Raw genomic sequence first — 53290 nt, 5'->3', positions numbered from 1 at the left:
GTCCGTCACACCCAGCACTTCAAAGACTGCGCGCATCGGGCCGCCGGCGATGATGCCGGTACCCTTGGGAGCGGGAGCCATCATCACGACGGCCGCGCCATGGTGGCCGGTCACGTTGTGGTGGATGGTGCCGTTCTTCAGCGAGACCTTGACCATGTTGCGGCGGGCTTCTTCCATTGCCTTTTGCACGGCAGCAGGCACTTCCTTGGACTTGCCCTTGCCCATGCCCACGCGGCCGTCACCGTCGCCAACCACCGTCAGTGCGGCGAAACCGAGAATACGGCCACCCTTCACGACTTTGGTCACGCGGTTGACCGCGATCATTTTTTCGCGCAGACCGTCGTCACGACCTTCGTCTTGCACCTTGGGTTGAAATTTAGCCATTTTGTATTCCGCTCCGCTTAGAACTGCAGGCCTGCTTCACGGGCTGCGTCGGCCAGGGCCTTGACGCGACCGTGGTAGGCGAAGCCTGCGCGATCAAATGCAACCTTCTCGACACCGGCGGCCTTCGCTTTTTCAGCGATGCGCTTGCCGATGACCTGGGCTGCAGCGGCGTTGCCACCCTTGCCCGAGCCACCCAGCGACTTGCGCACTTCGGCTTCTGCCGTGGAGGCGCTGGCCAGAACCTTGCTGCCGTCGCCGGAAATCACACTGGCGTAGATATGGAGGTTCGTACGGTTCACGGTGAGACGCGCCACGCCTTGCTGCGCAATGCGGATGCGGGTCTGGCGTGCACGACGAAGACGCTGCTCTTTCTTGGTCAACATGTTGCAGCTCCTTATTTCTTCTTGGTCTCTTTGATCGTGACCTTTTCATCCGCATAGCGGATGCCCTTGCCCTTGTAAGGCTCGGGAGGACGAACAGCACGGATCTCGGCGGCGATCTGCCCCACGCGCTGGCGGTCGGCACCCTTGATCACCACTTCCGTGGGCGTGGGGGTAGCCACCGTGATGCCGGCGGGCATTTCGATGTTGACCGGGTGCGAGTAGCCCACGGCCAGGTTCAGCTTGGAACCGGATGCCGCAGCCTTGTAACCCACGCCGATCAGGCTGAGCTTCTTCTCGAAGCCCTTGCTGACGCCGACCACCATGTTGTTGACCAACTGGCGAATCGTGCCGCTCATGGCATTGGCTTCGCGGGAATCGTTGGCCGGCTCAAAGCTGAGCTTGCCATCCTTGTTCGACACGTTCACCAGCACGTTTTGTGCAAGCGACAGGGTGCCGCCAGAACCCTTGACGGAGATCTGGTCATCTTTGATGGACACATCCACGCCAGCGGGGATGGTCACGGGCATTTTTCCTACTCGGGACATTTCAGTTCTCTCCTCAATGCCGCGGGTTAGGCCACGTAGCACAGCACTTCGCCACCAACACCGGTAGCGCGCGCCTTGCGGTCGGTCATCACGCCCTTGGGCGTCGTGACGATTGCCACACCCAGACCGTTCATGACTTGTGGAATGGAATCACGGCCTTTGTAGACACGCAGACCAGGGCGGCTGACGCGCTCGATGCGCTCAATCACGGGACGGCCTGCGTAGTACTTCAGGGCAATTTCGAGTTCCGACTTGCCGGCTTCGGTCTTCACCTGGAAGCCGTCGATATAGCCTTCGTCCTTCAGCACCTGGGCAATGGCAATCTTCACTTTGGAAGAAGGCACCTGCACGGTGGCCTTGGAGACCAATTGTGCATTGCGGATGCGGGTCAGCAAGTCAGCGATGGGATCACTCATGCTCATGTTGTATCTCTCCTGCCTGCTTACCAGCTGGCCTTGGTGACACCGGGGATGTCGCCTGCAAAAGCCAGTTCACGGATCTTGGCGCGAGCCAGACCGAATTGACGGAACGTGCCACGGGGGCGGCCGGTGATTTCGCAACGGTTGCGCTGGCGCGTGGGGTTGGCGTTGCGAGGGAGCTTCTGCAGGCCCAGGCGGGCGGCATCACGCTCTTCGTCGCTGCGCTTGGCATCGCCAGCGATAGCCTTCAGTTCCGCATACTTTGCTGCGTACTTGGCTGCCAGTTTTTCGCGCTTCAGTTCGCGCTGGATCAAAGCTACTTTAGCCATGCTTCGCCTCAGTTCTTGAACGGGAAACGGAAACCTGCGAGGAGCGCCTTGGCTTCTTCGTCGGTCTTGGCCGTCGTGGTGATGCTGATGTTCAGACCGCGCAGTGCGTCGACCTTGTCGTACTCGATTTCAGGGAAAATGATCTGTTCCTTGACACCGATGTTGTAGTTGCCACGGCCGTCGAAAGCGCGGCCGGAGATACCACGGAAGTCGCGCACGCGGGGCAGAGCCACCGTCACGAAGCGGTCCAGGAATTCATACATCTGGACGCCGCGCAGTGTGACCATGCAGCCGATGGCCTGGCCTTCGCGGATCTTGAAGCCGGCGATAGCTTTCTTGGCCTTGGTCACCACGGGCTTCTGGCCGGCGATCTTGGTCAGGTCAGCCACGGCGTTGTCCATGACCTTCTTGTCCGAAACGGCTTCGCTCACACCCATGTTCAGGGTGATCTTGGTCAGACGGGGCACCTGCATGGGCGAGGTGTAACCGAACTGCTTGGTCAGCTCGGGGGCGATCTTGTCGCGGTAAATTTCTTGGAGTCGTGCCATGTTTACCCCTTAGGCCGCCTTGATTTCAGCGCCGCTGGACTTGAACACGCGAACGCGCGTGCCGTCAGCCTGCACCTTGATGCCCACGCGATCAGCCTTGCCGGTGGCGGCATTGAAGATGGCCACGTTGGACTGGTGGATCGGCATGGCCTTCTCGACGATGCCGCCGGTCGTACCCTTCATGGGGTTCGGCTTGGCGTGCTTCTTCACGAGGTTGATGCCTTCGATGACCAGATGGGAGTCATCCTTGCGCAGCGTGACGGTGCCACGCTTGCCCTTGTCACGGCCGGTCAGCACGATGACTTCGTCGCCCTTGCGAATCTTGTTCATGGCGCGTCCTCAGAGAACTTCAGGAGCCAGGGACACGATCTTCATGAACTTCTCGGTACGCAGTTCGCGCGTCACGGGTCCAAAGATGCGGGTGCCGATAGGCTCCAACTTTGCATTCAGCAACACGGCTGCGTTGCCATCGAATTTGACGAGCGAGCCATCGCCACGGCGAATGCCCTTCGCCGTACGGACCACCACTGCGCTGTAGACCTCGCCCTTCTTGACGCGGCCGCGCGGAGCAGCTTCCTTGATGCTCACCTTGATGATGTCGCCAACGCTTGCATAGCGACGCTTCGAGCCACCCAGCACCTTGATGCAAAGGACGGACTTGGCGCCGGTGTTGTCGGCAACCTCTAACCGAGATTCTGTCTGGATCATTTCAATATTCCCAACTTGCACCAGAAGACAACAGCCCCAGAGAACTTCTCAAGGGCTGCAAATCAGCCAGTCAGTCTTGGGCCCGTCGTCCGCACCGCAAACCATTTGCGGCACTTCCCGCTGGGCAGAAACCTCGCGCTTTGAACGCGAAGCCCACGAGTATTGCAAAAGGCGCGTGGAATGTCAAGCACCCCTCACGCGGGGGCGTGCAGGTACTGTTGCGCCAGCGCCAGGAACGCTTCGAGATGGGGGTCGGTGCCCAGCTCCTCGCGCAGGATGCCTGCCACGGCCGGCGCCAGCGCGATGGCCTGGCGGGCGTCGAGGAACAGCAGCCGGCAGCGGCGCGCCAGCACGTCTTCCACCGTGCAGGCGTATTCATGGCGGGCGGCAAACCGCACCATGGCGGCCGTGAGGCCGGCACCCAGGGCGGCATCCGCACCGGGCAGCTGCTGCACGGCCTGCGCCTCGGCGCCGTAGGAATGCAGCCCCTGGGCATCGCTGATGCGGTGGCGCACAGCCCCGTCCTGCGGCGTGCCGACCAGGCGCAGGTCGTTGGTCACGCCGGCCGGGCGGGACGGCAGCAGGCCCTGGGTGAAGCATTTTTGCAACACATCCTCGGCCATGGCCCGGTAGGTCGTCCACTTGCCGCCGGTGACCGTGACCAGGCCGCTGCGGCTGGCCAGCACGGTGTGCTCGCGGCTCAGGCTCTTGGTGTTGTCCCCCTCGTCGTCCTGCGGCTTGACCAGGGGGCGCAGGCCCACCCAGATGCTGCGGATGTCCTCGGCCTTGGGGGCGCGGGTGAGGTAGCGGGCCGACTCCTCCAGGATGAACCGCACCTCGTCGCGGAAAGGTTCCGGCTCGCGCACGATGTCCTGGCGGGGGCTGTCGGTGGTGCCCAGGATGAGCTTACCCAGCCACGGCACGGCAAACAGCACCCGGCCGTCGGCGGTCTTGGGCACCATGAGGGCATGGTCGGACGGGAGGAATTCGCGGTCCACCACGATGTGCACGCCCTGGCTGGGCGCGACCATGGGCTTGACGGGTCGGCCGATGGCTTCGCCGTCCATCTGCCGCAGGGTGTCCACCCAGACGCCCGTGGCGTTGACCACGGCCCGGGCCCGCACGGTGAACTGCCGGCCGGTGTCGGCGTCCTCGCACACCAGGCCCGCCACCTTGCCGGCCTCGTGGATCAACGAACGCGCAGGGCAGTAGTTGACCACCAGCGCGCCCAGGCTGGCGGCGGTGCGCGCCAGGGCCAGGGCCAGGCGCGCGTCGTCAAACTGGCCGTCCCAGTACTTGACGCCGCCCTTGAGGCCTTCGGTGCGGGCCGTGGGCAGGCATTCCAGCGTGCGGCTGCGGCCCAGGAACTGGGTGGCACCCAGCCCGGCCTTGCCGGCCAGGGCGTCATACATCATGAGCCCCATGCCGTAGAACGGCGTTTCCCAGAAGCGGTACGACGGCATCACGAAGGGCAGCGGCTGCGCCAGGTGGGGGGCGTTGTGCAGCAGGGTGGTGCGCTCGTGCAGCGCCTCGCGCACCAGGGCGATGTTGCCCTGGGCGAGGTAGCGCACCCCGCCATGCACCAGCTTGGTCGCGCGCGAGGAGGTGCCCTTGGCAAAGTCGTGCGAGTCGACCAGCACCACGCTGAACCCCCGTGCCGCAGCGTCCAGCGCCACGCCCAGCCCGGTCGCGCCGCCCCCGATCACAGCAAGGTCGTAGACATGCGGCTGGGCCAGCCGGGCCAGCAGGTCGGCACGGCGCGTGGGCAGGGGGGCGGTGGCAGTGTTCATGGGGGTGAATTGTCCCTGCACAGGGCACTAAATTAAGGGTTTACCCTTAAATTCTCCGCGCTTCCCCGGGGAAGCGGAAGAAAGAATCAAAGGGCGGCCGGCCGCCTTTGCGGGCTCCGGCCGCCGGGGAGCAGGCCGCCGCGTGGCGGCGGCCCGGCGTTCCCTGAACGCGCTCGGCGCGATCAGCGCACCTTGCCGTCCTTCCAGGCTTGCAGGAGCTTGTTGTAGTCAATGGTCTCGCCCTTGGGCTTTTCATTGGCCAGCTTCTTCCAGGGAGCCTGCTTGTCGCTCAGCCACTTGTTGGGATCTTCCTTCTTGTTGAGCTTGGGCGCGCAGTGGGCCATGCCGGCGCGCTCCAGGCGGGCCATCACCTGGTCCATCTCGTCGGCCAGTGTGTCCATGGCGCCCTGGGGCGTCTTTTCACCCGTGACGGCCTGGGCCACGTTCTTCCACCACAGCTGGGCCAGCTTGGGGTAGTCGGGCACGTTGGTGCCGGTGGGCGACCAGGCCACGCGGGCGGGGCTGCGGTAGAACTCGACCAGGCCGCCGAGCTTGGGCGCCATGTCGGTCATGGCCTTGCTCTGGATGTCGGACTCGCGGATCGGCGTGAGGCCGGTCAGGGTCTTCTTGAGCGAGGTGGTCTTGGCCGTCACGAACTGCGCGTAGAGCCAGGCGGCGGCGGTCTTGTTGGCGTCGTGGTCCTTGAAGAAGGTCCAGCTGCCCACGTCCTGGTAGCCGTTCTGCATGCCCTGCTTCCAGTACGGGCCGTTGGGGCCGGGGGCCATGCGCCACTTGGGCGTGCCGTCGGCGTTCACCACGGGCAGGCCGGGCTTGGTCATGTCGGCCGTGAAGGCGGTGTACCAGAAGATCTGCTGCGCGATCTGGCCCTGGGCGGGCACGGGGCCGGCTTCGCCGAAGGTCATGCCGGTGGCTTCCTTGGGCGCGTACTTCTTCATCCAGTCCACGTACTTGGTGAGGGCGTAGACGGCGGCCGGCGAGTTGGTCGCGCCGCCACGGGCCACGCTGGCACCCACGGGGGTGCACTTGTCGTCGGCCACGCGGATGCCCCATTCGTCGATGGGCAGGCCGTTGGGGGCGCCGATGTCAGCGGTTCCGGCCATGGAGAGCCACGCGTCGGTGAAGCGCCAGCCCAGCGACGGGTCCTTCTTGCCGTAGTCCATGTGGCCGTAGATGGGCTTGCCGTCGATGGTCTTCACGTCGTTGGTGAAGAACTCGGCGATGTCTTCGTAGGCGGACCAGTTCAGCGGCACGCCCAGGTCGTAGCCGTACTTGGCCTTGAACTTGTCCTTCAGGTCCTTGCGCTCGAACAGGTCGGCACGGAACCAGTACAGGTTGGCGAACTGCTGGTCGGGCAACTGGTAGAGCTTGCCGTCGGGCGCGGTGGTGAACTTGGTGCCGATGTAGTCCTTGAGGTCGATGCCGGGGTTGGTCCATTCCTTGCCCGCGCCGCCCATGTAGTCGGTCAGGTTCAGGATCTTGCCGTAGCGGTAGTGCGTGCCGATCAGGTCGGAGTCAGAGATCCAGCCGTCGTAGATGGATTTGCCGGACTGCATGGAGGTCTGCAGCTTCTCGACCACGTCGCCTTCCTGGATCAGGTCGTGCTTGACGGTGATGCCGGTGATTTCAGAGAACGCCTTGGCCAGCGTCTTGGATTCGTATTCGTGGGTGGTGATGGTTTCGGAGACGACCGAGATTTCCTTCACGCCCTTGGCCTGCAGCTTCTTGGCGGCGTCGATGAACCACTTCATCTCGGCCATCTGCTGGTCTTTGCTCAGCGTGGAAGGCTGAAACTCACTGTCGATCCACTTCTTGGCCTCGGCCTCGCCGGCCCAGGCGGCCTGCCCCAACGCCAGGGCGGCGGCGGCGAAAGCGATCGCCTTGAACTGCATCTTCATTGCTGTCTCCTCAGAAGGAACCCCCGTGGTGAATCCGCACCGGCCCCGGGGGAAATCGGGCGGGCGGTTTTTTTAAACCATCAGAAACAATAGCTGCCTGCGCTTGTCCAGCTTGGATTTCAAAGCATTTATGCAATGAAAATGGCGCCGATCAATCGCAAACAGCTATGCATTTCATAGCACCGTCCACTACCCCTTGCGCAGGATGAGCGCCAGCAGCGCCATCGACAGCACAAAGCTGATCCAGACGGACGGATCGGACTCCAGGCTGAACCACTGGGCCAGCTTGCCGCTGATGCCCACAAAAATCAGGTTCACATACGCGGCAGACAGCAGCCCGATGAACAACCGGTCGCCGCGCGTGGTCGCCAGCGGCAAGAATCCCTTGCGCAGCGTGGTGGGCGACTTGATCTCCCACACCGTCATGCCCACCAGCATCAGCACGATGCATACAAAGAACACCGCCACGGGCGTGGTCCAGGCCATCCAATCAAACATGGGTACCCCCCTGAGCGCCTGCGGCGCTTCCCCCCAGGGGGACGCAGCCGGTGGCCGGGCGAAGCCCGTTCCACGGCTGCCGCTGGTTTTGGACGCATCGCGCGCGCCGCTGCGAGTTGCTGTGGTTCATGTGTTTGCTTCCCTTCCCGTCAAACGCGACCCATCGCAAAGCCTTTGGCGATGTAGTGCCGCACAAACCAGATCACGATGGCGCCGGGCACGATGGTCAGCACGCCGGCTGCGGCGAGCGTGGCCCAGTCCATGCCGCTGGCGCTCACGGTGCGCGTCATGGTGGCCACGATGGGCTTGGCGTTCACGCTGGTCAGCGTGCGCGCCAGCAGCAGCTCCACCCAGCTGAACATGAAGCAGAAGAACGCCGCCACGCCCACACCCGCCTTGATGAGCGGCAGGAAGATGGTGAGAAAGAAGCGCGGGAAGCTGTAGCCGTCGATGTAGGCCGTCTCGTCGATCTCGCGCGGGATACCGCTCATGAAGCCTTCCAGGATCCACACCGCCAGCGGCACGTTGAACAGCAGGTGCGCCAGCGCCACGGCGATGTGCGTGTCCATCAGCCCCACGGTGGTGTAGAGCTGGAAGAACGGCAGCAAAAACACGGCCGGCGGCGTCATGCGGTTGGTCAGCAGCCAGAAGAACACGTGCTTGTCGCCCAGGAACTGGTAGCGGCTGAACGCGTAGGCCGCCGGCAGCGCCACCGTGAGCGAGATGGCCGTGTTGATGGCCACGTAGATCAGGCTGTTGATGTAGCCCGAATACCAGGACTCGTCGGTGAAGATGGTCTTGTAGTTGTCCCAGGTGAAGTGCTGGGGGAAGAACGAGAACGTCGAGAGAATCTCCGCGTTCGTTTTGAAGCTCATGTTGACCATCCAGTAGATGGGCAACACCGCGAACACCAGGTAGACGAAGAGGAAGATCGACCGCTTCTGAAAGCGCTTTTCATTCATGGCCGGCCCCCTCGTTGCTGGCGGTGCCCACGCGCTGCATCCAGTTGTAGAGGATGAAGCACAGCAGCAGGATGATGAAGAAATAGATCAGCGAGAACGCCGCCGCAGGCCCCAGGTCGAACTGGCCCACGGCCTTGGTGGTGAGGTACTGGCTGAGGAAGGTGGTGGCATTGCCCGGCCCGCCGCCCGTGAGCACGAAGGGCTCCGTGTAGATCATGAAAGAGTCCATGAAGCGCAGCAGCACGGCAATCATCAGCACGCCGCGCATCTTGGGCAGCTGGATGTAGCGGAACACCGCGAACTTGCTCGCGCCGTCGATGCGCGCGGCTTGGTAGTACGCATCCGGGATGGAGCGCAGGCCCGCAAAGGCCAGCAGGGCCACCAGCGGCGTCCAGTGCCACACGTCCATCAGCAGCACCGTGAGCCAGGCCTGCGTGGCGTTGCCGGTGTAGCTGTACTCGATGCCCATCTCCTGCAGCAGCCGGCCCATGAGGCCGATGTCGGCGCGCCCGTAGATCTGCCAGATGGTGCCCACCACGTTCCACGGAATCAGCAGCGACAGCGCCACCACCACCAGCACGGCGGAAGACTTCCAGCCCTGCGCGGGCATGGACAGCGCCAGCAGGATACCGAGCGGAATCTCCACCGCCAGCACGGCCAGCGAGAAGGTGAGCTGGCGCAGCAGCGCGGCGTGCAGCTCCTCGTCGCGCATCACCTGCACGAACCACTCGGTGCCCACGAACACGCGGCGTTCGGGGCTGATGATGTCCTGCACCGAATAGTTCACCACCGTCATCAACGGCAGGATGGCCGAGAAGGCCACGCACAGGATCACGGGCAGGATCAGGAACCAGGCTTTCTGGTTCACGGGTTTGGTGGTCGCGCTCATGCCACGAGCTCCTCATTCAGATAGAAGCAGGTGTGCTCCCCCAGCACCTGCAGCCAGACCGTTTCGCCCACCGAGGGCACCGCTTGCGCGTCCGGGCTGAAGCGCGCCTTGAGCGTGTGCTCGCCCACCTTGGCGGTGAGCATCAGGTAGGTGCCGATGTCCTGCACCTGCACCACCGCGCAGGGCAGCGCGCCCGGCTGCTGCGGCTGGGCCAGGGCCAGGTATTCGGGCCGGATGCCCACCTTGAGCGCGCCATCGGGCAGCGCTTGGCCGACCGGGCTGGCCAGCCGGTGGCCCGCCACCTCCAGCGCCCCGCCCCGCGCCTGCGCGGGCAGGAAGTTCATGCCCGGCGAGCCGATGAAGTGGCCCACGAAGGTGTGCGCCGGGCGCTCGAACAGCGCGTCGGCCGAGCCCACCTGCACGGCCTTGCCGCGCGTCATCACCACCACCTGGTCGGCAAAGGTGAGCGCCTCGACCTGGTCGTGCGTCACGTAGATCAGCGTGAGCTTCAGCTCGTGGTGGATCTGCTTGAGCTTGCGCCGCAGCTGCCACTTGAGGTGCGGGTCGATCACGGTGAGCGGCTCGTCGAACAGCACGGCCGCCACGTCTGAGCGCACCAGGCCCCGGCCGAGCGAGATCTTCTGCTTCTGGTCCGCCGACAGGCCCGCAGCGCGCATGTTCAGCTGGTGGCTCATCTCCAGCATCTCGGCGATGGCGCCCACGCGCGCCTTGATCTGCGCCTCGGGCACCTTGCGGTTCTTCAGCGGAAACGCCAGGTTCTCGGCCACCGTCATGGTGTCGTAGATCACCGGGAACTGGAACACCTGGGCGATGTTGCGCTCCTGCGGGCTGGCGCGCGTCACGTCGCGGCCGTCGAACAGCACCTTGCCGTGCGAGGGCACGAGCAGGCCCGACATGATGTTGAGCATGGTGGTCTTGCCGCAGCCCGAGGGGCCCAGCAGCGCATAGGCGCCGCCGTCCTCGAACTCCATCTTCAGCGGCAGCAGCGCGTAGTCGCCGTCCTGCTGCGGGTTGGGCTTGTACGAATGCGCCAGATCCAGGCTGATGCGCGCCATCTCAACGTCCTCCCGGGCGCGCGGGCGCCCATGCCAATGCGCCATCCGCGCCGAACACATAGGCCTGCGACGGGTCCAGGTGCAGCGTGAGGGCCGTGCCCAGCTCGAAGTAGTGCACGCCCGTGAGCTGCGCCACCACCTCGCCCCAGGGCGTGGCCGCGTGCACGAAGGTGTCGGAGCCGGAGATTTCCGCCAGCTCCACCACACCGGCCACGCTCACGTCACCCGGGCGGGCCTGCACGCGCAGCGCGCTGGCGCGCACGCCCACGGTCACGGCACCGGCGCCCGCCACCACGGGTGGCAGCGGCACCGCCAGTTCCAGCCCACCCGGCAGGCGCACGCCCCCCGCCACGGCCGTGGCCGGCAGCAGGTTCATCGGCGGGTCGCTGAAGGCCCGGGCCACGCGCAGCGAGTTGGGCGCGTGGAAGACCTCGGCCGTGGGGCCGTACTGCAGCAGCCGGCCCTCGTCCAGCACGGCGGTATAGCCGCCCAGCAGCAGCGCCTCGCCGGGCTCGGTGGTGGCGTACACCACGGTCGACTGGCCGGCGGCAAACAGCTGGGTCAGCTCTTCGCGCAGCTCCTCACGCAGCTTGTAGTCCAGGTTCACCAGGGGTTCGTCCAGCAGCATCAGCGGCGCGCCCTTGGCCAGGGCGCGGGCCAGCGCCACGCGCTGCTGCTGGCCGCCGGACAGCTCGGCCGGGTAGCGGTCCAGGAACATGTCGATGTGCAGCCGCTGCGCAATCTCGCGCACCCGGGCCTCGATGTTCTTCTCGCCCCGCAGCTTGAGCGGCGAGGCAATGTTGGCCGCCACCTTCATGGACGGGTAATTGATGAACTGCTGGTACACCATGGCCACGTTGCGCTCGCGCACCGGCATGCCGGTCACGTCCACGCCGTCCACGGTCACCCGGCCGGCGGTGGGTGCGTCCAGCCCGGCCATGATGCGCATCAGGCTCGTCTTGCCCGCCTGGGTGGCGCCCAGCAGCACCGTGACGGCGCCGCTGTGCAGCGCCAGGCTCATGTCGTACAGCCAGGTTTGCGGCCCGACCTTCTTGCTGATGCTGTCCAATGCCAGCTGCATCGCGCTTGCCTTTCTTGCGCCCCGCGCCGGGGCCATGGAGCGGCCCGCGCACAACGGGGCACCGCGTTTTCGATTGCGATGATTTTTGTTCGTTTTTGATCATGTCGAATCAAGGTTTACCCTTAATAGGTTCCTTTTTGTTCGATTTAAAGTAACCGCACCCTTCCAACCCGAGCATTCGCGTGAATACGAACCCCCGGCAACTGCTGCTTCTTGAAGAGGTCCGCGCGCGCAAGTCCGCCACCGTGGAACAACTGGCCGACACGCTGGGCGTGACGCTGCAAACCGTGCGCCGCGACGTGCAGCGCCTGGCCGAGGCCGGGCTGCTCACCCGCTTTCACGGCGGCGTGCGCGTGCCCAGCTCCACGGTGGAGAACCTGGCCCACACCCAGCGCGAAACGCTCAATGCCGAAGGCAAGGCGCGCATCGCCCGCGCGGTGGCGCAGCAGGTGCCCAACGACTGCTCGCTGATCCTGAACATCGGCACCACCACCGAGGCCATCGCCAAGGCGCTGCTGCACCACCGCGGCCTGCGCGTGATCACCAACAACCTGAACGTGGCCGCCATCCTGAGCAGCAACCCGGAGTGCGAGGTCATCGTGGCCGGCGGCGTGGTGCGTGCGCGCGACCGGGGGATCGTGGGCGAGGCGGCGGTGGACTTCATCCGCCAGTTCAAGGTGGACATCGCACTCATCGGCATCTCGGGCATCGAGCCCGACGGCTCGCTGCGCGACTTCGACTACCGCGAGGTGAAGGTGGCCCAGACCATCATCGCCCACGCCCGCGAGGTCTGGCTGGCGGCCGACCACAGCAAGTTCAACCGCCCGGCGATGGTGCAGCTGGCGACGCTCGATCAGATCGGGCGGCTGTTCACGGACGCGCCGCCGCCGGAGCCTTTTCCCGCGCTGTTGCAAGATGCCGGTGTGATCTGTACCGTCGCTGCATGACCCGCCCGCCCATGAATCTCCACCCAGCAATCCACCGTTCACGCTGAGCCTGTCGAAGCGCTGCGCAGGGCTTCGACAAGCTCAGCCCGAACGGTTGTGATGCACTGCACGCGAGTTCCGTGGCTCCTCTTTGCGGCAGTGCGCCGCTCACTTATCCTTGCCCGCCATGACCTACCTGCTCGCCCTCGACCAAGGCACCTCCAGCTCCCGCAGCATCGTGTTCGACGAACGCGGCCACATCGTGGCGCAGGCGCAGCGGGAGCTGCCGCAGATCTACCCCCAGCCCGGCTGGGTGGAGCATGACCCGCTGGAGATCTGGTGCACCCAGCTGGCCACCGCGCGCGATGCGCTGGCCCAGGCCGGGATTGCTGCCAGCGCCGTGCGCGCCGTGGGCATCACCAACCAGCGCGAGACCACGGTGCTGTGGAACCGCAAGACCGGCCAGCCCGTGCACCACGCCATCGTGTGGCAGGACCGGCGCGCCGAGCCCGCCTGCGCCCAGCTGCGCGAGCAGGGCCACGCGGGCACCATCCAGGCCAAGACGGGGCTGCTGATCGACGCCTACTTCTCGGGCACCAAGCTGCAGTGGCTGCTGGACCACGTGCCCGGCGCCCGCGATGCGGCCGAGCGCGGCGAGCTGGCGTTTGGCACGGTGGACAGCTGGCTGATATGGCAGCTCACCCACGGCCAGCGGCATGTGACGGACGTGAGCAACGCCTCGCGCACCATGCTGTTCAACGTGCACACCAACCAGTGGGACGAGGACCTGCTGGCGCTGCTGCGCATCCCCAAGGCGCTGATGCCCGAGGTGCTGCCGTCCAGCGCCCACTTTGGCGACACGGCAGCGGACCTGCTGGGCCACACCGTCCGCATCGGCGGCGTGGCGGGCGACCAGCAAAGCGCGCTGTTCGGCCAGGCCTGCTTCACGGCCGGCATGGCCAAGAACACGTATGGCACCGGCTGCTTCATGCTGATGCACACGGGCGGCACCTTCCAGACCAGCCAGAACGGCCTGCTCACCACCAGCGCGGCACAAGCCTCGGCTCAGCCCGAATTCGCCATGGAAGGCAGCGTGTTTGTGGGCGGCGCCGTGGTGCAGTGGCTGCGCGACGGGCTGCGCGCCATCACCAACAGCAGCGAGGTCGAGTCGCTGGCGCAAAGCGTGCCCGACTCGGGCGGCGTGATGATGGTGCCCGCCTTCACCGGCCTGGGCGCGCCGTACTGGAAGCCTGATTCGCGCGGCACCATCACGGGCCTCACGCGCGGCACCACCATCGCCCACATCGCCCGCGCCGCGCTGGAGAGCATTGCCTACCAGAGCGCCGCCCTGCTGCAGGCCATGGGCCGCGACGCCGTGGCCGCTGGCGGCGCCCCGGTGAGCGAGTTGCGCGTGGACGGCGGCGCGTGCGTGAACGACCTGCTGATGCAGTTCCAGGCCGACCTGCTGGGCATTCCCGTGGTGCGGCCGGCAGTGATCGAAACCACCGCCCTGGGCGCCGCCTACCTGGCCGGCCTGTCCAGCGGCGTGTATGCCAGCACCGGCGAACTTGCCCAGCTGTGGCGTGCCGACCGGCGCTTCGTGCCCACGCTGGGCAATGCGCGGGCGCAGGAGCTGATGGCCCAATGGGAGCATGCGGTGCGCCAAACAACCGCTGAATGAGCGCGGGAACATTGCCTCCGGGCAGAATTACTACAAAATCAATAGCAAACAATGAAGCAAAACAGGCGGTAACGCCCAATTTCGCCTCATCATTGGTCCGGCACCCATCCACTTGAACCGTTCGGGCTGAGCTAGTCGAAGCGCCGCGCAAGGCTTCGGCAAGCTCAGCCCGAACGGATGAGGGGACGCGAAGTCTGAGACGTGTCGTCCATCGGGCACTTGGGTCACGGCATCTACGCCCAGCCGGGCGGCGCTACCATCAGCGCCCCAGTTGTCGCCACCTTGCAGCCCACACCATGAGCCTGAATACCGCCGCGTCCTCCCCCTCCCTCCCCACCATCGCCTTCATCGGCGGCGGCAACATGGCCAGCGCCATCATTGGCGGGCTGATCCACCAGGGCCACCCGGCCGGCCAGATCGAGGTGGTGGAGCCCTATGCCCCCACGCGCGAGGCGCTGCTCAAGAACTTTGGCATCGCGGCGCAGCCCGAGGCCGGCCCGGCGCTGCAGCGCGCCAGCATCGTGGTCTGGGCCGTCAAGCCCCAGACCTTCAAGGACGCTGCCGCGCAGGCCAGGGCCCACACCGCCAACGCCCTGCACCTGAGCGTGGCCGCAGGCATCCGCTCGGACAGCATCGCGCAGTGGCTGGGCAGCGAGCGCATCGTGCGCACCATGCCCAACACGCCCGCGCTGGTGGGCAAGGGCATGAGCGCGCTCTATGCCCGCCCGGCCGTGGACGCCCAGGAGCGCGCGCAGGTCGAGGCCATCCTGGCGAGCACGGGCGAGTTCCTGTGGGTCGAGACGGAAAAGCAGCTCGACGCCGTGACGGCACTGTCGGGCTCGGGCCCGGCGTATGTCTTTTACTTCCTGGAAGCCATGACCCGCGCCGGCGTGGACATGGGCCTGAGCGCGCAGCAGGCGCACCGGCTGGCCGTGGGCACCTTCGTGGGCGCCTCCGAGCTGGCCCGCCGCTCGGACGAGCCGCCGGCCGTGCTGCGCGAGCGCGTCACGTCCAAGGGCGGCACGACCTATGCGGCGCTGCAGTCCATGAAAGCCAGCGGCGTGGCGGCGGCATTTGAAGCCGCCATGCGCGCGGCGGAGCAACGCGCCCACGAGCTGGGCAATGAATTCGGGGCTTGAAGCCTTTTTGGCCTCCAGCACCTATCCATAAAGCGCCAGCAGCTATCAATTAGTGAGCACCCAGCGCACCAGGTAGCTGCCCGCAATGCCCGCAAACACCGTGGCGCCCAGCCAGTGGTTGATGCGGAAGGCGCGGAAGCAGCCCTCGCGCGTGCGGGTGCGGATCAGCGTGAAATGCCACGCCGCCTGGGCCAGGGCGGCGGCAAGCGCTACGTAAAAGATAGCGCCCAGCGCATACGGGGCAAGCGCTACCGCCCAGATCCCCAAAAAGAGCAGGTAGAACAGCACGATGCCCGCCACGTCGAAGCGCCCCAGCGTGATGGCCGAGGTCTTGATGCCGATCTTCAGGTCGTCGTCGCGGTCCACCATGGCGTACTCGGTGTCGTAGGCCAGCACCCAGAACAGGTTGCCCAGCCACATCCACCACGCCACCGCGGGCACACGGCCCTGCACGGCGGCAAAGGCAATGACGATGCCGAAGTTGAACGCGATGCCCAGCACCGCCTGCGGCATGGCGATGAGGCGCTTGGTGAACGGGTAGGCAATGGCCACCAGCAGCGCGGGCACGGACCAGGCGACGGCCGCCGCGTTGGTGGTGAGCACCAGCCCCAGCGCGAGCAGCGCCAGCACCGCGCCCACGCCCAGCGCCTCCTTCACGCCCACGGCGCCGGTGGTCACGGGCCGCTGCGCGGTGCGCTTGACGTGCTTGTCGAAGTCGCGGTCGGCCACGTCGTTCACGCAGCAGCCCGCGCTGCGCATGAGGATGGTGCCCAGCACGAACACCGTCAGCAGGTGCCAGCCCGGAAAGCCCTCTGCCGCGATCCACAGCGCGCTGAGCGTGGGCCACAGGCACACCAGCCAGCCGGCGGGGCGGTCCCAGCGGATGAGGTCCAGGTACAGGGCAAGGCGGCTGCGGGCAGGGGCGGCAACAGGGGCGGACATGGCGGGCAACAGGCAAAAAGAAGCGGACAAGGGCGGGCCCCCCCGGGCGGTGCCGGCGGGCGCACCGAATGTAGCAGCCACGCCCGCCGCACCGCGGCGCGCGGATGCCCCGGCGCTGGCGCGGGGCGTCCCGCATGCAAAACGGGGAAAACCGGTAAAGTCGCGCGTTCCCCACCACCCAACGCTCTCCCCCGGAGCCGTGCCGCATGTCCCGTACTACGACGTCTCAGGTTGCCGCTTCGCGTTTTGTTGTGCCCCGGGGCATGCTGGCGGGCTTTGTGGTGGCGGTGCTGGCCACCATCGTGATCGCGCTGGTGAACTACCGCACCGCCGAAGTGCGCTCCCGCACCGTGGAGGCCATGGACCAGACCACCGTGGCCATGCGCCAGCTCAACCTGTTCATGTCGTCGCTCAAGGACGCCGAGACCGGCCAGCGCGGCTACCTGCTGACCGGCGACGAAGCCTATCTGCAGCCCTACCACCTCGCGCAGGGCGCGTTGCAGCGCTACATGGCCCAGCTCAAGGAGCTCACGGACGGCAACGCCGTGCAGCGCCGCCTGGTGCAGCAGATCGACGACCTGCACCGGGAGAAGCTGCGCGAGCTGAGCGACACGATCGAGACGCGCCGCCAGCGCGGCGACGAGGCGGCCCTGGCCCTGATCCGCACCGACAGCGGGCGCGCCGTCATGGACCGCATCCGCGACCAGGCCTCGGACCTGTCCACCCTGCTCAACCAGCAGCTGGTGGAGGACCGCAAGCAGTGGGTGGATGCGGCAGCCAGCTCCACCTACTACTCGTGGGGCGGGTCGCTGCTGCTGCTGGTGCTGATCTGCCTCTCGGCCGCCGCCACCGCGCGCGAATACCGGCTGAAGGCGCAGCAGTCGTGGGTGTCGGCCGGCCTGTCGGGGCTGGGCCAGCGCCTGCAGGGCGACCACCGGCTCGAGGACCTGGGCCCGCTGGCCCTGGAATACCTGGCCCAGTACCTGCGCGCGGCCGTGGGCGCCGGCTACGTGGCGGAGCCGGACGGCGGCCTGACCCTGTTTGGCGGCTACGCCCTGCCCCGCGAACGGCTGGCACAGCGCCTGCTGCCCCAGGAAGGCCTGGTCGGCCAGGCCGCCCGCTCGCGCCAGCTGCTGCACGTGCGCGATGTGCCGGCCGGGCACTTGCCCGTCTCCTCCAGCACGGGCCAGTCCGCGCCCACCGAACTGCTGCTGGCGCCCGCCATCGAGAAGGGCCAGGTGTACGCGGTGATCGAGCTGGGCTTCCAGCGTCCGGTGACCGACGCGGAGCGCACGCTGATGGAGCGCGCCTCGGAGATGCTGGCCGTGGCCATCCGCGGCGGCATCGACCGCTCCCGCCTGGAAGCGCTGCTGGAGGAAACGCAGCGCCAGTCCGAAGAACTGCAGACCCAGCAGGAAGAGCTGCGCGTGAGCAATGAGGAGCTGGAGCAGCAAAGCCGCATCCTGCAGGAGTCGCAGACGCAAATGGAGCTGCAGCAGACCGAGCTGGAGCAGACCAACGCCCACCTCGAAGAACAGACCCAGCAGCTGGAATACCAGCGCGAGCAGCTGCTGCGCGCGCAAAGCGCCCTGACCGACAAGGCCCGCGAGCTGGAGCTGGCCAGCCAGTACAAGAGCGAGTTCCTGGCCAACATGAGCCATGAGCTGCGCACGCCGCTGAACTCCACGCTGATCCTGGCCAAGCTGCTGGCCGACAACAAGCCGGGCAACCTGAGCGCCGACCAGGTGAAATACGCGCACACCATCTACGCGGCCGGCAACGACCTGCTGGCGCTGATCAACGACATCCTGGACCTGTCCAAGATCGAGGCCGGCCAGGCCACCGTCGCGCCCGAGCCGGTGAATCTGGCCAAGGCCGTGCAGGCGCTCATCGACCCGCTGCGCCCCCTGGCCCAGGAAAAGGGCCTGGCGCTGGCCGCGACGCTGGCGCCCGGCCTGCCCGCGGCGATCGAGACGGACCCGCTGCGCCTGGGCCAGGTGCTCAAGAACCTGCTGTCCAACGCGCTGAAGTTCACCGAACAGGGCGCGGTGTCGCTCACCGTCACGCCCGGGGCCGGGGACGACACCGTGGCGTTTGCCGTGAAGGACACGGGCATCGGCATCCCAGCCCACCAGCAGGAGATGATCTTCGAGGCCTTCCGCCAGGCCGACGGCAGCACGCACCGCAAGTACGGCGGCACGGGGCTGGGGCTGTCGATCTCGCGCGACCTGGCGCGCCTGCTGGGCGGCCACATCAGCGTGCAAAGCGCGCCCGGCGAAGGCAGCGTGTTCACGCTGGTGGTGCCGCGAACCCTCGCGGCCCCTGCCGCCTCACAGCCCCCGGCGCCGCCCGCTCCGCTGCCCCCGGCGGCTGCCGCGCAGCCCGCCGCACCGGCGCCAGCCGACCGCCCAATGGCAGCGCCTGCACAGCCCCCCGCCGCGGCGCCGCAGGGGGCCACGGCGGCCAGCAGCCGCAGCATCCTGGTCATCGAGGACGACGAGCGCTTTGCGCACATCCTGCGCGACCTGGCCGCCGAGATGCATTTCGACTGCCATGTCGCGCTGAATGCCGCGGACGGCCTGGCCCTGGCCGCACAGGTCCTGCCCAGCGCCATCGTGCTGGACGTGAACCTGCCCGACTTCTCCGGCCTGGGCGTGCTGGACCAGCTCAAGCGCAACCCCGCCACGCGCCACATCCCCGTGCACGTGGTGTCGGTGGCCGACTATGCGCAGGAGGCGCTGGGCCGCGGCGCGGTGGGCTATGCGCTCAAGCCCGTCAAGCGCGACGAACTGGTGCAGGCGCTGCAGCGGCTGGAAGCCAAGTTCACGCAGGCGCTGCGCCGGGTGCTGGTGGTGGAAGACGACGAGCGCCAGCGCGACAGCGTGCAGCAGCTGCTCAGCCGCGAGGACGTGGAGATCGTCTGCGCGGGCACGGCGGCCGCGGCGCTGGCGCACCTGCGCGGCTCCACGTTCGACTGCATGGTGATGGACCTGAACCTGCCCGACCTGAGCGGCTACGAGCTGCTGCAGCAGATGACGGAGCAGGACGGCGTCTCCTTCCCGCCCGTGATCGTGTACACCGGCCGTGCGCTCTCGCGCGACGAGGAGCAGCAGCTGCGCCGCTTCTCCAAGTCCATCATCATCAAGGACGCCCGCTCGCCCGAGCGGCTGCTGGACGAGGTGACGCTGTTCCTGCACCAGGTGGAGTCCGAACTGCCCGCCGAGCACCGGCAGATGCTGCAGGCCGCGCGCAGCCGCGAATCGGCGCTGGAAGGGCGCACCGTGCTGGTGGTGGAGGACGATGTGCGCAACGTGTTTGCCCTCTCCAGCATCCTGGAGCCCACGGGCATCCGCGTGGAGATCGCGCGCAATGGCCGCGAGGCGCTGCAGGCCCTGGAGCGCGCCGATGCCGGCCAGGCGCCCGCGGTGGACCTGGTGCTGATGGACATCATGATGCCGGAGATGGACGGCTACACCGCCATGCGCGAGATCCGCCTGCGCCCCGGCTGGCGCCGCCTGCCCATCATCGCCCTCACGGCCAAGGCCATGAAGGACGACCAGGAGAAGTGCCTGGCCGCCGGGGCCAACGACTACATCGCCAAGCCGCTGGACGTGGAAAAGCTCCTGTCGCTGGTGCGCGTGTGGATGCCCCAGTGAGCCCCGGCGCCACGGCCCGAGCCCTACACCCATGCCCCACCGCAAAGCGCGCACCGCGGACATCGAACAGCGCCTGCTGATCGATGCCATCTACCACCGCTACCACTACGACTTCCGCGGCTACGCGCAGGCCTCGCTCAAGCGGCGCCTGAACACGGCGCTGATCCAGTTCGGCTGCGACACGCTATCGCAGCTGCAGGACCGCGTGCTGCACGACCCGGCGGTGTTCCCCGCGCTGCTGGAATACCTCACCGTGCAGGTGAGCGAGATGTTCCGCGACCCCGGCTACTACCAGTCGCTGCGCCGCGAGGTGGTGCCGCTGCTGCGCACCTACCCGTCGCTCAAGATCTGGGTGGCCGGCTGCAGCGCGGGCGAGGAGGTGTATTCGCTGGCCATCCTGCTGCAGGAGGAGGGCCTGCTGGACCGCTCGTTGATCTACGCCACCGACATCAACACCCAGGCGCTGCGCTCGGCCGAGGCCGGCGTGTTCGACCAGGCAAGGGTGCCCCTGTTCACCGAGAACCATGCGCGCTCGGGGGCCCGCAGTTCGCTGTCGGACTACTACACGGCGCGCTACGGGCGCGTGGTGTTCGACAAGGCGCTGCGCGAGCGCATGGTGTTCTCGGACCACAGCCTGGCCACCGACAGCGTGTTTGCCGAGATGCACTTCGTGTCCTGCCGCAACGTGCTGATCTACTTCGACCGGGAACTGCAGAACCGGGCCCTGGGCCTGTTCCGCGAGGCGCTGTGCCACCGCGGCTTCCTGGGCCTGGGCTCCAAGGAGTCGCTGCGCTTCTCGGCCCACAGCGATGCTTTCGAGGACTTCGTGCTCGAAGACCGCATCTACCGCAAGCGGGCCGGCCTGTGACGGCGCAGCACGCCCCCATCGCAGCGCCCGGGCCCGCCCCGGCGGCCGCGCAGCGCCCGGCCTTCGACGCCGTGGTGGTCGGCGGCTCGTCCGGGGGGCTGGAGGCGCTGATGCAGCTGCTGCCCGCCCTGCCCTCCACGCTGCGGGCCTGCGTGCTGGTGGTGCTGCACCTGCCGCGCGACCGGCGCAGCCTGCTGCCGGAGATCTTCAGCCCGCGCTGCCCGCTGCCCGTGCACGAGGCCCAGGACAAGGAGCTGCCGCAGCCCGGCCACGTGTACTTTGCCCCGCCCGACTACCACCTGCTGGCGGACCAGGGGCCGCGGCTGGCGCTGTCGGTGGACCCGCCCGTGAACTATTCGCGCCCGTCCATCAACGTGCTGATGGAATCCGCCGCCGACCTGTGGGGCGAGCGGCTGCTGGGCATCCTGCTGTCGGGCGCCAACGAGGACGGCGCCCAAGGCATGGCCGCCATCCATGCGGCCGGGGGCCTGACCGTGGTGCAAGCCCCCGGCAGCGCGCCCATGCCCGCAATGCCGCTGGCCGCGCTGGCCCGCGCTCCCATGCACCACATCCTGGCGCCCGCGGACATGCCCGCGCTGCTGCAACAGTTGCACACGCAACACCTGCTGTGAAATGAGACCTGCCATGTGCTCCCACACGCCCCTGCCCCCTGCCAACGCCGTGCCCGCCCCGGTGGCCGCCCCTGCCGCCGACCGCATCAAATGCCTGCTGGTGGACGATGTCGAGGAGAACCTCATCGCCCTGGAGGCACTGCTGCAGCGCCCCGACGTGCAGATCCTCAAGGCCTCCTCCGGCGCCGCGGCGCTGGAGCTGCTGCTGGCCCATGAGGACGTGGCCCTGGCGCTGCTGGACGTGCAGATGCCCGAGATGAACGGCTTCGAGCTGGCCGAGCTGGTCCGCGGCAGCGAGCGCACGCGGCACATCCCGCTGATCTTCATGACCGCCGGGACGCGCGAGCAGAACTGGCAGTTCCGGGGCTACGAAAGCGGCGCGGTGGACTTTCTGTACAAGCCCATCGACCCGCACATGCTCACCAGCAAGGCCCAGGTGTTCTTCGAGCTGCACCGCCGCAAGCAGGCGCTGGCGCACGAGCTGCGCGAACGCACCGAGGCCCTGCGCATCAACGAGATGTTCATGGCCGTGCTCAGCCACGACCTGCGCACGCCGCTGATGTCCATTACCGCCGCTGCCACGGTGCTCAAGCGCCAGCCCGCGCCCGACAAGGCGGCGGCCATGGCCGAACGCGTGCTCAGCAGCAGCCAGCGCATGGGCAGCATGATCGAGGACTTGCTGGACGTCACCCGCATCCGCCAGGCCGGCGGCCTGGCCCTGAACCTGGGGCCGGCGGACCTGCAGCGGCTGGTGCAGCGCACGCTGGAGGAGGTGCGATCCGCCTTCCCCGACCGCGCCGTGGAAGTGCACTCGCACGGCGACACCCAGGGCGTCTGGGATGGAGAGCGGCTGTGCCAGGTGCTGAGCAACCTGGTGGGCAACGCCATGCACCATGGCGACACGGACGTGCCCGTGCGCTGCGAGATCGACGGGACGCACAGCGGCTGCGTGGCGGTGACGGTGGCCAACGGCGGCACGATTCCGCCTGCGCTGCTGCCCCGGCTGTTCGACCCTTTCCGCGGGCGCGACCGCGAGCCCGGCCGCCACCAGGGCCTGGGCCTGGGGCTGTTCATCGCCCAGCAGATCGTGCGCTCGCACCAGGGGCACATTGCCGTGGAGTCCACCGGGGGCCACACGCGCTTTCGCGTGAGCCTGCCGCGGGTTGCCGTGCCTGCCGGCGGCCCTGCGGGCGCGGGGCGCTGACACGTGGGCGCCACGGCCGACCCGGGCGCGGGAGGGCGCTGGGCAGTGGCCCCGCAGGCTACGGCGACGCCGGTTACGCGGCGGCGCGGCCTTGCACCGATGCGCGGATGGAGCCGAGCAGGGACTCCAGCTCCTCCACGTCGAAAGGCTTGAGCAGGGCCCGCACATTGGGGCCCCAGGCGCCGGGGTAGTGCCCCAGCTCGTAGCCCGAGCACAGCACCACCCAGCGGTGGGGATCGTTGGCAAGCACCTTGCGGGCGAGATCCGTGCCCGACAGGCCGGGCAGGCTGACGTCGGACACCAGCACGTCAAAAGGCTGCCGTGCCTCCAGCTCCAGCGCCTCTTCGGCGGAGGCCACCGCGGTCACGGTCTGGCCTTCGCCTTCCATGAGCGCGCCGATGGTCTCACGCAGCTCGGGATTGTCTTCCACGTACAGGATTCGCATACATCACCGCAGATTGTCCCCACCATGCCCCGCCAGGGGGCATGCCCAAGGCAGCGATCTTTGCCCAGCCGGGCGGCGCGGGCATGTAGGACAACGCGCAGTTCGGTCACATTTTTTTGCATCCGCTGCGCCGGGCGCCTGCCGCGCAGGCCGGCCCGGCGGCCGGGGGCGTCACTCTTCGAGCAGCGAGCGCAGCATCCACGCCGTCTGCTCGTGCACCGTGAGGCGCTGGGTCAGCAGGTCGGCCGTGGGTTCGTCGCTGGCCTTGTCGGCCAGGGGGAAGAGGTTGCGCGCGGTGCGGGCCACGGCCTCGTGGCCCTCCACCAGCACGCGCACCATGTCCATCGCCTTGGGCGGCTTGGCGGGCGCGTCGGGCACGGTGGCCAGCTTGCCGAATTCGGCGTACGAGCCGGGGGCCACATGGCCCAGCGAGCGGATGCGCTCGGCGATCGGGTCCACCGCATTCCACAGTTCGGTGTACTGCACCATGAACATGGTGTGCAGCGTGTTGAACATGGGGCCGGTCACGTTCCAGTGGAAGTTGTGGGTGGTCAGGTACAGGGTGTAGGTGTCGGCCAGCAGGCGCGACAGGCCCTGGGCAATGGCAGCACGGTCCTTGTCGCTGATGCCGATGTTGATGGAGGGGGCGGAGATGTTCTTGGGGGCTTTTGCCATGGAGTGCTCCTGAGGTGAAGTGAATGAAGAAGGCGAAGAAGTAAAGGCCAAAGACAACGGGGCGCCCGGCAGGGCGCAACGCCGGCCGCCGAGATCCCGGCGGTGCACCGGACCACTGTAGCCCAAGCCCGCAGCGCCGCGCCGCGTTTCGCCGCAAGCCGTAGTGCGGCACCCGGACTTGCGGGCCCGGCCGCGCGGGCGCGGTGCCGGATCAGGACAGCCGCGTGACTCCGGGCAGCTCGCACGCATAGATGGCATTGCGCAGCGCGGCGATGGCTTCATAGCGCGTGAAGCTGCGCCGCCAGGCCAGCACCACCCGGCGCATGGGCGGCGCGCCGCCGTCCGCCTCGCGGATGGGGAGATAGCGCACATAGGTCTCGTCGCTCTTGCGGCGGCGGGACACGGTGAGCAGCGCATCGCGCGGCACCGACAGGCGCGGCACCAGGGTCACGCCCATGCCGGCCGCCACCATGTGCTTGATGGTTTCCAGCGACGAGCCCTCGAACGATTTGCGGATGCCCTCCGCATTGCTGGAAAAGCGCGCGAACTCGGGGCAGACCTCCAGCACATGGTCGCGAAAGCAGTGGCCCGCACCCAGCAGCAGCATGGTTTCGCTCTTGAGCTCCTCGGCGCTCACCGACTTGCGGGATGCCAGCGGATGCGCGCTGGGAACGGCCGCCATGAACGGCTCGTCGTACAGCGGCGCCACGGCCAGACCGGTGTCGGGAAAGGGCTCGGCCAGGATGGCGCAGTCGATCTCGCCGGTGCGCAGCATCTCCAGCAGCTTGACGGTGAAGTTCTCCTGCAGCATCAGCGGCATCTGCGGCGTGCGGGCGATGGAGTGGCGCACCAGCTCGGGCAGCAGGTACGGGCCGATGGTGTAGATCACGCCCAGCGTGAGAGGGCCGGCCAGCGGGTCCTTGCCGCGCTTGGCGATTTCCTTGATGGCGGCGGCCTGCTCCAGCACGCTCTGCGCCTGCCGCACGATCTCCTCGCCCAGGGGGGTGACGGTGACCTCGCCCGCGCTGCGCTCGAAGAGCTTCACGTCCAGTTCTTCTTCCAGCTTCTTGATCGCGACCGACAGCGTGGGCTGCGACACGTAGCACGCATCGGCCGCGTGGCCGAAGTGCTTTTCGCGGGCCACGGCGACGATGTATTTGAGTTCGGTGAGGGTCATGTCGAGGAGGGTCCTGGCACGTCATTGTGCAACGCAACCTGCCGCGCTGCCCAGGGCGCCGCGAAGGCCCGGTGCACCACAAAGCCCGTGAGCAGCACGAACACCGCCACCACCAGCACGGGCCCGGGCACGGCAAACGTGCTGCGCGCCAGCGCGTCGTCGAACACCAGGCCCCGCAGCGCCTGCAGGCCCGCCAGCAGCAGGGCGCCCCAGCACAGCGCCAGGGCCAGGTGCGGCAGCAGCAGCGGCAGGTCCCGCTGCGGCGCGCTGCGCACCTGCTGGCGCGCCAGCAGCAGGTGCAGCGCGACCACCGCCATCGCACATGGCACGGCCGCCCACCAGAAGGTGTCCACCCCCGAGAAGAACAGCGCCGACACGCGCCCCCACCGCAGATGCGGCAGCGCCGCCACCATGGCGGCGTGCACCAGGGCCAGGCCGACCAGCAGGCTGGCGCTGGCCACCATGCCCAGCAGGCCCGCGGTGTCCCGCGCAGGCAGCTGGCGCACCGTCAGCCCGGCCTCGCGCGCCCAGGCCACCAACGCCTGCTGCGCCCACACAGGCTCCTGGCCCGGCTGGGCCAGCGCCGTGGCGGGGACGAAGTACGACTCCACGGTGCCCCGCCGGTACAGCCGCAGGCCCGTGCGGTCCACGGCCACGGCGCGAAACCAGTTCCATTGGGACGAGGCCGCGTGGCGCAGCGTGCCGTCGGGCGCCTCCATCCGGTAGGCGAGCCCCGCGGCCGAGAACTCCCAGCGCGTGGTGTCGCCCGCAAACGCGTAGTGGCGGGCGGTGGCGCGCCGCTGCGCATGGAAGGTCTGCACGCCGCCCAGGCCCAGCAGCAGGCCGGCCAGCACGACGGCGGGCCAGCGCAATGCCAGAGGTTCGCCGCCGTACAGGATGCCCAAGGCGCCCCAGGGCGAGAACACCAGCACAACGCCCAGCCCCAGCCACAGCGGCGCCAGGAACCGCGCCCAGGCCGGACGGTCGATGAGGCCCAGGCGCACGGCGCGGTCGCGGTAGGCCGCGTCGCGCACCCAGGCTGCGCGCACCGCCCGGGGCGGCGTGCTGGTCGTGGGCAGGGCTGCGGTCGAAGGGGCAAGGGGGTTCACAGGACTTCCGTTCACGGGGGGATGGGGGCCGGCGGCGGGCGCATGCACCGCTCTCACGCCTTGAGGTAATCGGACTTGCCGCCCAGCCACCGCGCCACGTGCCTGGCGGCCAGGTCCGGGTGGCGGTCCAGCATCTGCGGCGCCAGCGCGCGCGCCCATTCCAGCAAGAGCGTGTCGGTGGCCAGGTCGGCAAAGCGCAGCAGCGCGTCGCCCGACTGGCGCGCACCCAAAAATTCGCCGGGGCCGCGGATCTCCAGGTCGCGCCGGGCGATCTCGAAACCGTCGTTGGTCTCGGCCATGGCGCGCAGGCGCTCCTTGGCGGTCTCGCCCACGCGGCCGCTGTCGTTGGTGGCGTACAGCAGCACGCAGGCCGACGCCGCCGCGCCCCGCCCCACCCGGCCGCGCAGCTGGTGCAGCTGCGACAGGCCGAAGCGCTCGGCATGCTCGATCACCATGAGGGAGGCGTTGGGCACGTCCACGCCCACCTCGATCACGGTGGTGGAAACCAGCACGCCCATCTGGCCGCTGGTGAAGAGCGCCATCACGGCCTTCTTCTCGGCGGCGGGCATGCGCGAGTGCAGCAGGCCGACCATCACGCCCTGCAAGGCCTCGCTCAGATCGGCGTGCGTGGCGGTGGCATTGGAGAGGTCCAGCGCCTCGCTTTCTTCGATCAGCGGGCACACCCAGTACACCTGCCGCCCGGCCGCCACCTGCGCGCCGATGCGCTCGATGACTTCGTCCTTGCGGCTGTCGGCAATCAGCTTGGTGACGATGGGCGTACGGCCGGGGGGCAGCTCGTCGATGACGGACACATCCAGGTCGGCGTAATAGCTCATGGCCAGGGTGCGCGGAATGGGCGTCGCGCTCATCATCAGCATGTGCGGCTCCATGCCGTGCGCTGCGAGCTTCTTGCGCAAGGCCAGCCGCTGCGCCACGCCAAAGCGGTGCTGCTCGTCGATGATGGCCAGGGCCAGGTTCTTGAAGCGCACCTGCTCCTGGATGACGGCATGGGTGCCCACCACCAGCGCGGCCTCGCCGCTTTCCACCAGGGCGAGCATGGCGGTGCGCTCCTTTTTCTTCTGCCCGCCCACGAGCCAGGCCACCTTGCGCCCGCGCGCGGGCAGCAGCGGCTCCAGCCAGCCGATCATCTTGGCGAAGTGCTGCTCGGCCAGGATCTCGGTGGGTGCCATCAGCGCGCACTGCCAGCCCGCGTCCATGGCCACGCAGGCGGCCAGGGCCGAGACCACCGTCTTGCCCGAGCCCACGTCGCCCTGCAGCAGCCGGTGCATGGGCACGGGGCGCGCCAGGTCGGCCGCGATCTCCTCGCCCACGCGGCGCTGCGCGGCGGTGAGGCCAAAGGGCAGCACGGCCAGCAGCTGCTCGTGCAGGGGCAGCGCCGTGCCCTGCACAGGCTGCGGGCGCAGCACCGGCGCACGCAGGCGGTCGCGCTCGCGGCGCGATTGGTGCTGCGAGAGCTGCTGGGCCAGCAGTTCCTCGGCCTTCAGGCGCTGCCAGGCCGGGTGGCTGTGGTCTTCCAGCGTGGACAGGGCCACGTCGGGCGTGGGATGGTGCAAAAAAGTGAGCGCCTCGCGCAGGCTGCACAAGCGCTGGAGGCCGTTTTTGCCATAAAAACTAGCCACCGGCGGCTCCACGCCGGGCGGCAGCGTGTCCGACAGGTCGGCCCGCGCCAGCGCGCTCACCACGGCGCGCCGCAGGTAGGGCTGGGGCAGGCCGGCCGTGGTGGGGTAGACCGGGGTGAGCGCGGCGGGCAGCTCGCCCCCGGCCTGGCGAAAGGCCGGGTGCAGCATCTGCCGCCCCCAGAAGCCGCCCTTGACCTCGCCGCGGATGCGCAGACGCGCGCCCACGGCCAGGGTCTTCTGGTGCGAGGGGTAGAAGCTGAAGAAGCGCAGCTCGCAAGTGGCCGAGCCGTCGTCCACCTGCACCACCAGCTGGCGGCGCGGGCGCAGCTGCACGTCGCTGGCCGTGACGGTGGCCTCGATCTGCACGGTCTGCCCGTCGCGGGCGCTGGCCAGGGGGGTGATGCGGGTTTCGTCCTCGTAGCGCAGCGGCAGGTGCAGGGCCAGGTCGATGTCGCGCACCAGGCCCAGCTTGTGCAGGGCCTTCTGGGCCACCGACACCCCGGCCGCGCCGGCGGCTACCGGGCGCCGCGCCGCACGCGGTGCAGCCTGGGGCGCGGGGGACGGTGGATTCGTGGGCATGAAAGAGGAAAGTGGGGCTGCGCGGACCGGGCGGAGCCAAAAAGGCTACCATGGTTACCATTGCTCACAATCAGGTGTCTCGGCACGCGGCAGGTTTTCGGGTTTCGGTTTTTCCATGCTCAAGCGCATTCATATCCAACATCTCACCCTGGGCATGTACCTCCATGAGTTCTGCGGGTCGTGGATGGACCATCCCTTCTGGCGGGCCAAGTTCCTGCTGAAGGACCCCAAGGATCTCGAGCGCATCCAGGCCACGGCGATCCAGGAGTGCTGGATCGACACGTCCAAGGGACTGGACGTGGCGGCCGGCACCGCATCGCGGTCCCGCGAGGAGGTGGACGCCCAGATCGAGACCGACTTCAGCCGCCTGGAGGACCTGCCGCCCCTGCAGGTGACGCTGCCGCCCCCGCCCGCCCCGCCTGCGCGCGACCAGGCGCCCAAGGACATGCACAGCGAGCTCAAGCGCGCCGCCGCCATCTGCGTGCGCTCCAAGACCGCCGTGGTGTCCATGTTCAACGAGGCGCGCATGGGCCGCGCCGTGGACTCGGCCGGCGCCCAGAGCCTGGTGCAGGAGATCTCCGACTCCGTGACGCGCAACCCCGGCGCGCTCATCAGCCTGGCGCGCCTGAAGACGGCAGACGACTACACCTACATGCACTCGGTGGCCGTGTGCGCGCTGATGGTGGCGCTGGCCAAGCAGCTCAAGCTCAACGACGAGCAGACCCGCCTGGCCGGCCTGGCCGGGCTGCTGCACGACCTGGGCAAGGCCGCCATTCCGCTGGCGGTGCTGAACAAGCCCGGCAAGCTCACCGACAACGAGTTCAGCGTGGTCCGCAGCCACCCGGTGGAGGGCTACCACATGCTCAAGGAAGGCGGGAACGTGCCCGACGCGGTGCTGGACGCCTGCCTGCACCACCACGAGAAGATCGACGGATCGGGCTACCCCGACAAGCTCAAGGGCGACGCGATCAGCGTGATCGCCCGCATGGCGGCCATCTGCGACGTGTACGACGCCATCACGTCCGACCGCCCCTACAAGCGGGGCTGGGATCCTTCCGAATCGCTGCGCCGCATGGCCGAGTGGACCAACGACCATTTTGACCAGCGGCTGTTCCAGGCCTTCGTCAAGAGCATCGGCATCTACCCCGTGGGCTCGCTCGTGCGGCTGGCGTCCGGGCGCATTGGCGTCGTGACCGAGCAGGCGCCCACCGCGCTCACCACGCCCAAGGTCAAGGTGTTCTATTCCACCAAGTCGGACCTGCGCATCCCGCCCGAGCTGGTGGACCTGGCCGCGCCGGGCTGCACCGAGAAGATCGTGGCGCGCGAAGACCCGGAAAAATGGCGCTTTCCCGACCTGAACGAGCTGTGGTCCGGCTTCGCGGAAAAGGCCTGGTAGCGCGCTACGCCCCGCCCGCACAGTGGTAGGCTGCGCCGCCATGGCCGCACTCATCACCCTCACGCCCAACCCGGCGCTCGACCTCGCCACCACCACCGACCGCCTGCAGCCCACGCACAAGCTGCGCTGCGGCCCCGTGCAGCGGTTCGCCGGCGGGGGCGGCATCAACGTGGCCCGGGTGCTGCACCGCCTGGGGGCCGACGTGCAGGCCTGGGCGCTGGCCGGTGGCGCCGCGGGCGCCCAGATCGTCCAGCTGCTCGCCGGCGAGGGCGTGGCGGTGCAGCCGTGGCCGCTGGCCGGCGACACGCGCGAGAACTTCTCGGTGCTGGAAACGGCCACGGCGCAGGAGTACCGCTTCGTGCTGCCCGGCCCCACCGTGCAGCCGCCCGAATGGCAGGCGGTGCTGGACGGCCTGGCCGTCCTGCCGCAGGCCGCCCTGCCGCGCTGGCTGGTGGCCAGCGGCAGCCTGCCGCCGGGCGTGCCGGACGATTTCTATGCCCGCGTGGCCCGCGCCCTGGCGGCGCGGGGCGTGCGCGTGGCACTGGACACCTCGGGCGCGGCCCTGTCGGCCGCGCTGCAGGCCGGCGTCGCGCTGGTCAAGCCCAGCCTGCGCGAGCTGCGCGAACTGGTGCAGCAGCCGCTGGCCGAGCCCGTGGCCTGGTGCCAGGCCGCACGGTCACTGGTGCGCAGCGGCGCGGCCGAGGCTGTGGCCTTGTCCGCGGGGGAACAGGGGGCGGTGCTGGCCACCCGGGACGGGGTGTGGCAGGCGCCCGCCCTGCCCGTGCCCGCCGCCAGCGGCACCACCGGCGCGGGCGACTGCTTTCTGGCCGTGCTGCTGTGGTCGCTGGACCGCGGCCTGCCGCCGCCCGACGCCCTGCGCTGGGGCACGGCGGCGGGCGCTGCGGCGCTGCTGGCACCAGGCACGTCGCTGGCGCAGGCGGCCGACGTGCAGCGCCTGGTGGCCCAGGTGCCGCCACCCACGCTGGTGCCGCTGAACGGCTGACGCCCGCCCCCCGGTCAGGTCCACCGCCAGCGCGGCGATGGAGCGCGTGGGACAATCGCGCGCTTCGTTTTTCCGTTTCTTTGTTGTCTGCCGCTCCCTTGGCACGGGCCTGTCCGGCCCTCAAGCACCATGACCGATCTCTCTTTGGCCGCAGCGCCACACGCCTTCACCCTCAGCGACTTCGACTTCTCGCTGCCTCCTGAACTCATAGCCCAGCACCCTGCCGCCGAGCGCAGCGCCTCGCGCCTGCTGGACGGCCGGGCGCAGCAGCCGGTGGACCGCATCTTCCGCGACCTGCCCGGCCTGCTGCGCGAAGGCGACCTGCTGGTCTTCAACGACACCCGCGTGGTCAAGGCGCGCGTCTTTGGCGAGAAGGCCAGCGGCGGCAAGCTGGAGCTGCTGATCGAGCGCGTGCTGACCGGCAACGAAGTGGTCGCCCACATGAAGGTCAGCAAGAAGCCCCTGCCCGGCAGCACCGTGCACCTGGCCGGCGGCCGCCAGGCGGGCGGCTTTGACGCCACGCTGCTGTCGCGCTGGCCCACGGAAGACGGCCCGCTGTTCCGCTTTGCGCTGCACGGCCCCGCAGGCGAGTCGCCCTGGGAGCTGATGGAGCGCCACGGCCACCTGCCGCTGCCGCCCTATATCGAGCGCCAGCAGAACGCCGACCACGACCCGGACGAAGCCGAAGACAGCGAGCGTTACCAGACCGTGTTTGCGCGCGCTCCCGGTGCCGTGGCCGCACCCACGGCCGCGCTGCACTTTGACGACGGGGTGCTGGCCGGGCTGGCCGCGCGCGGCATCGAGCGCGCCAGCGTCACGCTGCACGTGGGCGCGGGCACCTTCCAGCCCGTGAAGACCGAGAACCTGGCCGAGCACCAGATGCACAGCGAGTGGTACGAGGTGCCGCTGGCCACCCTGGCCGCGCTGGAGCGCTGCCGCCAGCGCGGCGGACGCGTGGTGGCCGTGGGCACCACGACCGTGCGCACGCTCGAGTCCTGGGCGCGCTCCGGGCAGACCACGGGCGACACCGACATCTTCATCACGCCGGGCTTCGCCTTCCAGGTGGTGGACCTGCTCATCACCAACTTCCACCTGCCCAAGAGCACGCTGATGATGCTGGTGAGCGCCTTCGCGGGCTATGCGCACGCCATGGGGCTGTACCGCCACGCGATTGCGCAGCAGTACCGCTTCTTCAGCTACGGCGACGCGATGCTGCTGGAGCGCACCCCGGGCGGCTGACGCACTAGTCCGCTGAATCCGAGAAATCGGCAGTGCGAACGCCCCGTCAGGGGCAGTTGGTCACGGGCGCCACGCGCGGTGCGGCGCCCAGCTCGGGCAGGCGGTTGGCCGAAGGTACGCGCACGCAGTAGGTGCTGCCGCCCAGGCCCTGCCCCTGCGCCACGCGGGCACCGTCGCCGCCGCGCCATTCGCGGGGGGCCAGCGGGCCGCCCGGCGAAGGGGTTCCCGCGCTGCCCGCCCCGGCCGCAAGCTGCGCCGCCGGAGTGGCGCCATGGCGCCGCTGCCAGGCGCGCTCCTGCCGGTCCGCGCGGCCTACGGCCTCCGCGCTCCACTGCACCGGCCTGTCGGGCACCGCGCTGTCGGAGGCGGCACGCTGCGGCGGTGGTGCTGCAGCGGTCATGGCATCGGCCACTGCGTCAGCGCGCGGCCCCGGCGCGGCCGGCAAGGCGGCTTCAGGGGGCGCGGCGGCGGCAGGCCCGGGCGGCGGGGGGCGGGACGGGCGCAAGGACGCCACCGGCGTCTTGGCGGCGGCCTGGGCTTGCAACAACGCTGAAGGCCGCGCCACGGGCTGCGGCGCGGGCGGGGCCGTGGCCGCGGGCGCCGCGGCGATCCACAGTACCTCCATCGCCTGGCGCGGCACTGGCAACGCGGGCGCGCCGTGCGGGCGCTGCCCATGCCATGCCGTGAACACGGCCCCGTGCAGCAGCAGGGAGGCCAGCACCGCGCACGCCACGCGCCCGGGGCGCACGCGCCCCCACGCGGCGCCATGGCGGGTGGACCGCACTCAGCCGCCTTCGCCGGCCGCGCCCTCCGGGGCGCCCCCATCGTCCACCCACGCCAGCAGGTCGCCGGGCTGGCACTGCAGGTATTCGCAGATGGCCGACAGGGTTTCAAAGCGCACGCCCTTGACCTTGCCGCTCTTGAGCAGGGACAGATTGGCTTCGGTGATGCCGACATGGGCCGCCAGGTCACGCGACTTGACCTTGCGGCGCACGAGCATTTCATCCAGGGTGACAACAATGGGCATGGCGTGCTCAGACAAATGCATCCGCTTCGGCCTGGAGGCGGCGCCCCTCGGCCAGCACATGGGCCAGCAGCAGCATCATCAGCCCCACCACCAGGGTGCTGACCTCAAACGGCCCCACCCCCAGCGCGATCATTCCGCCGTTCTGCCCCGAGGCCAGCCACGACAGCAGCGCGGTGACCCCGACCTGGTAGAGCAGCGAGGTCACGAACATCGCCAGAAACCCCCGGCCCACGCCGTGAAACCCCGCCACGACGGTGGCGCCAAACACCTCGCCCGCCAGGAAGGCGCGGCAGATGCGGTGCACGCACAGCACGGTGTAGAACATGGCCGCCGCGGGAATGCACTCCAGCGCCACGCCCACCCAGCGCCAGGGCGTGTCCATGGACGCGGGCGGGGTCAGCCCCGCCAGCTGCGCCTGCGCGGGCACCAGCCCCACGGGCATCCAGCCGCCCCAGCCCTCGGCGTGCCCGATGGCTGCCCACCGCAGCAGCGACAGCGCGAACGACGCCCCCGCACAGGTCCAGCTGAGCGCCAGCAACCCCCAGGCCAAGCGCCGAAACGACGGGCTCTGCACGGGGGACCCTGCGGTGCGTGAAGAAGAAGAAGACATGACACGGTTCCGTAAAAATTACTGTAAAACAATAATAATATACCGTCGCACAGAAATTCAAGCCCCCCCCTCAACCACCACCATGTTCCAACAGCCTGCCTCCACCGCCCACCCCAGGCGCTCCGCCTTGCGGACTGCGCGTACCACCACCGCCGCCGCGCTGGCCACGCTGGCGCTGGCCGCCTGCGGCAGCATCCCGGTGTCGTCGTTGTGGCAACTGCGCCGCCTGAACCTGGAGACGCTGGACCCGGCCGCATTGCGCGCGGCGGTGGTGCATGCCCCGGCGCTGCAGCTCGACGGCCATGCGCTGGTGCTCACGGTCAGCGTGTCGCGCAAGGTGCGCCAGCCCAATGGCGGCGCGGCCACCGAGCGATTGGAAGAGAAGCTCCCGCTGCAGGAGCTGCGCAGCGCGGCCGAGCGCAGCCCGCTGGCCGCGTACGACGGCCCGCAGGCCATGGTGCAGGTCTGGCGCATCGACCCGGCCGCCCTGCCCCGGCTGCAGGCGCTGCGCGCCACCGCCCTGGCCTGGAAGGGCACCGACGACGGGAAACGCGAACTGGCCCTGGGGCTGGAGCTGGCCGGTTGCCAGCACAGCGGCCTGCGCAACCGGGAGGTGAGCACACTGATCCGCTTTACCGCGCCGGGCGACTACCTCCCCATCGTGCGCAACCGGGACGTGGCGGAACTCCTGCCGGCAGAGGAGCTGAAGAAGCGGTTTCCGGACTGCGCGGCGGGCTGACCGCCGCGCACCGTTGCGTGCACCGTCAGAACGCGACGGCGTGCCCGTCCTTGCGCGGGTCGGACCCGGCGATGTAGCTGGCGCCATTTTTCAGCACCAGCTGCGCGCCGCCAAAGGCGAATACGCCGTTGCCATGTTCCACCGTCACCTCGTGGCCGCGCGCGCGCAGCGCTTCGATCACGGCGGGGTCAAAGCCCGGCTCCACGGCCACGCCCTTGCCGCCCGTCACGCGCCAGCGGGGTGCATCGGCGGCGGCCTGCGGGTTCTGGCCGTAGCGCAGCACGCGCAGCGCCATCTGGGTGTGGCCCTGGCTCTGCATGGGGCCGCCCATCACGCCAAAGGCCATCTGCGGCGTGCCGTCGGCATGCATGGCAAAGGCCGGGATGATGGTGTGCGAGGGGCGCTTGCGCGGCGCCACCTGGTTGGCGTGGCCCGGGATCAGGTTGAAGCCGTGGCCCCGGTTCTGCAGGCTGATGCCCGTGCCCGGGACCACCACGCCCGAGCCAAAGCCCATGTAGTTGGACTGGATGAACGAGACCATCATGCCGGACGCGTCGGCCGCTGCCAGGTACACCGTGCCGCCGGGGCGTGGCGCGCCGTAGCCAGGGTCGCCAGCACGCGTGGTGTCGATCAGCGCGGCGCGGCTGCGCAGGTAGTCGGGGTTCAGCAGCGCATCGGGCTTCACCGGCATGGCGTCGATGTCCGCGTTGTACTGGTGCAGGTCGGCAAACGCGAGCTTCATGGCTTCGATGCTGGCGTGCACGGTCTCCACGTCGTCCACCGGGTGGGCCCCGACGCCATGGGCGTCGAGCATGCCCAGCGCCATCAGCGCCGCAATGCCCTGGCCGTTGGGCGGAATCTCGTGGATGACCGAATCGCCAAAACGCTGCTGGATGGTGCCCACCCAGTCGGCCCGGTGCGCGGCCAGGTCGGCCATCGTCATGGCGCCGCCGTTGGCTTGCGCATGGGCGGCGATGCGCTCGGCAATCACGCCGCGGTAGAACGCCTCGCCCTCGGTTTCGGCGATCAGCTCCAGCGTGCGCGCATGGGCTTCGCTGCGGAAGATCTCGCCCGCCTGGGGCACACGACCATTCGGCATGAAGCACTCGGCAAACCCGGGCTGCGTGCCCAGCTTGGCCGCGCCCAGCGCCCACAGGCGGGCGATGGTGGGCGACACCGGAAAGCCGTTGCGCGCGTAGTCGATGGCGGGCTGCGCCAGCTGCGCAAACGGCAGCTTGCCCAGGCGCTTGGACAGCGCCACCCAGGCCGACACCGCGCCGGGCACGGTGACGGCGTTCCACCCCGTCTCGGGAATGCCGCCCAGCTTTTCAAAATACTCCGGCGTCCACGCCGCAGGCGAGCGGCCCGAAGCATTGAGGCCGTGCAGCTCCTTGCCGTCCCACACGATGGCAAAGCCGTCGCTGCCCAGGCCGCAGCCCGTGGGCTCCACCACCGTGAGCGCCATGGCGGCGGCAAGGGCAGCGTCCACCGCATTGCCACCGGCCAGCAGCATGCGCAGGCCCGCCTGCGCCGCCAGCGGCTGCGAACTGGAGACCACGTTGCGCCCCATGACCGCGCTGCGGTGGGACGCGTAGGGAAGGGACCAGTCGAGGGAATTGGAATTCATAAAGCGTGTGTCTCCAGGGCCTGTGTCCGGTGAGCCAGACACGGGTAAATCGAGCAAGGCGCAGGCGAGGGACGCCGAGGAAGGGCCGCCCCGCACCGAAGGCGTCGTCCCCCTTGGGGGAAGGCGCCGAAGGCGACTCAGGGGGATTATTCAATGCTTATCTTGTGCTGCCGAATGACGGTGGCCCAGCGGTTGCTGTCGGCCTGCACCATGGCGCCAAACTGCGCGGGCGTGCTGGGGGCGGCGGGCTCCACGCCCAGCTTGGCCAGGCTGGCCGCTACGTCGGGCGCCTGCACGGCCTTGGCAAACGCCTTGTGCACCTTGTCCACCAGGGCGGGCGGCGCGCCTGCGGGCAGGTACACGCCAAACCACGTCACCGACGAATAGCCGGGCAGGCCGGATTCGGCCAGCGTGGGCAGCTCGGGCGCCAGGGTGCTGCGTTTTTCGCTGGTCACGGCCAGGGCGCGCAGGCGGCCGGCCTTGGCGTGGGGCATGCCGGTGGGCAGGGAGTCGAACAGCACATGCGTCTGGCCGGCGATCAGGTCCGGAATGGCCAGCGCCGTGCCTTTGTAGGGGATGTGGGTCATTTCCACACCCGCCTGCGCGCTGAAGGCGGCGGTGTTCAGGTGCACGATGGTGCCGTTGCCGCTGGTGGCGTAGTTGAGCTTGCCGGGATGCGCCTTGGCATAGGCAATGAGCTCCCCCACGGTCTTGACCGGCAGCGAATTGGTTACCAGCAGCACACTGGGCGCATCGGCCACGTGGGCCACGGGCGTGAAGTCCTTGCGTGGGTCGTAGGCCAGCTTGGGCATGAGGTGGGGCGAGATGGCGTGCGTGCTGCTGGTGGTCAACAGCAGGGTGTAGCCGTCGGGCGCAGCCTTGGCCGCCTCGGCCGTGCCCAGCGTGCCGCCCGCGCCGGGCTTGTTGTCCACCACCAGCTGCTGGCCCAGGTCGGCCGCCACGCGCTGGGCGACGACACGGGCCACCAGATCGGTTGCGCCGCTGGCCGGAAAGGGCACGATGACCCGTACCGGCCGGTCCGGCCAGTTGGCTTGCGCCTGCGCGGCCGAGGCCAGCACGAGCAGGCCGGCCAGGCCCCAGACACCACGGCCCCAGGAAATCAGACGCATACCAGCCCTCCAGCAAAGTAGTCGAGAACAACACACACCCAGAATTGAGACAGCCATCTTAGGAAGCCGTGCCTTGCTTGACTACCAGCATTTCGGCAAGCGGCTTTGCCGCAGCGGCAAACCGGCGCATACTGCGCGCCTCCACCCTCCCGCCCCGGCCCATGCGCGCCCATCTGCTGCAAGACACCACGCTGCGCTACTTTTTAGAAGTGGCCGAAAGCGGTTCGCTCACCGAGGCCTCGGCCCGCCTGCACGTGGCCGCCTCGGCCCTGAGCCGCCAGATTGCGGGGCTGGAGGCCCAGCTGGGCACGCCGCTGTTCGAGCGCCACCCGCGCGGCATGGTGCTGACGGCGGCGGGCGAAATCCTGGCCCTGCATGCGCGGCGCAGCGCGCTGGACGCTGAACGCGCGCTGGGCGAGATCGGCGCGCTGCAGGGGTTGCGCGCAGGCCAGGTGCGCCTGGCCACCTCCGACGCGTTTGCCAACGAGCTGGTGCCGCGCCTGTGCGTGGAGTTCCAGCGCACCCACGCGGGCATCCAGTTCAGCGTGATATCGCTGCCCACGGCCCAGGTGCCCGACGCGGTGCGCAGCGGCGCGGCCGACATCGGCCTGTGCTTCAGCCGCGCGCCGCACCAGGACATCGCGGTGGCCTACCGCCAGAGCGCCCCGGTGCTGGCCCTGCTGCCGCCCGGCCACCGGCTGGCACGCGCGCGCCAGGTGACGCTGGCACAGATGGCCGCGTACCCGCTGGCCCTGCCCCCGGCCGAAACCACGGTGCGCCAGATGATCGACATCGTCTGCAGCCGCCAGGGCCTGCAGCTGGCGCCCGTGCTCATCAGCAACCACGCCAAGACGGTGCTGAACTTCGTCGCCAGCGGCGGCGGGCTGTCGGTGGCCAGCGAGATCGCGGCGCGGCACCTGGTGGCCGAGCGCGCCCTCGTGGCGCGGCCCATCAGCGACCCCGGGATGGACCTGCGCGACATCGAGATCCAGACCCTGGCGGGGCGCAGCCTGCCGGTGGCGGCGCAGGCGTTTCTGGAACTTCTGCGGGAGCAGCTGCCGGCACGCGGGTTTTAGAACGCCCGCTTGCCCCCTGCTCAGTACCCGTGCTGCTGGCGGAAGTCGCGCGCCTTGCCAAAGTGGCCGTTGCCGATGAAGGGCACGGGAGGACGCAGCGCGGACAAGGGCGACGGGTGGTTGGACATCAGCAGCAGATGCCCCCGGTCCTGCGGAATGAGCGCGCGCTTGGACTGCGCGTGCGAGCCCCACAGCATGAACACCACCGGGCGCGGGCCTTCGGCCACATGGCGGATCACGGCGTCGGTGAGCACCTCCCAGCCCTTGCCGGCGTGGCTGGCGGCCTGGCCTTCTTCCACCGTCAGGCAGGTGTTGAGCAGCAGCACGCCGTTTTTCGCCCACTTCACCAGGCTGCCGCCAGGGTCGGGGAACGGCGGAAACGGCGTGCCCAGGTCGCGCTGCATTTCCTTGAAGATGTTCTGCAGCGAGGGCGGCAGGCGCACGCCGGGCGCCACCGAGAAGGCCAGCCCCTCGGCCTGGCCGCGGCCGTGGTACGGGTCCTGCCCCAGGATGACCACGCGCACGGCCTCGGGCGGGGTCAGCTCCAGCGCGCGCAGCGGGCGGGGCGGGAAGATGCTGGCCCCCGCGTCCACCCGGCTTTGCAGGAACGCCAGCAGCTTGTGCCCCACCGGGCTCTCGAAGAACCCCTGCACCACCGGCTGCCAGCCCGGGGCCACAGGCCAGTGGGCAGGGTTGGCGTCGGGCAACTGGTTTGGCAGTTGGTCGGGTGCGTTGCCGTGGGAATCCGTACTCATGGTCAAAATGGCCTCCAGCGCTTTCCAGTCAAGCGCAAGCAGCTATATTTTCAATAGCAATTGAAATCAGGCCGCAAACAGCTTGGCCAGCGCCAGGCCCGGGTCGTCGGCGCGCATGAAGGCCTCGCCCACCAGGAAGGCGTGCACGCCCGCGTCGCGCATCGTCTTCACGTCGGCAGGCTTCAGGATGCCGGACTCGGTGACCAGCAGGCGGTCGGCGGGCACGTCCTTGAGCATGCCCAAAGTCGTTTCGAGCGTGACCTCGAACGTACGCAGGTTGCGGTTGTTGATGCCTACCAGCGGGGTCTTGAGCTTCAGGGCCCGCTCCAGTTCGGGCCGGTCGTGCACCTCCACCAGCACCGCCATGTCCAGGCTGCGGGCGATGGCTTCAAAGTCGGCCATCTGCGCATCGTCCAGGCAGGCCGCGATCAGCAGGATGGCGTCGGCGCCCATGGCACGCGATTCGTAGATCTGGTACGCATCCACCATGAAGTCCTTGCGCAGCACGGGGAGCGTGGTGCTGGCGCGGGCCTGCTTCAGGTAGTCGGGCTGGCCCTGGAAGAACTGGCGGTCGGTCAGCACCGACAGGCAGGCTGCGCTGACCTTGCCGTCGCCTTCCATGTAGCTCTGGGCGATGTCGGCGGGCTCGAAGTCGGCGCGCAGCACGCCCTTGCTGGGGCTGGCCTTCTTGACTTCGGCAATCACGGCGGCCTGGCCCTTGGCGATCTTGGCGCGCAGCGCGCCCTCGAAGTCGCGTGTGAGCACGCGGCTCTCGGCATCGGCGCGCATGGCGGGCAGCGGCACGCGCTTTTTGGCGGCAGCCACTTCTTCGTGTTTGACGGCGACGATTTTGTTGAGGATGTCACTGCTCATGGTGCGTGGCCTTGGGGTTGTCGGGTGGGGTGCCAGGATCGGCGTCAGCGGGCCCGGGCGAGCCCTGTTTCAGGATGCGGACGAACACGCGGTGCATCACGAACCCGGCCACGATGAACAGGGCCGAGATGCCCAGTGCGATCCAGGTGCCGGGGTCGCGCCACATGGCGGTGTCAGGCGGCCGCGGCCAGCGCGTGCGTGCGCGTGACCACCTGCTCCAGCTTGGCCAGCGCGGCGCCCGACGCAATGGCGGCGCGGGCCTTGGCAATGCCGCCCGGGATGGAATCGACCACGTTGGCCGCGTACAGCGCCACGCCCGCGTTCAGGCAGACGATGTCCTGCGCGGCGCCGGGCTCGCCCTTGAGCACGCCGATCAGCATCTCGCGCGACTGTTCGGGCGTTTCGACCTTGAGGGCCCGGTTGCTGGCCATGGCCAGGCCGAAATCCTCGGGGTGGATCTCGTACTCGGTAATCTGGCCGTTCTTCAGCTCGCCGACCAGCGTGGCGGCGCCCAGGCTCACTTCGTCCATGCCGTCGCGGCCGTAGACCACCAGCGCGTGCTCGGCGCCCAGGCGCTGCAGCGCACGCACCTGGATGCCGACGAGGTCGGGGTGGAACACGCCCATCAGGATGTTGGGCGCGCCGGCCGGGTTGGTCAGCGGGCCCAGGATGTTGAAGATGGTGCGCACGCCCAGCTCCTTGCGCACCGGGGCCACGTTCTTCATGGCCGGGTGGTGGTTGGGCGCGAACATGAAGCCGATGCCGACCTCGGCAATGCACTGGGCGATCTGCTCGGGCTTCAGGTTGATGTGGATGCCCAGGGCTTCCATCACATCGGCGCTGCCGCTTTTGCTCGACACGCCGCGCCCGCCATGTTTGCTGACCTTGGCGCCCGCGGCGGCGGCCACGAACATGGAGCAGGTGGAGATGTTGAAGGTATTGGCGCCGTCGCCGCCCGTGCCGACGATGTCCACCATGTGGGCGGCATCCTTGACGTGCACCTTGGTGCTGAACTCGCGCATCACCTGCGCGGCGGCGGTGATCTCGCCAATGGTTTCCTTCTTCACGCGCAGGCCGGTGATGATGGCGGCCGTCATGACGGGCGACAGCTCGCCCTGCATGATGAGCCGCATCAGGTGCAGCATCTCGTCGTGGAAGATCTCGCGGTGTTCAATCGTGCGCTGCAGCGCTTCCTGGGGGGTAATGGGCATGGAATATCTCCTGGTATTTATGCAGAGGGCTGGTCTGTGAAAGCCAGCTTGAGCCCGAAGCCAATGAACATGGCGCCCGCCACGCGGTCCAGCCAGTGCATGCCAGGCACAAGGCCCCCACGCTCGTCACTGCGTGTACTCGCTGCCCCCCGAGTGGGCTGGCCCGCCTTGGGAGCGGCCCGGCGGCGGGCCATCACCCCGGCGCGCCGCGCCATCCACGACGCCGCCAGCGCCCAGCCCACGTTGACGGGGATGGCGTTGAGGTTGAACAGCACGCCCAGCAACACGAAGGCCAGCGCCTTGTGGTCCGCGCCTGGCGCGATGAACTGCGGCACGAAGGCCAGGAAGAAGATGGCGACCTTGGGGTTGAGCACATTGGTCCAGAAGCCGCCCAGGAACACCTTGGAGAGCGGCGTGGGCTGCGCAGGGGCCGCCTGGGCGGCCGCCAGTGCAGCCGTGTTGCCGTTGCCGGCCCCGGGCTTGGACAGCAGCATGCGCACGCCCATCCACATCAGGTACGCCGCGCCGATCCACTTGAGCACGGTGAACGCCGTGGCCGACGCGGCCAGCAGCGCGCCCACGCCCACGGCGGCGGCAAGGATGTGCACAAAGCAACCCGCCGTGATGCCCAGCCCCGCCACGATGCCTGCGCGGGTACCGGACTTGAGTGCGTTGGTCACGATGTAGAGCACGTCAGGGCCCGGCGTGAGGTTCAGCAGCCAGCCGGCCGCGATGAACATCACCAGCTGGTGGGCGTCAATGAAGTTCATGCGCGCTGCTCCAGGAAGTTCTTGAGCATGGCGTGGCCGTGTTCGGTGAGGATGCTCTCGGGGTGGAACTGCACGCCTTCGATCGGCAGCGTCTTGTGCCGCACGCCCATGATCTCGCCGTCCTCCGTCCAGGCCGTCACCTCCAGCACGTCCGGGCAGGTGGCGCGCTCGATGGCCAGCGAGTGGTAGCGGTTGACGGTGAACTTCTCGGGCAGGCCGGCGAACACGCCCTTTTGCGTGGTGGTGATGACGCTGGTCTTGCCGTGCATCAGCTCCTGCGCGCGGACGATGGTGCCGCCAAACGCCGCGCCAATGCTCTGGTGGCCCAGGCACACGCCCAGGATGGGCAGCTTGCCCGCAAAGTGCTGGATGGCCGCCACCGAGATGCCCGCCTCGGCCGGCGAGCACGGGCCGGGCGAGATGACCAGGCGGTCGAGCTGCCCGGCATTCAGGCGCGCCTCGATGTCGGCCACGGTGATCTCGTCGTTGCGGAACACCGCCACCTCTGCGCCCAGCTCCCCGAAGTACTGCACGATGTTGTAGGTGAAGCTGTCGTAGTTGTCGATCATGAGCAGTTTCATGGCGTTCACCCTTTCTGTGCCGTGCCGGGGGCGGCCGCGCGCAAGCGCGCGAACTCGCGGTGTTCGTAGTCGATGTAAGCCTCCATCAGGCTGCGGTAGATGGCCTCGATCACGTCGGGCGGGCCGCCTTCGGCTGCAGCGCGTGCGCGGACGCGGTCCACGATGGCCTGGATGCGGCCCTCGTCGCGCACCTGCGCCGCATCCTGCTTGATGCGCGCGGCCTGCGTCATGTAGCCGCCGCGCTGCACGAGCAGCGGCACGAGGATGTCATCCAGCGCGTCGATATAGGCGCGCACGTCGTCCATGGTGGTGCAGTGCTGCACGGTGTCGATGGCGCGTGAGGTCTCGCGGCTCATTCCAGGCCCTCCTCGACGAGTTCGGCGGCGCGCAGCAGCGCGCGGGCCTTGTGCTCGGTTTCCTTCCACTCCAGCTCGGGCACCGAATCCGCCACCACGCCCGCGGCGGCCTGCACGTACAGCGTGCCGTTCTTGATGATGCCGGTGCGGATGGCGATGGCCACGTCCATGTCGCCCGCGTAGCTGAGGTAGCCGCAGGCGCCGCCGTACAGGCCGCGCTTGGTGGGTTCGAGCTGGTCGATCAGCTCCATCGCATGCACCTTGGGCGCGCCGGTGAGCGTGCCGGCCGGGAAGGTGGCCTTGAGCACGTCCATGCTGGTCATGCCGTCGTGCAGGATGCCCTCCACGTTGCTCACGATGTGCATCACGTGGCTGTAGCGCTCCACGGCGAAGGCCTCGGTCACCTTCACGGTGCCCGTCTTGGCGATGCGGCCGATGTCGTTGCGCGCCAGGTCGATCAGCATCACGTGCTCGGCGCGCTCCTTGGGGTCGTTGATGAGTTCCACCTCGGTCGCCTTGTCCTTCTCGGGCGTGGCGCCGCGCGGGCGGGTGCCGGCCAGCGGGCGGATGGTGATCTTGGCGCCCTCTTCGGTCTTCTCCTGGCGCACCAGGATCTCGGGGCTGGCGCCCACCACGTGGAAGTCGCCGAAGTCGTAGAAGTACATGTACGGCGACGGGTTCAGCGACCGCAGCGCGCGGTACAGGGAGAGGGGGCTTTCGGTGTAGCGCTTGTGGATGCGCTGGCCCACCTGCACCTGCATGAAGTCGCCGGCGGCGATCAGCTCCTTGGCGCGCTCCACGGCGGCCAGGTAGTCGGCCTTGGCGAAGTCGCGCTGGGCGGGATGGCTTTCGGTGGCCTTCACCACGGGCGCGCTCACCGAGTACTTGAGCTGTTCCTTCAGCTCGCGCAGGCGCTTCTTGGCGCGGGTGTAGGCCTCGGGCTGGGCGGGGTCGGCGTACACGATGAGGTACAGCTTGCCCGAGAGGTTGTCGATGACGGCCAGCTCCTCGCACTGCAGCAGCAGGATGTCGGGGCAGCCCAGCGTGTCGGGCGGGCAGGTGGACTCCAGCTTCTTCTCGATGTAGCGCACCGCGTCGTAGCCGAAGTAGCCGGCCAAGCCGCCGCAAAAACGCGGCAGGCCGGGCCGCAGCGCCACCTTGAAGCGCTTTTGGTACTCCGCAATGAAGTCCAGCGGATTGCCGGCCGCGGTCTCGACCACCTGCCCGTCGGTGACGACTTCGGTGCGCGCCTGGGCGCCGAAGCCGCTGGCGCGCAGCAGCGTGCGTGCGGGCAGCCCGATGAAGCTGTAGCGCCCGAAGCGCTCGCCGCCCACCACGGATTCGAGCAGGAAGCTGTGCTTGCCGCCGTCCTTGGTGTGCGCAAGCTTCAGGTACAGGGAAAGCGGTGTTTCCAGGTCCGCAAACGCCTCGACCATGAGCGGAATGCGGTTGTAGCCTTCGCCGGCCAGGCTTTTGAATTCAAGTTCAGTGATCACGGGGAGAACTCCCAGCTGTGGCAGCGCGTAGGCCCTGTGCGATGAAAAGGGGCGCTGCGGTCCATTCAAACGGCCCCGCCGCTGCAGGCGGGCGCCACGGGTGCACGCTGGGGCGTCGGCCCAGGTGCCATCAGGCGTTCAATGCGGCAGGCTGACGCCAGGGCCAGGCTCCCCGGTCGCTGCAACCTGTGATGAACACGTGATGAATGAACATGCCGCAAAGTGTAGCAAAGCTTTTTTGCAGGCCCCGCCGCGCCCGGCATGCGACATCGCACAACCCATCGAAAACCCTGTTGCACGGCAGCCGGAAGAGGCCAACAATGGCACCAGAAACGAACGATCGTTCTTTTTTTGGAGGAGCCGCGCATGAAGTTCTTGCACCAATGCGCCGTCGTGGCCGGGGCCTGCCTGCTGGTGGCAGCAAGCGCCACGGCCCAGCCCGTGACCGTGGCGGACGTGAAATACGAGGACACCGCCCAGCTCAATGCCAGCACCCTCCACCTCAACGGTGCGGGCGTGCGCTACAAGGCGGTCTTCAAGGTCTACACCGCGGGGCTGTACCTGGAGAAGAAGGCCACCACGCCCGCCGAGGTGATGGCCCTCAAGGGGCCCAAGCGCATCAGCATCACCATGCTGCGGGAGATCGACTCGTCCGAACTGGGCAAGCTGTTTTCGCGCGGCATGGAGGACAACCTGGACAAGGCGGCGTTCTCCAAGCTGATCCCGGGCGTGCTGCGCATGAGCCAGATCTTTTCAGACCACAAGAAGCTGCAGGCCGGCGACCAGTTCATGGTCGACTGGATCCCCGGCACGGGCACGGTGATCACGGTCAAGGGCAAGCCCCAGGGCGAGCCCTTCAAGGAGCCGGAGTTCTTCAACGCGCTGCTGGGGATCTGGCTGGGCAATGTGCCCGCCGACTGGAAGCTCAAGGACGCCTTGCTGGGCAAGCCGGCCTGACCCCTCGGACAAACCCTCACGAAATCAGGCCCCTGCGTGTCGCACGGCCGACAAGCGCGGCGCGGGCCCGCACGTAACCTTGTGTAAGCGACGCGGTGCCCGCTTCGCCGGCCCTGCCTGGGCCTTTGCCTTTCCAACCCTTGGGCGCTCATCAGCATGAAACTCAGCCATTTTCCCGTCGGACTGCGCCTGGGCGCCTCGTTCGGAGCCATCCTGCTCATCACCGCGCTGATTGCGGCCACGGGCATGTGGCGCATCGCCAGCCTGCAGCGCGCCAGCGAGCAGGTGGCAACGCAGGAGATCGAGCAGCAGATGCTGGTGGAGGACTGGGCGGCGGAGGTCCGGCTGAACTGGGTGCGCACGGAGGCCTTCCTCAAGGCCATTGACCGCGACTACATGGACAAGCTGGCGGCCGACACCCAGGCCGCCGCCCAAGGGGTGGACGCCAAGGTGCGGCGCATCGAAGCGCTGGTGCAGGGCGAGCCGGGCCGCGCGCTGCTGGCGGCCATTGCCACCGCGCGCAATGCCTACAACGGCAAGCAGTCCGAGATCCGCGAACTCCACCGGGGCGGCGAGCCCAACGTGCCGGCCATGGTGGACAAGGATCTGCGCCCGCTGGCCGACCAGTACCTGAAGGCGCTGGACGATCTGCGCAAGGCCATGGCCCGGCAGCTGGCGGAAAGCCAGTCCGACACGGCCACGCTGGCCCAGGCCAGCCAGGCGTTGCTGGGGGTGGGCACGCTGGTGGCCGTGGCGCTGGGCGCGCTGCTGGCATGGACCGTGACGCGCTCCATCATCCGGCCCCTGCAGCAGGGCAAAGAGGCCGCCGAGAGCATCGCCAACGGCGACCTGACGCACCCTGTGGACGCCGCCGGCCGCGATGAGACCGCGCAGCTGCTGCAGGCCCTGGCCGCCATGCAGGCGCGGCTGGCCACCATCGTGGGCAACGTGCGCCACAACGCGGAAGGCGTGGCCACGGCCAGCGTGGAAATCGCCACCGGCAACAACGACTTGTCCGCCCGCACCGAGCAGCAGGCCTCGGCCCTGCAGCAGACGGCGGCCTCGATGGAGCAACTGGGCTCCACCGTGCGCCAGAACGCCGACAACGCGCGCACGGCCAACCAGCTGGCGGTGAGCGCCAGCACGGTGGCCCAGCAGGGCGGCGCGGTGGTGGCCGAGGTGGTGGACACCATGAAGGGCATCAACGACAGCAGCAAGAAGATCGCCGACATCATCAGCGTGATCGACGGCATCGCCTTCCAGACCAACATCCTGGCGCTCAACGCCGCCGTGGAAGCCGCCCGCGCCGGCGAGCAGGGCCGCGGCTTTGCCGTGGTGGCGGGCGAGGTGCGCAGCCTGGCACAGCGCAGCGCCGAAGCCGCCAAGGAGATCAAGGGCCTGATCGGCACCAGCGTGGAGCGCGTGGAGCGCGGCACGGCCCTGGTGGACAAGGCCGGCACGACCATGGCCGAGGTGGTGGCCGCCATCCGCCGCGTGACCGACATCATGGGCGAGATCAGCGCCGCCAGCAGCGAGCAGAGCCAGGGCGTGAGCCAGGTGGGCGAGGCCATCACCCAGATGGACCAGACCACCCAGCAGAACGCCGCCCTGGTGGAGCAAAGCGCCGCCGCGGCCGACAGCCTCAAGACGCAGGCCGGCCAGCTGGTGCAGGCCGTGGCGGTGTTCCGCGTGCCGGGCGCCCACCAGGCTTCCGCAGGGCTGCAGGCACTCTCAAAAAGAGAGCTGCCAGCGCTTGCCAGCTCTTGATTCCAAGCATCTTTCTCATTGGAATCGAGAACTGGAAAGCGCTAGCAGCTCCTATTTTTAGAGCAACTCTCCCAGCGAATCCACAAACCCGTCCGCATCCACGGCCCGCACCGGCTGGCCGTGGTTGTAGCCGTAGGTGACCAGCACCACCGGGCAGCCCGCAGCGCGCGCCGCTTGCGCGTCGTTGCTGGAGTCCCCCACCATCAGCGTGCGCGCCGGCGCCGTGCCCAGGGCTTCGCAGGTCTTGGTGAGCGGCAGCGGGTCGGGCTTCTTGCGCTCAAAGGCATCGCCGCCGAACACCTGGGCGAAGTACCCCCGCAGGCCCTTGGCCTCCAGCAGCGGCAGCGCAAACGCGGTGGGCTTGTTGGTCAGGCACGCCAGGCGCACGCCCGCCGCGCGCAACGCGGCCAGCCCCGCCTCCACCCCCGGGTACACCGCGGCGTACCGGCCGTTGATGGCCAGGTAGTGCCGCTGGTAGCTGGCCCAGGCCTGCGGATACAGCGCTTCAATTTCGATAGCGGCTTGCGCTTTATCCACGGGCGCCAGCACATGGTGGAGCACTGAACGCAGCAAGTGCTCGGAGCCCTTGCCGACCATGGATTCGATCTGGGCCGCCGCGATGGCGGGCAGGCGCAGGTCCTGCAGCATGCGGTTGAGCGCTTCGCTGAAATCGCCCAACGTGTCCACCATGGTGCCGTCCAGGTCGATGATGGCGGCGTCCACGCGGGACGGAGTTACCGGAATGAGGTTCACAACAGCCGATGAGGGAAAGCTTGGAATGCCGGGAATGGTAGCGGCCCGTGCAAGCCGCCCCGCCGCTGCCGCCCTCGCCCCGCCGGCGTCAACCCCGCCGGACGGCCTCCGCCTGGTAGATGTCCATCTGCGGGCGGCCCTCGCAAAGCCCGGCCATGGCCTGCGCAAACGCGCGCGAGGCCTCCACCTGGAAATGCGCCTGCAGCGCGGCCATGTCGCTCCAGCGCTCGGTGAACACGAAGCGCAGCGGCTGCTGCACGTCGCGGCTGACCTCGTGGGACACGCACCCCGGCTCCGCCCGGGAGCGCAGCACGTGCTCCACGGCCAGGCGCTCCACCTCGGCCTCCGTGCCTGGGCGTGCGATGACATGGCCTGTGACGATGATCATGGGGAGGGTTCCTCTTCGCGTTGTGGTGGAACGAATGAATGAACGGACGAATGAACGGACGAATGGACGGTTGGCCCCACGCTCAACGCGCGCTGGCGCCGCCGTCGATGGGGATGATGGCGCCTGTCATGTAGCTCGACGCCCGTGACGCCAGCAGCAGCGCCAGCCCCTGGATCTCGCGCGGCTCGGCGATGCGGCCCAGCGGAATGTAGGTGCGCATGCGTTCGGCGCTCTCCGGCAGGCGCAGGCGGCCTCCGTTGATGCCGGTGGCAAAGGGGCCGGGGGCCATGGCGTTGACCAGGACGTTGAACGGCGCCAGCTCGATGGCCGCCTGGCGCACAAGGTTGTTCACCGCGGCCTTGGAGGCCACGTAGGCATAGCCGGAGTTCGCCTCCGAGCGCAGCCCGGCGATGGACGAGGTCACGATGATCCGCCCCTGCTGCCGGGGCTTCATGTGGCGCGCGGCTGCGCGCAGCGTGGCCAGCACGCCGCTGAGGTTCACCTGCAGCACCCGTTCCCACGATGCGGGGTCCACGTTCTCCAGGCGCCCCTGCTCCACCAGGAAGCCGCGCCCGGCGCTCATGCCCGCGTTGGCAAAGACGCAATCGATGGGCCCCTCGGCCGCCAGGGCGTCGATGTGGCGGTCCACCTCGGCGCCATCGCTCACATCGATCACCCGCTGCTGCACCTTGGCGTGCGTCAGGCGCAGGCGCTGCACTTCGGCGTCCAGCGCCGGGGCGTTGCTGTCGGACAGCACGACTTGCGCGCCGGCGTCCAGGAGGGCTTCTGCGATGGCCAGCCCGAGGCCGCTGGCGGCTCCGGTCACCAGCGCCCGCTGGCCGGTCAGATCAAACAAGGAAGGCAACGAGGCCATGGTTTCAGCAGTGCGCATCAACGGGCTCCTTGCAGCGGAATCAGGTGGTCCCAGCGCTCGGCGGCCTCGATCATGTAGTGCACGCTCAAGGTGACACGCTGGAAGAACCACTGCCCGTCCAGGCGGATGTATTCGTCGTCAAAGCGGCCCACCACATAAAAGCTCTTGCCGTCGCGCACGGGCCGGCCGTCCAGGTAGCTGGACCCCGTGCCCCGGTCGCCCTGCACCTGCACGGCATGGCTGTGGATGAACTGCCGGGCCGTTTGCACCGGAAACGCAGCGAAGAACGCACGGATGTTGTCGCGGCCCCGCACTTCGGGGCGCCCGCCGTAGGCCACGCAGGCGTCGGGGGCGAACAGTTCGTACAGGCGGTGGCCCGCGTCCTCGTTCACGAGCTCGTGGTAGCGGGCGCGCAGCGCGCGGATGGCTTCGATGCTCTCCATCCGTTCCACGCGCTCCGTGAGCGCCTGGATGGGGTCCTGAAGGGCCGCAAGCCCGGCCGGTGGGTGGGTTGCCGTCATGGAAAAGTCTCCTAGTGAATGTCGTGGAAATCGCCCATGATTTTTTGGGCGCGCTCCCTCACGGACGCGCCCGTGTGGGCGTGGGGAATGGCGTAGAAGCGGCGCGCGTGAATCGCCTCGACGGCGGCACGCGCGACATCCTCGGCGCTGACGGCGGAGGCGGCCATGCCGGCGCGCACCCGCTCTTCATAGGCTGCGGCCGTGGGGCCGGCCTCTGGCAACGCGGCGGGCCGGTTGCGCCGTGACTCATTGATGCGCGTGGCCACCAGGGAGGGGCACAGCACGGACACGCCAATGGGCGAGCCCGCCTGCTCCAGGTCCTTGGCCAGGCATTCCGAGAAGGCGACGACCGCGTGCTTGCTGGCGCAGTACACCGCAGAGCCCCCGACGGTGGCGAGGCCGGCGGCCGACGCGGTGTTGACGATGTGGGCCGGCGTGCCTCGGGCGCGCATGCGCGGCACGAAGCTGCGCACGCCATGCACCACGCCCATCAGGTTCACGCCCAGCACCCACCGCCAGTCGTCGTCCGTGGCGTCCCAGGCCGTGCCGAGCACGGCCACGCCGGCGTTGTTGAAAAGCCAGTCCACGCCACCTCGCCAGCGCCAGCTGGCCTCGGCCAGCCGCTCCACGTCCGCGGCGTCGGACACGTCGCAGCGCTGCACCAGGCAAGCAGCGCCGGCCGCCTCCACCAGCGCCTGGGTGGTCGCCAGGGCCTCAGCCTCGATGTCGGCGGCCACCACCGCCATGCCCTGGCCGGCGCAAGCCAGGGCCAGCGCGCGGCCGATGCCGCTGCCCGCGCCGGTGACCACGGCAACGCGGGGGCCGGGCATCACAGGCTTGCTCCGGACTTGCGGATCACCTCGCCCCACTTGGCGGCCTCGGCCGCCACGAAGGGCGCAAACTCCTCGTGCGGCATGCCCATCTTGACGCTCGAGACCGCGTCCAGCGACGCCGTGACCTCGGGGGATTTCAGCGCCTGCCCCACCGCGTCGGACAAGCGCTTGACGATGGGCGCGGGCGTGTGGGCCGGGGCAAAGACGCCGCCCCAGTTCATGGCCACCACGCTGGGGATTCCGGCCTCGGCCATGGTGGGCACCTGGGGCAGCACGGCGAGGCGGCCAGGGCTGGTGACGGCCAGCGCGGTGATTTTCCCGTCGCGGATCTGCGCCCGCGAGGTCTGCACGTAGTCGAACATCACGTCCAGGTTGCCGGCGATCAGGTCGACCATGGCCGCCGTGCTGGCCTTGTAGGGGATGTGGTTGAAGCGCGCACCCGTCTCGGTCTGCAGCAGTTCCAGGCACAGGTGCGCCGACGTGCCGTTGCCGCCGGAGCCAAAGTTGAGCTTGCCAGGATTGCGCTTGCCAAAGGCAATCACATCGGCCACGGTGCTGAACTTCATGCCGGGGTGGGCCACCAGCACGTTCGCGTTCCCGGTGAGCCCGTGGATGGCTACGAAGTCCTTGACCGGGTCGTACCGGATGTTCTTGAAGAGGGCCGTGTTCGTGCCCTGCGTTCCCTGCGTGCCGATCAGAAGGGTGTACCCGTCGGGCGCGGCGCGGGACACGAACTCGGCGCCGATGGAGCCGCTCACGCCCACCCGGTTGTCGATGACGATGGGCTGGCCCAGGTTGTCGCTCAGCGCCCGCGCGATCAGGCGCGCTTGCACATCCACCACGCTGCCCGCGGAGAACGGCACGACGAGGGTGATGGGGCGCTGCGGGTAGCTGCCCTGCGCGAAGGCCGATGGCGAGAGGGCCAGAGCCCCCAGGGAGGCCGAGAAATGGCGGCGGTTCATCATGGACTTGTCTCCTTCATCTTTTTTTTGGACATGCGGTGCCGCAGCGTGGGGTGCAGCCCGCGGCGGGCGCCGGGGCGCTCCGCCTTGCCTCACACCATGGCGAAACCGCCCGAGGCGCCGATGGTCTGCCCCGTGATGAACAGCGCCCGGTCCGAGGCCAGGAACGCCACGATGCCCGACACATCGGCCGGCCGCGACAGGCGCCCGACGCCCTTGGAGATGGGGTAGGCATTGAGCATCTTGCCCAGCAGCTCGTTGTTCTCCACCGTGGCGTGGATGTTCAGCGGGCCGTCCTTGATGCCCTCGTGCGACACGGCGCCCAGGGCCACCGAGTTGACGGTGACGGCGTGGCGGCCGTGCTCCCGCGCGAGGGCCTTGGCAAAGCCGGCAATGGCTGCCTTGGCGCCGGAATACACGGCCATGTTGGCCTCGCCGATGCGGCCCGCCTCGGAGATGATGTTGATGATGCGGCCCGTCTTGCGCCCGACCATGCCCGGCAGCACGGCGCGGCAGCAGTGCAGCGTGCCGTAGACGTTGAGGTTCACGATCTTGGCCCAGTCCGCCACGGGCGTATCGACAAAGGGGGGCGTGCGGCCGCCTTTCTCGCGGCGCTCGGGGATGATGCCCGCGTTGTTCACGAGCACCGTGATGGGCGCGCCGAAGTGCCGGGCGGCATCGGCCACCATGGCATCGACCGCCTCCAGCTGGGTGATGTCTGCGGGCGCGGCGTAAGCCTGGCCGCCGCTGGCGTTGATTTCATCGGCCACGGCCTGGGCGCGCTCGGCAAACAGGTCGTTCACCACGACGCGCGCGCCTTCCGCCGCCAGTTCGATGCAGATCTGCCGACCCACCCCTTGGCCGCCGCCGGTGACCAGCGCGACCTGTCCGTTCAATCCGAGTTGCATGGGATTCCTTTCGTGTTTGCTGTCTGAATGGGGGAACGCGTGCGGTACCGCACTACTGTCCCTTGAATTGGGGTTCGCGCTTCTCGACGAAGGCGCGCATGCCCTCGAGGCGGTCTTCGCTGTCGACGATCATGGAAGCCGCATAGCGCTCGTACTCCAGACCGGAGTCCAGGTCGGTCTGCATGCCGCGGTTGATGGCGCGCTTGGCAAAGCGCACGGCCAGCGGGGGATGGCGGGCGATGCGCTGGCTCAGCTCCATCGCGGCGGCCATCAGCCCGGCCTGCGGCAGCACGCGGCTGACCAGCCCGTAGCGCAGCGCGGTTTCGGCATCCACCAGATCGGCGGTGAGGATCAATTCCTTGGCGCGGGCCTCGCCAATCACGCGGGGCAGGCGTTGCGTGCCGCCGGCCGCGGGGATCACGCCCAGCTTGAGCTCCGGAAGGCCGAAGCGGGCGTGGTCGGCGGCGATGCGCAGGTCGCAGCACAGCGCGATCTCCAGCCCGCCGCCCAGGGCCACGCCATTGATGGCGGCAACGACGGGCTTCTCGAACTCCTCGATGTTGCGGAATAGCTCGTGGGTGGCCTTCTGGCGCACGAAGTATTCCGTGCCGCGCACCACGTCGGTGGCGCGCTCCTTGATGTCGGCACCAGCGCAGAACGCCTTGTCTCCGCTGCCGGTGACGAGGACCGCCCTCACCTGGTCATCGTTTCTCGCCAGTTCAAAGAAGGCGCGGGCGAGGTCGGTCTTCATCGTGCCGCCCAGCGTGTTCATCCGGTCGGGCCGGTTCAGCGTGATCACGGCCACGCGGTCACGCACTTCATAGAGCAGCGTGCCCAGGTCCTGGATGTCAGGGGTCGTCATTGGCTTGCTTTCAAAGAATGGGCAGGGGGCGCTTCAGGCGGATGCCGAGAGCACATGGGCGACGGAGACGGAGCCGAGCCCGATCATGTGGGCCATGCCCCAGCGGGCGTGGGCATGCTGGCGGCCTTCGGCCTCGCCACGCAGCTGGCGGGTGATTTCCGCCAACTGGCCGATGCCGGTGGGGCCCAGCGGATGCCCCATGCCGATGAGGCCGCCCGAGGCGTTGATGGCGCAGCGGCCGCCGATCTGCGAATCTCCGCGCGCCAGGTAGCGCGCGCCCTCGCCGGGGTCGCACACGCCAATGGCCTCGCTGTACAGCAGCTCCTCCACCGAAAAGGCGTCGTGCAGTTCCAGCAGGTCGAGCTCCTGGGGCGC

At 68.7% G+C, this 53290-nt stretch carries 57 protein-coding genes (2 of these 57 running past the window's edge); 14 read left to right on the top strand and 43 right to left on the bottom strand.

Features of this window, described 5'->3' with window-relative positions; genetic code table 11:
- The 15 genes from rpsE to ACOYR3_RS03535 all read right to left on the bottom strand — a co-directional run.
- Positions 1 to 384, bottom strand: the 5' portion of a protein-coding gene (rpsE, locus tag ACOYR3_RS03605) for a 30S ribosomal protein S5 (protein ID WP_184860263.1). Its footprint begins 135 nt before the window's first position; 384 of the gene's 519 nt are visible here — the first part of the coding sequence; the start codon lies at positions 382 to 384; its stop codon lies beyond the left edge, outside the window.
- Positions 385 to 401: 17 nt separating this feature from the next.
- The gene (gene rplR / locus ACOYR3_RS03600) at positions 402 to 767 is read right to left on the bottom strand and encodes a 50S ribosomal protein L18 (protein WP_422845131.1); all 366 of its coding nucleotides are present in this window, start codon (positions 765 to 767) and stop codon (positions 402 to 404) included.
- Positions 768 to 778: 11 nt separating this feature from the next.
- Positions 779 to 1312, bottom strand: a complete 534-nt coding sequence (rplF, locus tag ACOYR3_RS03595) for a 50S ribosomal protein L6 (RefSeq protein ID WP_422845130.1) — start codon at positions 1310 to 1312, stop codon at positions 779 to 781.
- Positions 1313 to 1338: 26 nt separating this feature from the next.
- A complete protein-coding gene (rpsH, locus tag ACOYR3_RS03590) occupies positions 1339 to 1734 on the bottom strand; it encodes a 30S ribosomal protein S8 (RefSeq protein WP_422845129.1) in 396 nt (131 codons plus the stop codon).
- A 20-nt stretch (positions 1735 to 1754) separates the two neighbouring features.
- Positions 1755 to 2060, bottom strand: coding sequence for a 30S ribosomal protein S14 (gene rpsN / locus ACOYR3_RS03585; protein WP_005793633.1), 306 nt, complete (start codon positions 2058 to 2060; stop codon positions 1755 to 1757).
- A gap of 8 nt (positions 2061 to 2068) precedes the next feature.
- A complete protein-coding gene (gene rplE, locus ACOYR3_RS03580) occupies positions 2069 to 2608 on the bottom strand; it encodes a 50S ribosomal protein L5 (RefSeq protein ID WP_291489373.1) in 540 nt (179 codons plus the stop codon).
- A 9-nt stretch (positions 2609 to 2617) separates the two neighbouring features.
- Complete coding sequence (rplX, locus tag ACOYR3_RS03575) at positions 2618 to 2938, bottom strand: 50S ribosomal protein L24 (RefSeq protein ID WP_422845128.1); 321 nt, start codon at positions 2936 to 2938, stop codon at positions 2618 to 2620.
- 9 nt (positions 2939 to 2947) lie between these two features.
- Positions 2948 to 3316, bottom strand: a complete 369-nt coding sequence (gene rplN, locus ACOYR3_RS03570; protein ID WP_007861702.1) for a 50S ribosomal protein L14 — start codon at positions 3314 to 3316, stop codon at positions 2948 to 2950.
- Positions 3317 to 3510: 194 nt separating this feature from the next.
- A complete protein-coding gene (locus ACOYR3_RS03565) occupies positions 3511 to 5106 on the bottom strand; it encodes an FAD-dependent oxidoreductase (RefSeq protein ID WP_422845127.1) in 1596 nt (531 codons plus the stop codon).
- Positions 5107 to 5288: 182 nt separating this feature from the next.
- A complete protein-coding gene (locus ACOYR3_RS03560) occupies positions 5289 to 7022 on the bottom strand; it encodes an ABC transporter substrate-binding protein (RefSeq protein WP_422845126.1) in 1734 nt (577 codons plus the stop codon).
- Positions 7023 to 7211: 189 nt separating this feature from the next.
- Positions 7212 to 7520 carry a DUF2160 domain-containing protein gene (locus ACOYR3_RS03555; RefSeq protein WP_422845125.1) on the bottom strand — a complete coding sequence of 103 codons (309 nt, stop codon included), beginning with the start codon at positions 7518 to 7520 and terminating at the stop codon, positions 7212 to 7214.
- A 149-nt stretch (positions 7521 to 7669) separates the two neighbouring features.
- Positions 7670 to 8482 carry a carbohydrate ABC transporter permease gene (locus ACOYR3_RS03550; protein ID WP_422845124.1) on the bottom strand — a complete coding sequence of 271 codons (813 nt, stop codon included), beginning with the start codon at positions 8480 to 8482 and terminating at the stop codon, positions 7670 to 7672.
- Positions 8475 to 9371, bottom strand: a complete 897-nt coding sequence (locus ACOYR3_RS03545; RefSeq protein ID WP_015016024.1) for a carbohydrate ABC transporter permease — start codon at positions 9369 to 9371, stop codon at positions 8475 to 8477. Before ACOYR3_RS03545 ends, ACOYR3_RS03550 begins: the two co-directional genes overlap by 8 nt.
- Positions 9368 to 10447 carry an ABC transporter ATP-binding protein gene (locus ACOYR3_RS03540; protein ID WP_422845123.1) on the bottom strand — a complete coding sequence of 360 codons (1080 nt, stop codon included), beginning with the start codon at positions 10445 to 10447 and terminating at the stop codon, positions 9368 to 9370. Before ACOYR3_RS03540 ends, ACOYR3_RS03545 begins: the two co-directional genes overlap by 4 nt.
- Position 10448: 1 nt before the next feature.
- Positions 10449 to 11528, bottom strand: a complete 1080-nt coding sequence (locus ACOYR3_RS03535) for an ABC transporter ATP-binding protein (RefSeq protein WP_422845122.1) — start codon at positions 11526 to 11528, stop codon at positions 10449 to 10451.
- A gap of 182 nt (positions 11529 to 11710) precedes the next feature.
- On the opposite strand from ACOYR3_RS03535, the gene ACOYR3_RS03530 reads away from it, so the two are divergent.
- From ACOYR3_RS03530 to proC, 3 genes are all read left to right on the top strand, one after another.
- Positions 11711 to 12475: a DeoR/GlpR family DNA-binding transcription regulator gene (locus ACOYR3_RS03530; RefSeq protein ID WP_422845121.1), complete on the top strand. Its 765-nt coding sequence runs from the start codon at positions 11711 to 11713 to the stop codon at positions 12473 to 12475.
- A 166-nt stretch (positions 12476 to 12641) separates the two neighbouring features.
- Positions 12642 to 14135: a glycerol kinase GlpK gene (gene glpK / locus ACOYR3_RS03525; protein ID WP_422845120.1), complete on the top strand. Its 1494-nt coding sequence runs from the start codon at positions 12642 to 12644 to the stop codon at positions 14133 to 14135.
- A gap of 296 nt (positions 14136 to 14431) precedes the next feature.
- Positions 14432 to 15274 (top strand): pyrroline-5-carboxylate reductase, encoded by an 843-nt coding sequence (gene proC / locus ACOYR3_RS03520; protein WP_422845119.1) that lies wholly within the window; start codon positions 14432 to 14434, stop codon positions 15272 to 15274.
- A 45-nt stretch (positions 15275 to 15319) separates the two neighbouring features.
- Here proC and ubiA read toward each other — a convergent pair whose 3' ends face one another.
- Complete coding sequence (gene ubiA / locus ACOYR3_RS03515; RefSeq protein WP_422845118.1) at positions 15320 to 16216, bottom strand: 4-hydroxybenzoate octaprenyltransferase; 897 nt, start codon at positions 16214 to 16216, stop codon at positions 15320 to 15322.
- A 206-nt stretch (positions 16217 to 16422) separates the two neighbouring features.
- Here ubiA and ACOYR3_RS03510 point away from each other — a divergent pair, with 206 nt between their 5' ends.
- Genes ACOYR3_RS03510 through ACOYR3_RS03495 form a run of 4 tightly spaced genes read left to right on the top strand, consistent with a single transcriptional unit; the run spans position 16423 to position 22576 of the window.
- Positions 16423 to 19872 carry a response regulator gene (locus ACOYR3_RS03510; protein ID WP_422845117.1) on the top strand — a complete coding sequence of 1150 codons (3450 nt, stop codon included), beginning with the start codon at positions 16423 to 16425 and terminating at the stop codon, positions 19870 to 19872.
- Positions 19873 to 19903: 31 nt separating this feature from the next.
- Positions 19904 to 20740, top strand: a complete 837-nt coding sequence (locus tag ACOYR3_RS03505; RefSeq protein ID WP_422845116.1) for a CheR family methyltransferase — start codon at positions 19904 to 19906, stop codon at positions 20738 to 20740.
- A 17-nt stretch (positions 20741 to 20757) separates the two neighbouring features.
- Positions 20758 to 21372: a chemotaxis protein CheB gene (locus ACOYR3_RS03500; RefSeq protein ID WP_422846517.1), complete on the top strand. Its 615-nt coding sequence runs from the start codon at positions 20758 to 20760 to the stop codon at positions 21370 to 21372.
- Positions 21373 to 21385: 13 nt separating this feature from the next.
- Positions 21386 to 22576: a hybrid sensor histidine kinase/response regulator gene (locus ACOYR3_RS03495; RefSeq protein WP_422845115.1), complete on the top strand. Its 1191-nt coding sequence runs from the start codon at positions 21386 to 21388 to the stop codon at positions 22574 to 22576.
- Between the two features lie 73 nt (positions 22577 to 22649).
- On the opposite strand, the gene ACOYR3_RS03490 is transcribed toward ACOYR3_RS03495, so the two are convergent.
- The 5 genes from ACOYR3_RS03490 to recG all read right to left on the bottom strand — a co-directional run bounded on the left by ACOYR3_RS03490 (position 22650) and on the right by recG (position 28201).
- Positions 22650 to 23021 carry a response regulator gene (locus ACOYR3_RS03490; RefSeq protein WP_422845114.1) on the bottom strand — a complete coding sequence of 124 codons (372 nt, stop codon included), beginning with the start codon at positions 23019 to 23021 and terminating at the stop codon, positions 22650 to 22652.
- A 171-nt stretch (positions 23022 to 23192) separates the two neighbouring features.
- The gene (locus ACOYR3_RS03485; RefSeq protein WP_291488520.1) at positions 23193 to 23696 is read right to left on the bottom strand and encodes a Dps family protein; all 504 of its coding nucleotides are present in this window, start codon (positions 23694 to 23696) and stop codon (positions 23193 to 23195) included.
- Positions 23697 to 23907: 211 nt separating this feature from the next.
- Entirely contained in the window at positions 23908 to 24873 is a 966-nt protein-coding gene (locus tag ACOYR3_RS03480; protein ID WP_422845113.1) for a LysR substrate-binding domain-containing protein, read from the bottom strand.
- Complete coding sequence (locus tag ACOYR3_RS03475) at positions 24870 to 25982, bottom strand: hypothetical protein (protein ID WP_422845112.1); 1113 nt, start codon at positions 25980 to 25982, stop codon at positions 24870 to 24872. The genes ACOYR3_RS03480 and ACOYR3_RS03475 overlap by 4 nt, the downstream gene beginning before the upstream one ends.
- A 53-nt stretch (positions 25983 to 26035) precedes the next feature.
- Positions 26036 to 28201 (bottom strand): ATP-dependent DNA helicase RecG, encoded by a 2166-nt coding sequence (gene recG / locus ACOYR3_RS03470; protein WP_422845111.1) that lies wholly within the window; start codon positions 28199 to 28201, stop codon positions 26036 to 26038.
- Between the two features lie 115 nt (positions 28202 to 28316).
- Here recG and ACOYR3_RS03465 point away from each other — a divergent pair, with 115 nt between their 5' ends.
- The 3 genes from ACOYR3_RS03465 (at position 28317) to queA (ending at position 31839) form a co-directional block, all read left to right on the top strand.
- Entirely contained in the window at positions 28317 to 29597 is a 1281-nt protein-coding gene (locus ACOYR3_RS03465) for an HD-GYP domain-containing protein (protein ID WP_422845110.1), read from the top strand.
- A 40-nt stretch (positions 29598 to 29637) separates the two neighbouring features.
- Positions 29638 to 30600 carry a 1-phosphofructokinase family hexose kinase gene (locus ACOYR3_RS03460; protein ID WP_422845109.1) on the top strand — a complete coding sequence of 321 codons (963 nt, stop codon included), beginning with the start codon at positions 29638 to 29640 and terminating at the stop codon, positions 30598 to 30600.
- A gap of 129 nt (positions 30601 to 30729) precedes the next feature.
- Entirely contained in the window at positions 30730 to 31839 is a 1110-nt protein-coding gene (gene queA / locus ACOYR3_RS03455) for a tRNA preQ1(34) S-adenosylmethionine ribosyltransferase-isomerase QueA (RefSeq protein ID WP_422845108.1), read from the top strand.
- Between the two features lie 46 nt (positions 31840 to 31885).
- Here the strand turns inward: queA and ACOYR3_RS03450 are convergent, their stop codons facing one another.
- From ACOYR3_RS03450 to ACOYR3_RS03440, 3 genes are read right to left on the bottom strand one after another with little or no spacing between them, the layout of a single operon-like run.
- On the bottom strand, positions 31886 to 32623 hold the full coding sequence (locus ACOYR3_RS03450; protein WP_422845107.1) for a hypothetical protein: 738 nt from the start codon (positions 32621 to 32623) through the stop codon (positions 31886 to 31888).
- A complete protein-coding gene (locus ACOYR3_RS03445) occupies positions 32624 to 32866 on the bottom strand; it encodes a helix-turn-helix domain-containing protein (protein ID WP_422845106.1) in 243 nt (80 codons plus the stop codon).
- Positions 32867 to 32873: 7 nt separating this feature from the next.
- Positions 32874 to 33476: a DUF2975 domain-containing protein gene (locus ACOYR3_RS03440; protein WP_422845105.1), complete on the bottom strand. Its 603-nt coding sequence runs from the start codon at positions 33474 to 33476 to the stop codon at positions 32874 to 32876.
- A gap of 82 nt (positions 33477 to 33558) precedes the next feature.
- Between ACOYR3_RS03440 and ACOYR3_RS03435 the strand changes: the two genes are divergently transcribed.
- On the top strand, positions 33559 to 34215 hold the full coding sequence (locus tag ACOYR3_RS03435; RefSeq protein WP_422845104.1) for a hypothetical protein: 657 nt from the start codon (positions 33559 to 33561) through the stop codon (positions 34213 to 34215).
- Between the two features lie 25 nt (positions 34216 to 34240).
- Here the strand turns inward: ACOYR3_RS03435 and ACOYR3_RS03430 are convergent, their stop codons facing one another.
- Positions 34241 to 35842 (bottom strand): gamma-glutamyltransferase family protein, encoded by a 1602-nt coding sequence (locus tag ACOYR3_RS03430; protein ID WP_422845103.1) that lies wholly within the window; start codon positions 35840 to 35842, stop codon positions 34241 to 34243.
- A gap of 146 nt (positions 35843 to 35988) precedes the next feature.
- Positions 35989 to 36972 (bottom strand): Bug family tripartite tricarboxylate transporter substrate binding protein, encoded by a 984-nt coding sequence (locus ACOYR3_RS03425; RefSeq protein WP_422845102.1) that lies wholly within the window; start codon positions 36970 to 36972, stop codon positions 35989 to 35991.
- A 161-nt stretch (positions 36973 to 37133) separates the two neighbouring features.
- Between ACOYR3_RS03425 and ACOYR3_RS03420 the strand changes: the two genes are divergently transcribed.
- Positions 37134 to 38048, top strand: coding sequence for a LysR family transcriptional regulator (locus tag ACOYR3_RS03420; RefSeq protein WP_422845101.1), 915 nt, complete (start codon positions 37134 to 37136; stop codon positions 38046 to 38048).
- A gap of 20 nt (positions 38049 to 38068) precedes the next feature.
- Here ACOYR3_RS03420 and ACOYR3_RS03415 read toward each other — a convergent pair whose 3' ends face one another.
- The 8 genes from ACOYR3_RS03415 to trpE form a co-directional block, all read right to left on the bottom strand.
- Complete coding sequence (locus ACOYR3_RS03415; RefSeq protein WP_422845100.1) at positions 38069 to 38803, bottom strand: uracil-DNA glycosylase; 735 nt, start codon at positions 38801 to 38803, stop codon at positions 38069 to 38071.
- 66 nt (positions 38804 to 38869) lie between these two features.
- Positions 38870 to 39676 (bottom strand): indole-3-glycerol phosphate synthase TrpC, encoded by an 807-nt coding sequence (gene trpC, locus ACOYR3_RS03410; RefSeq protein ID WP_422845099.1) that lies wholly within the window; start codon positions 39674 to 39676, stop codon positions 38870 to 38872.
- On the bottom strand, positions 39666 to 39842 hold the full coding sequence (locus ACOYR3_RS03405) for a hypothetical protein (protein WP_422845098.1): 177 nt from the start codon (positions 39840 to 39842) through the stop codon (positions 39666 to 39668). The genes trpC and ACOYR3_RS03405 overlap by 11 nt, the downstream gene beginning before the upstream one ends.
- 7 nt (positions 39843 to 39849) lie before the next feature.
- Positions 39850 to 40887: an anthranilate phosphoribosyltransferase gene (gene trpD, locus ACOYR3_RS03400; RefSeq protein WP_422845097.1), complete on the bottom strand. Its 1038-nt coding sequence runs from the start codon at positions 40885 to 40887 to the stop codon at positions 39850 to 39852.
- A 17-nt stretch (positions 40888 to 40904) separates the two neighbouring features.
- Positions 40905 to 41657 (bottom strand): LysE family translocator, encoded by a 753-nt coding sequence (locus ACOYR3_RS03395; RefSeq protein ID WP_422845096.1) that lies wholly within the window; start codon positions 41655 to 41657, stop codon positions 40905 to 40907.
- Positions 41654 to 42238 carry an aminodeoxychorismate/anthranilate synthase component II gene (locus tag ACOYR3_RS03390; protein ID WP_422845095.1) on the bottom strand — a complete coding sequence of 195 codons (585 nt, stop codon included), beginning with the start codon at positions 42236 to 42238 and terminating at the stop codon, positions 41654 to 41656. The genes ACOYR3_RS03395 and ACOYR3_RS03390 overlap by 4 nt, the downstream gene beginning before the upstream one ends.
- Positions 42239 to 42243: 5 nt before the next feature.
- Positions 42244 to 42594 (bottom strand): chorismate mutase, encoded by a 351-nt coding sequence (locus ACOYR3_RS03385; RefSeq protein WP_291486893.1) that lies wholly within the window; start codon positions 42592 to 42594, stop codon positions 42244 to 42246.
- Complete coding sequence (gene trpE / locus ACOYR3_RS03380; protein WP_422845094.1) at positions 42591 to 44090, bottom strand: anthranilate synthase component I; 1500 nt, start codon at positions 44088 to 44090, stop codon at positions 42591 to 42593. The genes ACOYR3_RS03385 and trpE overlap by 4 nt, the downstream gene beginning before the upstream one ends.
- A 366-nt stretch (positions 44091 to 44456) precedes the next feature.
- Here trpE and ACOYR3_RS03375 point away from each other — a divergent pair, with 366 nt between their 5' ends.
- Both ACOYR3_RS03375 and ACOYR3_RS03370 read left to right on the top strand, forming a co-directional pair.
- The gene (locus tag ACOYR3_RS03375; protein WP_422845093.1) at positions 44457 to 45047 is read left to right on the top strand and encodes a chalcone isomerase family protein; all 591 of its coding nucleotides are present in this window, start codon (positions 44457 to 44459) and stop codon (positions 45045 to 45047) included.
- Between the two features lie 156 nt (positions 45048 to 45203).
- Positions 45204 to 46814 (top strand): methyl-accepting chemotaxis protein, encoded by a 1611-nt coding sequence (locus ACOYR3_RS03370; protein ID WP_422845092.1) that lies wholly within the window; start codon positions 45204 to 45206, stop codon positions 46812 to 46814.
- 57 nt (positions 46815 to 46871) lie between these two features.
- On the opposite strand, the gene gph is transcribed toward ACOYR3_RS03370, so the two are convergent.
- The 9 genes from gph to ACOYR3_RS03325 form a co-directional block, all read right to left on the bottom strand.
- A complete protein-coding gene (gph, locus tag ACOYR3_RS03365) occupies positions 46872 to 47504 on the bottom strand; it encodes a phosphoglycolate phosphatase (protein WP_422846516.1) in 633 nt (210 codons plus the stop codon).
- A gap of 151 nt (positions 47505 to 47655) precedes the next feature.
- Positions 47656 to 47955: a putative quinol monooxygenase gene (locus tag ACOYR3_RS03360; protein ID WP_422845091.1), complete on the bottom strand. Its 300-nt coding sequence runs from the start codon at positions 47953 to 47955 to the stop codon at positions 47656 to 47658.
- Positions 47956 to 48037: 82 nt separating this feature from the next.
- Positions 48038 to 48847 (bottom strand): SDR family NAD(P)-dependent oxidoreductase, encoded by an 810-nt coding sequence (locus tag ACOYR3_RS03355; RefSeq protein ID WP_422845090.1) that lies wholly within the window; start codon positions 48845 to 48847, stop codon positions 48038 to 48040.
- The gene (locus ACOYR3_RS03350; protein WP_422845089.1) at positions 48847 to 49350 is read right to left on the bottom strand and encodes a nuclear transport factor 2 family protein; all 504 of its coding nucleotides are present in this window, start codon (positions 49348 to 49350) and stop codon (positions 48847 to 48849) included. Before ACOYR3_RS03350 ends, ACOYR3_RS03355 begins: the two co-directional genes overlap by 1 nt.
- A gap of 11 nt (positions 49351 to 49361) precedes the next feature.
- Positions 49362 to 50180 carry an SDR family NAD(P)-dependent oxidoreductase gene (locus ACOYR3_RS03345; protein ID WP_422845088.1) on the bottom strand — a complete coding sequence of 273 codons (819 nt, stop codon included), beginning with the start codon at positions 50178 to 50180 and terminating at the stop codon, positions 49362 to 49364.
- Positions 50180 to 51148, bottom strand: coding sequence for a Bug family tripartite tricarboxylate transporter substrate binding protein (locus tag ACOYR3_RS03340; protein ID WP_422845087.1), 969 nt, complete (start codon positions 51146 to 51148; stop codon positions 50180 to 50182). Before ACOYR3_RS03340 ends, ACOYR3_RS03345 begins: the two co-directional genes overlap by 1 nt.
- An 89-nt stretch (positions 51149 to 51237) precedes the next feature.
- The gene (locus tag ACOYR3_RS03335) at positions 51238 to 52053 is read right to left on the bottom strand and encodes an SDR family NAD(P)-dependent oxidoreductase (protein WP_422845086.1); all 816 of its coding nucleotides are present in this window, start codon (positions 52051 to 52053) and stop codon (positions 51238 to 51240) included.
- A 52-nt stretch (positions 52054 to 52105) separates the two neighbouring features.
- A complete protein-coding gene (locus tag ACOYR3_RS03330; protein WP_422845085.1) occupies positions 52106 to 52915 on the bottom strand; it encodes an enoyl-CoA hydratase/isomerase family protein in 810 nt (269 codons plus the stop codon).
- Positions 52916 to 52948: 33 nt separating this feature from the next.
- Positions 52949 to 53290: the final stretch of a thiolase family protein gene (locus tag ACOYR3_RS03325; RefSeq protein WP_422845084.1), read on the bottom strand. 834 nt of this gene lie beyond the right edge of the window; only the last 342 of its 1176 coding nucleotides appear in the window; the start codon falls outside the window, past its right edge; its stop codon occupies positions 52949 to 52951.

This window comes from Acidovorax sp. M2(2025) (assembly GCF_049330835.1).
In the GTDB taxonomy this organism is placed as follows: Bacteria; Pseudomonadota; Gammaproteobacteria; order Burkholderiales; family Burkholderiaceae_C; genus Acidovorax.
This window is presented reverse-complemented; position numbering and strand designations above follow the sequence as displayed.

Excerpts from the sequence above, each read along its gene's own strand:
- ACOYR3_RS03535 (WP_422845122.1), bottom strand. The coding sequence starts at position 11,528 with ATGCAGCTGGCATTGGACAGCATCAGCAAGAAGGTCGGGCCGCAAACC.
- ACOYR3_RS03335 (WP_422845086.1), bottom strand. The coding sequence starts at position 52,053 with ATGCAACTCGGATTGAACGGACAGGTCGCGCTGGTCACCGGCGGCGGC.
- rpsN (WP_005793633.1), bottom strand. The coding sequence starts at position 2,060 with ATGGCTAAAGTAGCTTTGATCCAGCGCGAACTGAAGCGCGAAAAACTG.
- ACOYR3_RS03510 (WP_422845117.1), top strand. The coding sequence starts at position 16,423 with ATGTCCCGTACTACGACGTCTCAGGTTGCCGCTTCGCGTTTTGTTGTG.
- ACOYR3_RS03390 (WP_422845095.1), bottom strand. The coding sequence starts at position 42,238 with ATGAAACTGCTCATGATCGACAACTACGACAGCTTCACCTACAACATC.
- ACOYR3_RS03495 (WP_422845115.1), top strand. The coding sequence starts at position 21,386 with ATGTGCTCCCACACGCCCCTGCCCCCTGCCAACGCCGTGCCCGCCCCG.
- queA (WP_422845108.1), top strand. The coding sequence starts at position 30,730 with ATGACCGATCTCTCTTTGGCCGCAGCGCCACACGCCTTCACCCTCAGC.
- ACOYR3_RS03485 (WP_291488520.1), bottom strand. The coding sequence starts at position 23,696 with ATGGCAAAAGCCCCCAAGAACATCTCCGCCCCCTCCATCAACATCGGC.
- ACOYR3_RS03465 (WP_422845110.1), top strand. The coding sequence starts at position 28,317 with ATGCTCAAGCGCATTCATATCCAACATCTCACCCTGGGCATGTACCTC.
- ACOYR3_RS03355 (WP_422845090.1), bottom strand. The coding sequence starts at position 48,847 with ATGCGCACTGCTGAAACCATGGCCTCGTTGCCTTCCTTGTTTGATCTG.
- proC (WP_422845119.1), top strand. The coding sequence starts at position 14,432 with ATGAGCCTGAATACCGCCGCGTCCTCCCCCTCCCTCCCCACCATCGCC.
- ACOYR3_RS03555 (WP_422845125.1), bottom strand. The coding sequence starts at position 7,520 with ATGTTTGATTGGATGGCCTGGACCACGCCCGTGGCGGTGTTCTTTGTA.
- ACOYR3_RS03375 (WP_422845093.1), top strand. The coding sequence starts at position 44,457 with ATGAAGTTCTTGCACCAATGCGCCGTCGTGGCCGGGGCCTGCCTGCTG.
- ACOYR3_RS03460 (WP_422845109.1), top strand. The coding sequence starts at position 29,638 with ATGGCCGCACTCATCACCCTCACGCCCAACCCGGCGCTCGACCTCGCC.
- ACOYR3_RS03480 (WP_422845113.1), bottom strand. The coding sequence starts at position 24,873 with ATGACCCTCACCGAACTCAAATACATCGTCGCCGTGGCCCGCGAAAAG.
- ACOYR3_RS03490 (WP_422845114.1), bottom strand. The coding sequence starts at position 23,021 with ATGCGAATCCTGTACGTGGAAGACAATCCCGAGCTGCGTGAGACCATC.
- ACOYR3_RS03415 (WP_422845100.1), bottom strand. The coding sequence starts at position 38,803 with ATGAGTACGGATTCCCACGGCAACGCACCCGACCAACTGCCAAACCAG.
- trpC (WP_422845099.1), bottom strand. The coding sequence starts at position 39,676 with ATGAGCAGTGACATCCTCAACAAAATCGTCGCCGTCAAACACGAAGAA.
- ACOYR3_RS03360 (WP_422845091.1), bottom strand. The coding sequence starts at position 47,955 with ATGATCATCGTCACAGGCCATGTCATCGCACGCCCAGGCACGGAGGCC.
- ACOYR3_RS03565 (WP_422845127.1), bottom strand. The coding sequence starts at position 5,106 with ATGAACACTGCCACCGCCCCCCTGCCCACGCGCCGTGCCGACCTGCTG.
- rpsH (WP_422845129.1), bottom strand. The coding sequence starts at position 1,734 with ATGAGCATGAGTGATCCCATCGCTGACTTGCTGACCCGCATCCGCAAT.
- ACOYR3_RS03420 (WP_422845101.1), top strand. The coding sequence starts at position 37,134 with ATGCGCGCCCATCTGCTGCAAGACACCACGCTGCGCTACTTTTTAGAA.
- rplX (WP_422845128.1), bottom strand. The coding sequence starts at position 2,938 with ATGAACAAGATTCGCAAGGGCGACGAAGTCATCGTGCTGACCGGCCGT.
- ACOYR3_RS03435 (WP_422845104.1), top strand. The coding sequence starts at position 33,559 with ATGTTCCAACAGCCTGCCTCCACCGCCCACCCCAGGCGCTCCGCCTTG.
- recG (WP_422845111.1), bottom strand. The coding sequence starts at position 28,201 with ATGCCCACGAATCCACCGTCCCCCGCGCCCCAGGCTGCACCGCGTGCG.
- ACOYR3_RS03350 (WP_422845089.1), bottom strand. The coding sequence starts at position 49,350 with ATGACGGCAACCCACCCACCGGCCGGGCTTGCGGCCCTTCAGGACCCC.
- ACOYR3_RS03440 (WP_422845105.1), bottom strand. The coding sequence starts at position 33,476 with ATGTCTTCTTCTTCTTCACGCACCGCAGGGTCCCCCGTGCAGAGCCCG.
- ACOYR3_RS03545 (WP_015016024.1), bottom strand. The coding sequence starts at position 9,371 with ATGAGCGCGACCACCAAACCCGTGAACCAGAAAGCCTGGTTCCTGATC.
- ACOYR3_RS03340 (WP_422845087.1), bottom strand. The coding sequence starts at position 51,148 with ATGATGAACCGCCGCCATTTCTCGGCCTCCCTGGGGGCTCTGGCCCTC.
- trpD (WP_422845097.1), bottom strand. The coding sequence starts at position 40,887 with ATGCCCATTACCCCCCAGGAAGCGCTGCAGCGCACGATTGAACACCGC.
- ACOYR3_RS03505 (WP_422845116.1), top strand. The coding sequence starts at position 19,904 with ATGCCCCACCGCAAAGCGCGCACCGCGGACATCGAACAGCGCCTGCTG.
- ACOYR3_RS03330 (WP_422845085.1), bottom strand. The coding sequence starts at position 52,915 with ATGACGACCCCTGACATCCAGGACCTGGGCACGCTGCTCTATGAAGTG.
- ACOYR3_RS03550 (WP_422845124.1), bottom strand. The coding sequence starts at position 8,482 with ATGAATGAAAAGCGCTTTCAGAAGCGGTCGATCTTCCTCTTCGTCTAC.
- ACOYR3_RS03560 (WP_422845126.1), bottom strand. The coding sequence starts at position 7,022 with ATGAAGATGCAGTTCAAGGCGATCGCTTTCGCCGCCGCCGCCCTGGCG.
- rplF (WP_422845130.1), bottom strand. The coding sequence starts at position 1,312 with ATGTCCCGAGTAGGAAAAATGCCCGTGACCATCCCCGCTGGCGTGGAT.
- rplR (WP_422845131.1), bottom strand. The coding sequence starts at position 767 with ATGTTGACCAAGAAAGAGCAGCGTCTTCGTCGTGCACGCCAGACCCGC.
- rplN (WP_007861702.1), bottom strand. The coding sequence starts at position 3,316 with ATGATCCAGACAGAATCTCGGTTAGAGGTTGCCGACAACACCGGCGCC.
- ACOYR3_RS03430 (WP_422845103.1), bottom strand. The coding sequence starts at position 35,842 with ATGAATTCCAATTCCCTCGACTGGTCCCTTCCCTACGCGTCCCACCGC.
- ACOYR3_RS03425 (WP_422845102.1), bottom strand. The coding sequence starts at position 36,972 with ATGCGTCTGATTTCCTGGGGCCGTGGTGTCTGGGGCCTGGCCGGCCTG.
- ACOYR3_RS03395 (WP_422845096.1), bottom strand. The coding sequence starts at position 41,657 with ATGAACTTCATTGACGCCCACCAGCTGGTGATGTTCATCGCGGCCGGC.
- glpK (WP_422845120.1), top strand. The coding sequence starts at position 12,642 with ATGACCTACCTGCTCGCCCTCGACCAAGGCACCTCCAGCTCCCGCAGC.
- ACOYR3_RS03370 (WP_422845092.1), top strand. The coding sequence starts at position 45,204 with ATGAAACTCAGCCATTTTCCCGTCGGACTGCGCCTGGGCGCCTCGTTC.
- ACOYR3_RS03345 (WP_422845088.1), bottom strand. The coding sequence starts at position 50,180 with ATGCCCGGCCCCCGCGTTGCCGTGGTCACCGGCGCGGGCAGCGGCATC.
- ubiA (WP_422845118.1), bottom strand. The coding sequence starts at position 16,216 with ATGTCCGCCCCTGTTGCCGCCCCTGCCCGCAGCCGCCTTGCCCTGTAC.
- rplE (WP_291489373.1), bottom strand. The coding sequence starts at position 2,608 with ATGGCACGACTCCAAGAAATTTACCGCGACAAGATCGCCCCCGAGCTG.
- ACOYR3_RS03540 (WP_422845123.1), bottom strand. The coding sequence starts at position 10,447 with ATGGCGCGCATCAGCCTGGATCTGGCGCATTCGTACAAGCCCAACCCG.
- ACOYR3_RS03445 (WP_422845106.1), bottom strand. The coding sequence starts at position 32,866 with ATGCCCATTGTTGTCACCCTGGATGAAATGCTCGTGCGCCGCAAGGTC.
- ACOYR3_RS03405 (WP_422845098.1), bottom strand. The coding sequence starts at position 39,842 with ATGTGGCGCGACCCCGGCACCTGGATCGCACTGGGCATCTCGGCCCTG.
- gph (WP_422846516.1), bottom strand. The coding sequence starts at position 47,504 with ATGGTGGACACGTTGGGCGATTTCAGCGAAGCGCTCAACCGCATGCTG.
- ACOYR3_RS03385 (WP_291486893.1), bottom strand. The coding sequence starts at position 42,594 with ATGAGCCGCGAGACCTCACGCGCCATCGACACCGTGCAGCACTGCACC.